We start from the raw sequence: 55827 nt of genomic DNA, 5'->3' as shown, positions 1-55827 counted from the left end.
AGGTTCGTCTCGATCAGGACCGTCTCGGTCTCGAACGCGGCCGCGTGCCACGCCCCCGCCGGGAAGTGGAACACGCTGCCGGCCGAGAACGGCGCGCGGCCCTGCTCGGTCTCCAGGATCCCCGAGCCGGAGAGCACCTGCACGAACTGCTCGTGATCGTGGCTGTGGGCCGGTGCGGAGGCGCCCGCCGGCACGACCACGCGCACGAGGCTGGCGCCGGAGCCCGGGATCGTGCGCTTGGCCACACCGTTCCCGCCGACGCTCTCGGCACGGTCGTCCCAGGCGGTCAGGTGCTCGCTCATCGACGGATCTCCTCGCCGGCAAGTTGCCGCTCCGGTCCGCCGGGTCAACGTTCGTCCCGGCCCGGTCCCCGCGTCAACCGGTCCCGCCGGGCTGGCGACCGCGCCGGCCCTTGCCGGCCGCGGGGTCGGCCGACGCCGGATCGGGCCGGGCCGGGCTACCCGACGGGGCCGGAGGCGCGGCGCTCGCGGACGGCGTGCCGGAGGCGGGCCAGAAGGTCTCGAACAGCTCCTGCATCGCCCGGATGTTGTTGCCCTGAACCTCGGCACCGGTGCGCAGCATCTGCTGGAACATGTCGGAGCCGGCCTCGCCCGCGGCCGCCTGCGGGTTGGCGGCGGGCTTGGTCGTCGGCCTGGCGGTCGGCTTGGCGGCGGGCTTCGGCGGCGGGGCCGGCGGCTCGACGGCGGGCATCATCGCCTTGGCCATCTCGGCCCAGGCCGGGCCGAACGGGAACGGCACGGGCGGGGGCGGCGCGCTCGGCCGCGCGGGCTCGGCCTGCGGCTGGTTCAGCATGACGTGGACGATGCTCGCCACCACGGCGCCCGCCATCATCGGCAGCATCTGGCGCAGGACCTGCGCGCCGACGCCGCTCGTCGCCGAGGCCTGCCGCAGCACCGCCTGCATCAGCTGCGCGGACCCGAACATCTGGCCGAGGGCCTCGAATCCCTGGGCGGGCGCCGGCTTGGCGGCCTCCAGGCCGAACATCCGGGCGAAGCCGGCTGGGTCCAGGCCGACGCTGCGCTGGAGGCCGAGCGTCAGGGCCGGCATCAGCGCCTCGAAGGCGCGGGCCGTCTGCTCGGTCGTCAGGCCGAACGGCTGGCCCATGGCCTGAAGCCCGGCCTCGCCCTGGGCCTGGAACATCTCGAGCGGGTTGAACATGACGCCTCGACTCTGTCCCGGCCGGGACCGTCCGGGACAGGGCATCGTGACCCTTTGCGCGGGGAAATACCAGTTCCCACCCGCGGAACTTGTGCCTTGCCGCCGCCGTCTCAGGTCATCGGCTCGGGATGGGCGTGCCCCGCCGGCAGCGGCGCCGCGCGCTGGGGCGCCTCCGCGGCGATGTCCGCCCCCGGCCGCCGCGGACCGCTTCCCTCCAGCCGGTCGACCGTGCGGCGGGCCAGCAGGATGCCGAGCGCCCCGAAGATCAGGGAGCCGATCCCCATCCCGGCCACCACCCCGCGGGGGCCGTAGAGCGCCGCGCCGAGCATCGCCGGCGGGATCGTCCCGAGCGTCGCCCGGCCCCAGTTCAGCAGCGTCGAGCGCAGCGGGAAGCCGAGATTGTTGAAGGCGGCGTTGCCGAGGAACAGCAGCCCGTTGAAGAACCAGATCGCGCCGCCGACGAGGCAGAAGAAGCCGAACAGCTCGGCCGCGACCCCCTGCAGGCCGAACAGGCCGGCGAGCCACCCCCGGCCGAGCGCCAGGAGAAGCCAGACCCCGGCGCAGTAGGCCAGCGTCACCCGGATCGCCGCGCCGAGCACGCCGCGCATCCGATCGAACCGGCCCGCACCCCAGTTCTGCGCCAGGATCGGGCCGATCGCCCCCGACAGCGCGAACAGGCCGCCGAAGGCCACCGGCGTCAGCCGGTCGATCACCGACGCGGCGGCGACCGCGTCCGCTCCGTAGCCGGCAAAAAGGCGCGCCAGGAAGGCGCTCGCCACCGAGGGTGCGAGGTTGGTGAGCACGGCCGGGCCCGCGACCCCCGCCAGGGCGGCCGCGTCGGGCGGCAGGTCGGGCAGGCGCGGCCGGCCGAGGAGCCCGTGCCGCGCGACGCCGCGGATGCCCACCGCCACGAAGGTCGCGCGCGCCACGCAGACCGTGATCGCCGCGCCCGTCACGCCGAGGCCCGCCCCGAAGATCAGCAGCGGGTCGAGGAACGCGGTGACGACGGCGCCGGCGAGCGTGACCGCCATCGCCTGACCCGCCTCGCCGACCGCGCGCAGCAGGCCGGTGAACAGCATGCCGGCGGCGAGCAGCAGGTTCGACGGCAGAGTGATGTGGAGGAACAGGACGGCCACGCGCAGCGCCTCGCCCTCGGCGCCGATCAGGGCCAGGAGCGGGCCGGCCAGCAGCGCGATCAGCCCCGCGATGACGGCGGCCACGAGGCTGCCGAGGACCAGCGCGGACGTTGCGAGGCGCCGCGCCGCCGCCGGGTCGCGCGCGCCGACGGCCTTCCCCACCAGGGCGCCGGCCGCGATCATCAGGCCGATATTCACCGCCGTGGCGAAGAACTGCACGATGCCGGCGAAGCCGACCGCCGCCGTGAGGTTCGGGTCGCCCAGCGTCGAGACGTAGAGCAGCGACAGGAGGTCGACGACGAAGATCGCCATCAGCCCCACCGAGCCGGTGGCGGCCATCACGACGACGTGGCGGAGGATCGAGCCGGTGACGAAGCGGCCCGCCTCCGCCGGGGGCGGCCCGTCGGACAGGTCAGACATCCGGCCCGTCACGCATCCCGGGCGCTGCCTTCCGATTCGAGCTCGGTCTCCGGATCGGATTCCTCGGCGGCCTCCGTCTCCTGCGGGGCCAGGGCGGGCTTCTCCAGGAGCCGCTCGGCGGCCTCGCGCCGGTCGCTGCCCACGAGGTCGCGGGTCTCGGTGCTGAGCGCCCGGGCCGGCCGGACCGGGGCGGTCAGCGGCTCGGGCTTCAGGCCCGCCGCGGCGCCGCGCATCCAGCTGGACCCGTCCGGCAGGGCGCCGGCCTGCTGCAGGACCAGCCGCGCGATGTCGCGCTTGCGCACGTCGTCGGTCCGGGCGGTGGCGGCCTCCGGCGACAGGCCGAGCCCCTCGAGGGCCGCCCGCCCGAAGGCGAGGGCGGATTCGGCGGTCTCGCGGATCTGGTAGTCGACGTCCCGGTTCATCAGCTCCACCGCGTGCAGGCGGTCGTAGGCCCGCACGAAGGTGCGCACGCTGGAGAACTCCTCGTGGACGATGTCGACGATCTTGAGGGCGCCCTCCCGGTCGTCGACGCAGATGCAGACCAGCTCGACCCGACCGATCCCGGCGGCGCGCAGCACGTCGAGGCGCGTGCCGTCGCCATAGTAGATGCGGAAGCCGAAGCGCGAGGCGGCGCGCAGCTGCTCCACGTCCTTGTCGATCACCGTGACCGGGATGCCCTCGGCCATCAGCACGTGGGTCAGCACCTGCCCGAACCGGCCGAAGCCGATCACCAGCACCCGGGCGTCGCCGCTCTCGGAGAGCTCGCTGGAGGGCTCCTCCAGCGCGAAGGTGCTGCGCGCGTTGCGCCGCTCGATCAGCTTGTCGAGACCCTTGGCGGCGATGGGGCCGATCAGCATGGTCAGCGCGGCGAGCGCCACCGCGAAGCGCGTCGCCGTGACGCCGGTGAGGCCGAGATCCTGGGCCTGCGGCAGCAGCACGAAGGCGAACTCGCCCGCGGGCGCCAGGACCGCGGCGCCCCGCAGGGCCCCGAGGGTGTCCGAGCCGAACAGCCGGAACAGGCCGGCCACGATGGCGACCTTGACCAGGATCGCCGCCAGGGTCGCGCCGAACAGGGCCGGCCAGACCTCGCGCACGAGGTTGCCGTCGATCGACATGCCGACGCTCATGAAGAACAGGCCGAGCAGCATGCCGCGGAACGGCTCGATATCGGCCTCCAGCTGGTGGCGGAAGTTCGACTCGGCCAGCAGGATGCCGGCGAGGAACGCGCCCATCGCCATCGACAGGCCGACCTGCTCCATGAGCAGCGCGGTGCCGAGCACCACCAGGAGTGCCGCGGCGGTCATCACCTCGCGGGCGCCGCTCGCCGCGAGCAGCCGGAAGAACGGGTTCAGGCCGTAGCGGCCGACCAGCACCACCGCGAGGATCGCCGCGAGCGCCTTGCCGGTGGAGACCGCCGCCTCCCCGAGCCAGGAGACGTCGGTCGCCTCGCCGGCCGAGGCCAGCAGCGGCATCAGCGCCAGGATGCCGACCACCGACAGGTCCTGGAACAGCAGCACCGCGAAGGCGCGCGCGCCGTAGGCGCTGCCGAGATCGCCCCGCTCCTCCAGGAGTTGCAGGGCCACCGCGGTGGCCGAGAGGGCGAGCGCGAGGCCGATCACCGCGGCGGCGCCGAAACTGAGGCCGGCCAGAATTCCGGCGCCGCCGAGCACCAGCGCGCAGACGACGAGCTGCGCGGTGCCGAGGCCGAAGATGTCGCGGCGCATGGAGACGAGCTGCGACAGGTGCAGCTCCAGGCCGACGATGAAGAGCAGGAGCACCACGCCGATCTCGGCGACGCTCGCCGCCGTCTCGGGCTCGGCGATCAGCGACAGGCCCGAGGGCCCGATCAGCACGCCGGCCACGAGGTAGCCGAGCACGGCGCTCTGCCCGATCAGCCGGAAGATCGGCACGCCGATCACAGCCGCGGTGAGGAAGGTCAGGACCGGCGGCAGGAAGCTCGCATGTTCGACGGGGCTCGCCATGGTGATCGTCCCGGCGGTTCTGCTGGATCGGCGCAGGTGAGGTCCCCGCTTAGCGCGCGCGCGGCCGCGATGCGAGCCGTATGCGGGTGCCGTTCGGCACCGACGGGGCCGCGCGCGGCCGCACGGGGCGGTTCGGCCCGGGCTCAGCCCAGCAGGCGCCCTCAGCCCAGAAGGCGCCCTCAGCCCAGGAGGCGGGGGCGGGCCCGGTGCGAGCCGTCGATGAACTCGAAGCCGCCGGCCGCGCTCAGCATGTGCAGGCGGGTGCCCGGCCAGGCCGCCCCCGGCCGCAGGCGCGTCTCGACCCGCTGGGCGTAGCCCTCCTCGTCGAGGCGCAGGATCCGGGCGAGGCCGAGCGCCGCGCCGTAGCCCTGTCGGCAATCCTGGACGGGCCGGATCAGGCCGCCGTCGCGCGCCACGATCGGGCCCGCGGCCCGGGCGGAGCCGATGTCGATCAGCACCGGGTTGTGCCGGTGGGGCGTCCAGGGCCCGCGGAAATGCGGCGCGTGCCAGAGATGGAGCGTGTCGGAGTAGCTGCCGCCGCCGGCCCGGACCGTGGCGAACATCCACCAGCGGCCGCCGTGCTGCAGCAGGGTCGCGTCCCCGGCCACGACCCCGTCCAGGAGCACCGCCTCGTGGACCCAGCCGCGCGGGAAGTCGGTGGCCCGGTAGAGGTCGATCGTCCCGGAGGCGTGGGATTCCGGGATCATCCAGACCTGCCCGTCCGCCTCGAACACGAACGGGTAGGACAGGTGGGTCTCGAGCTCGAGCACCGGCTCCGGCCGGCCGCGGGGCCCGTTCTCCCCGAAGCCCACCGCGGCGATCACGCCCTTGCCGCGGCGGTAGTCGAACTCCTCCACGAACAGGGTCACGGCGCCGTCCCGGGCGATCGCGAAGGGGTCGGCGTAGAAGCGCCGCCCGTCGTCGGGGAGGACCTGCCAGCCGCCCTCCGGATGCCGGCGCAGGTCGATCAGGTCGGGGCCGGCGATCCGCCGCCAGCCCACCCGCCAGTGCGGGCCGTGGAAGCAGAGGGCGTAGAGCCTGCGCGCGATCTGCCGGGCGAGCCCACCGGCGGCCCGACGGCGCGCGCCCAGGCCGCCGAGGTCGTAGCCGGCCGCGGGCTTCAGGGGCGCCCCGGCGCCGTCGGGAAGCTCCGTCGAGGCGGCGCCGTCGAGGGCGGCGAGGATCAGCGTGATGGTCCGCGCGAGGTAGCCCTCGAAGGCCGCGAGCATCACCGTGTGCGATTCCGCGCCCAGGCGGCCGACCGCCACCGGCCTGCCGTCCGGCCCGCGCAGCGCCGCCACCGGCGCTCCGTGGGCGAACAGGGCGGCGAGGAGGCCGGCCTCGCCCGGCATCCCGTCGTAGTCGAGCCGCCAGGCCGGCGCCGAGCCCGGCTCCGCGGGGCTGCCCGAAAGGTCGAGGACGAGGTCGGCGCCGCTCCCGCCGGGCTCCGGGCCCTCCGGGCTCGCCTCGTAGGGGGCGAGGGCCACCGGTTCCGCGGCGGTCGCCAGACCCGGCCGGGGCAGGCCGTGGATGGCGGCCTCCAGACGGAACAGGAGCTCCGCGTTCGGCGGCAGGCCCTCCGCGTGCTCCACCCAGGCGACCCGGATCCGATGGTCGGGCCGCTGCCCGAGCTGGTCGAGAAGGCGGATGTGCCAGCCGCGCAGGGACCGTCGGTCGAGCCGCACGGTGACGGTCCGGGTGCGGGAGGGCGTCCCGGGCGCCGGCGGCTCCGCCCGGGTGGGAGCCCGGCCACCGGCCGCCGACGATCGGTCCGTGCCTCCGATCGCCCGCTCCATCAGCCGGTCAGCCTCATGCCCCGCGTGCCGGATTTCGTGTCGACGCTCACGGCAGCCAGGCCCGGTATGCGCCCGGTCCCGACCCTGGATACGGTCGAGCCGGGCTCGAATGCTGTTACGCCGCACCACGATCAAGCACGGCCGAGTGGCTGTCTACCGGTTCAAGCTTAACGCGCGAGACGATTTCTGGACGGTGAACCGAAAAAATCGAAACGCGGGCCTTCAAATAAACGCGTGTTGGCGGGCGGTGGTACAATGTCGCGAGGCCGTGGCGGCTCGCCGAGGGGAACCCCACCTCCAGCTGGACCGTTCGCCAGACAATGACGTGGTGCGGAGACAGGACATGACGCGCAAGACGCTGACGATGCCCCTCGCGGCGATGCTCCTCGCCGCCATCCCGGGGACGGCCTTTGCCTGGGGCGGTGGCGGCGGTGGCGGCGGCGACAGCGGCAGCGGCCTCTCGCCCTACGCGGCGCTGAGCGGCAACGATCGCTCGGCGGGGGTCAACAACGGCAATTACCGCGACCCGGCCCTCGATCCCTATATCCGCACCTACGACCCGGAGGCCGCGGCCCGCTACGCCGCTCCGCCGGCGGCGCAGCCGCGCCTGCGCGTGCGGCCCTATTACGGGCATCCGTACTGAGGGCGCGGGGGCGCTCCCGCTGCCGCACGGGCAGGGGCCCCCGACGTCGACGGAGTTCAGGAGCGTCCGGTGCCGCTCGCGGCCCGGACGCGCTTGAGCGTCCACGGTCCGCCCGAGAGCTTGCAGCCGGTGCCGCGGACGAAGCGGCTGCGGCTCGGCGCGATCACCGATGCCAGGAAGTTGCGGCAGATCAGCTCATCCGAGACATACGGCAGCCCGGTCGGGTTGACCGACCCGTGAAGCCCGGTCTCCGGGTTGTCCCACTTGACCGGGCGCCCGTTGCCCTGCGGATCCAGGGCGACGCTCAGGGCGGCCCGCGCCCGGCGCCAATCCTCCTCGGCGAGGTCGTCCCCGAAACTCACGGGCCGCTTCTCGATGCTGCCGGTGACGGTCGGCTCCTCGACCACGCGCGCCGCCGCCGGGGGATCGCCCCGGAAGACCAGCAGTGGCTGGCTGCAGCCGCACAGGACCATCGCCAGAGACAGGGCCGAGACGGACGCGCCGATCTGCGACCGCCGGCTTGGCCCTTTACACGCGCATCCCCGCATTACACCTGACTCACGACGGGCTATTCGCTCGACCGAACACGCCGATGTCGGTGCCCCCTCAGGCCCTGGACGCGGCAGGCAGGAGTCTTGGCGTGGATCAGTTAAGGACCGATGACCCGAAGAGCGCGGACTTCACGCTGAGCGAGGACCCCGTCGGGCTGTTCGCCGCCTGGATGAAGGAGGCCGAGGCCTCCGAGCCCGAGGACGCGAACGCGATGGCGCTCGCCACCGCCGGATCGGACGGGCTGCCGGACGTGCGGATGGTCCTGTTGAAGGACTTCGACGCCCGCGGCTTCGTGTTCTACACCAACACCCAGTCCACCAAGGGCGAGGAGCTGGCGCAGAACCCCCAGGCCGCCCTGGTGCTGCACTGGAAGAGCCTGCGCCGGCAGGTGCGGGCCCGTGGGCCGATCACGCCGGTCACGGCCGCGGAGGCCGACGCCTATTTCCAGAGCCGCCGCCGGGAGAGCCGCCTCGGTGCGATCGCCAGCCAGCAATCCCGCCCGCTCGCGGACCGCGCCACGCTGATGTCGGCGGTGGCGGAGCTGTCCGAGCGCTACGGGGACGGGCCGATCCCCCGGCCTGAGCACTGGACCGGGTTCCGGATCGCGCCGGTGAGCGTCGAGTTCTGGCAGAACGGCGACTTCCGCCTGCACGACCGCGTGCGCTTCACCCGGACGGGCGCGGGCTGGAGCCGGGCGCGGCTCTATCCCTGACCGCGGCCGAAACGCAGAGAGCCCCGGCAGGGCCGGGGCTCTCGCGTCGCGTGACAGAGAGCGACGAGGCTCAGGCCTCCTCGCCGTCCTTCTTCTCGTCCTCGGCGGATTCCTCGGCCTTCTCCTCGGCGGCCTCGGCCGACTGCGCCTCGGCGATGGCGGCCTCCTCGGCCTCCACCTCGGCGCCCAGCACGGTCGGCGGCACGATGTTGGCCACCGGGTCGGTCGCCTCGCCGGTGTAGGTGCCGGCCGGGATCTTGATGTCGGAGACGTGGATGACGTCGCCGATCGCGCGGCCGGTCAAGTCGACCTCGATCGCGTCCGGGATCTGGTCGGGGGCGACCTCGAGGCTCAGCGTGTGGGCCACGATGTTGAGGGTGCCGCCGAGCTTCTTGATGCCGGGGGCCGCGTCCTCGTTGACGAAGTGCACCGGCACCTCGACCGTGACGGTCTGGCCCGAGACGACGCGCAGGAAGTCGACGTGCAGCGGCACGCCGGTCACCGGGTCGAGCTGGAAGTCGCGCGGGATCGCGCGGACCTTCTTGCCGCCGGCGTTGATCTCGAACAGCGTGGTCTTGAAGCCGCCGGCGTAGATCAGGGTGCGGGTGCGGATGAGGTCGACCGCGATGGATTGCGGCGGCTGGCCGCCCCCGTAGATGACGGCGGGAATCTGGCCCTGGCGACGAACGGCCCGGGCGGCCCCCTTGCCGACCCGGTCGCGTGCCACGGCCTCAAGCGTCTTCACAGCGCTCATGGCGTGATCCTTTACGATTGCTGGAGCCGGAAAACGAAAAGGCCGCCCCTGGCGGACGGCCACATCCTTCCCGGCGCGCCCCTGCCTCCAAGGGTGTCTCGGGGGCGCGCCGTGCGCTTACACGGGCGGGGGCGGATTGGCAATGCGGCGGCGCGGCCGACCGGCATCGATCACAGGCCGGCCAGCGCCCGCCGCGCCCGGCGCTTCTGCAGCCACAGGGTCAGGCCGAGCGCCGTGCCGATCACCAGGGCCGAGACGGCGGTCGTCACCGTGCCGAGGGCGTAGATCTCGGGCGTCGTCACCGTGGTGGTCAGACCCTGCAGTTCCAGCGGCAGGGTGTTGCGGCCGCCGATCGCCTGGCTGGTGCGGGCGAGCTCGTCGAACGACAGGGTGAAGCCGAACAGGGCGACGCCGACGAGGGCGGGCGCGAGGATCGGCACCACCACGTGGCGGAGCGTCTGCGGGCCGCTGGCGCCGAGGTCGCGGGCGGCCTCCTCGTAGGCCGGGTCGAACCGGTTGAACACCGCGAACATGATCAGCAGGCCGAAGGGCAGCGTCCAGGTGAGATGGGCTCCCAGCGCCGACGTGTAGAGGCCCATCAGCGTGCCGTGATCCTGCAGGAATCCCCAGCCGGTCGCGGCGGCGAGCGCCTTCACGGCGTCGTCGAGGAGCCGGAACTCCAGCCCGATGCCGAGGGAGACCACGATCGAGGGCACGATCAGGCTCGACACCGCCAGGGCGAAGACGAGGCCTGCGCCCCAAAACCCCTTCCGGAAGGCGAGGCCCGCGTAGAAGGCGATCCCGACGGTCAGCGCCATCACCACGAGTCCGAGCGCCAGGGACCGTCGGAACGCCGCCCAGATGTCGACCACGCCGACGCCCGCCCACAGCTTGGCGAACCAGTGGGTCGAGACGCCGTTCATCGGGAAGGTCAGGCCGCCGGAGGGGCCCTGGAAGCTGAGCGCCAGGATCGTCAGGGTCGGCCCGTAGAGGAACAGGACGTAGAGGGCGAAGACCGCCGCCAGCAGGTAGAAGGCGCGGCCGCGGGGCTGATCCATCGCTACAGCTCCCGCCGGAGGTCGATCATCCGGGTGAGCCCCAGGATCATCAGCAGCACGGCGGCGAGCAGCACCACGGCGTTGGCGGCGGCGGCCGGAAACTGCAGGTAGGACATCTGCACCTGGATCACCTTGCCGACGCTGGCGATCTGCTGGCCGCCCATGACGCCGACGGTGACGAAGTCGCCCATCACCAGCGTCGTCACGAAGATCGTCCCGATGGCGATGCCGGGCTTGGCGAGCGGCAGGATCACGTTCCAGAGGATCTGCGCGCCGGACGCGCCGCCGTCGCGCGCCGCCTCGATCAGCCGCCGGTCGATCCGGGCGAGGCTGTTGAAGATCGGCACGATCATGAACACCGTGTCGAGGTGCACGAAGGCCAGGACCACCGCGAAGTCGGAGTAGAGCAGGCCCTCGATCGGCGCGCGGATCAGCCCGAGGCTGCGCAGCGTGTCGTTGACGAGGCCGTTGCGGCCGAGCAGCGGGATCCACGAGATCATGCGGATCACGTTCGAGGTCCAGAACGGGATCGTGCAGAGCAGGAACAGGCCCATCCGCACCGTGCCCGAGCGGACGTGGAAGGCCAGGAAGTACGCGACGGCGAAGCCGAGCGGCAGGGTGATCGCCAGCGTCAGCACTACGAACTTCACCGTCGAGAGATAGGTGCGCACCGTGGTGCAGAGGTCGGCCGACAGGCAGCCGTCGAACACGTCGACGTAGTTCTGAAGGGTGAGCGCCGGGATGATCTCGTACTCGTTGTACTCCCAGAGCGAGACGATCCCGGTGAGCACCAGCGGGACCACGAGGAAGATCAGGAAGACGAGGGCCAGCGGGGCGGCCTGGAGATAGGCGAGGGCGCGGCGGCGGGGGCGCGCCGCGACGGCGGGCGCCGCGGTCCGCTCGGCGGCCGCGGCGGCGGGCAGGGCGAGATCGGTCATCGGATTCGCCCCCCGCGCGCCGATGCATCCCGCCCCCCTCCGCGGGGGAGGGGGCGGGGAGAGGCGGCGGCGCCCACCGCCCTCACGCCGCGATGAACTCGTTCCACTTGCGCACCATGTAGGTGTTCTCGTCCATCACGGCGTTCCAGCAGGCGACCGCGCCCATCCGCGCGTCGAAGGAGCCGCCGTCGCGGGTGGCGCCGGCCTTCTCGATCAGGGTGCCGTCGGGGCCGAGGATGTCCTTCTCGGCGGGCTTCCCCTCCATCCAGAAGGCCCACTCGTAGGGCTGCATGTTCGCCTGGGCGGTCTCCAGCACGGCCGAGTAGTAGCCCTGCCGGTTGAGGTAGGCCCCGGCCCAGCCCGACAGGAACCAGTTGATGAAATCGTAGGCGGCGTCGAGCTTCTTGCCGCTCAGGGTCTTGGGGATGCCGAAGCCCGAGGCCCAGGCCCGGTAGCCCTCCTTCAGCGGCTGGTAGGTGCAGGGCACGCCCTGCGCCCGCACCTTGGTGACGGCGGGCGACCACATCGACTGGATCACCGTCTCGCCCGAGGCCATCAGGTTCACGGATTCGTTGAAGTCCTGCCAGAAGGCCCGGAACTGGCCGGCGCGCTTGGCCTCGATCAGCACCTTGATGGTGCGGTCGATCTCGGGCTTCGTCATGTTGCCCTTGTCGCCGTAGGTGTAGTCGCCAGTGGCCTCCACCACCATGGCGGCGTCCATGATGCCGATCGACGGGATGTTGAGGATCGAGGCCTTGCCCTTGAAGGCCGGGTTCAGGAGCTCCTTCCAGCTCGTGACGGGCACCTTGATCAGGTCCGGCCGGATGCCCAGCGTGTCGGCGTTGTAGACGGTCGGGATCAGCGAGATCCACCCGGTCTGTTCGCCGGCAAATTTTTTGGACTCCTGGCCCTCCAGGTAGAAGACCTTGCGGGGCGCCGTGCCCTGGTCGCCGATCCGCTTTCCCGCCACTTCCCCCTTGGTGAAAATGGAAGAGATCTTGTCGGCGAGCTTGATCCGCCCGGCGTCCATGCCCTGCAGGTTGCCGGAGGGCAGAATCTTCTTGAGGCTGAAATACTCGGTGTCGATCAGGTCGAAGGAGTTCGGCTGGGTGACCGCCCGCTTGGTCACCTCGTCCGTCACCACCGGGATGTACTCGATGGTCAGGCCGAGATCCTCCTTCACCTTCCGGGCGATGTCGGCGGACTGGTTCACCGCGGTCCCGAGGTAGCGCAGGGTCACGGGCTCGGCGGCGTGCACCGCCGGGAAGCCGGTCACCGGCGTCGCGGCGAGCGCGGCCGCCCCCTTCAGGAGCGTGCGGCGGCTCGGCTTCGAGGGCAGGTCCATGGTCGTCTCCCTACGGGTTACGCGTCGAGGCGATGGGCGGCGGCGGCGTCCCAGCCGACCGGGACCGTGTCGCCGAGGTGGAACGGGCGGGCCGCGTAAGCCGCGTCGCTGAGGATGGCGGTGAGGGCGGCGGGGCTCTCGGGGGCGCGCTCCAGCCCCTCGGCGTCGAGGCCGACATGGACGCTGGTGCCCTGGTACTCGACCGCGACCACCCGGGCCGGCAGCGCGGCGGGGCCGGCCTCGGCGCCGAGCCGCATCCGGTCGGCCCGCACGGCGACGAGACCCTCCGACAGCCGGATCACGTTGTGGCCGCCGATGAACCGGGCCACGAAGGCGGTGGCCGGCCGCTCGAACACGGTGCGCGGGTCGGCGGCCTGCTCGATCCGGCCGGCATTCATCACCACCACGAGGTCGGAGAGCGCCATCGCCTCCTCCTGGCTGTGGGTGACGTGGATGAAGGTGAGGCCCAGCTCGGTCTGGATCCGCTTCAGCTCCACCCGCATCCGCACCCGCAGGAACGGGTCGAGGGCCGAGAGTGGCTCGTCGAGCAGCAGCACCTTCGGGCCGGTGACGAGGGCGCGGGCGAGGGCCACGCGCTGCTGCTGGCCGCCCGAGAGCTGGGCCGGCAGGCGCCCGGCGAGGTGGCCCATCTGCACGAGGTCGAGCATCGCCATCGCCTTGGCGCGGCGCTCGGCCTTGCCGATGCCGCGCATCTTCAGGCTGAACGCGACGTTGTCGCGCGCGTCGAGGTGCGGGAACAGGGCGTAGCTCTGGAACATCATGGCGGTGCCGCGCTCGGCCGGGGCCGCGTCGCCCACCGCCTTCGGGCCGATCACCACGTCGCCCGCGCTGGCGCGCTCGTGGCCGCCGATCATCCGCAGCGTCGTGGTCTTGCCGCAGCCGGAAGGGCCGAGCAGGCAGCAATAGGCGCCGGACGGCACCTTCAGGTCGATGCCGTCGACCGCGGTGGCCGCGCCGTAGCGCTTGGTCAGGCCGATCAGCTCGACGTCCATGCGGTTCTCCCCCGGGGGCTGCAGGCAAGCGGCGGGCCAGCGCGTCCTTCAGGCGTCCCGCCGCTCGGCCGGGTCGACGGCCCGGTCGAGCACCCGCCCGCGGCCCGGCTCGGACAGGACCCGGCCGTCCTCGGCGATCACCTGCCCGCCCGCGATCGTCACCACCGGCCAGCCGGTGACGTCGAAGCCTTCCCACGGCGTGTAGTCGGAGCCGTGGTGCAGGTTCGCCTGGCGGATGGTCTCGCGCCGGTTCGGATCCCAAAGCGTGAGGTCGGCGTCGAAGCCCGGAGCGATCGAGCCCTTGCGCGGGTAGAGCCCGTACAGCTTGGCGTGGTTGGTGGCGGTCAGCGCGGCGAACTGGTTGAGGCTGATCCGCCCCTTCGAGACGCCCTCCGAGAAGAACACCGGCAGCCGCGTCTCGATGCCGGGGATGCCGTTCGGGATCCAGCGGAAGGAGGTCTTACCCCGCGGGTTCAGCTTGCCCTGCGGGTCGTCGTAGCGGAACGGGCAATGGTCCGAGGAGACCACGTCGAAGATCCCGCGCCGGATCCCCGACCAGACCGCCTCCTGGCTCTCGACGTCCCGCGTCGGCGGCGAGCAGACGTACTTCGCCCCCGCCATGAGATCCTCCTGGCCGAGTCCCTTCATGTCCTCGGCCGTCAGCGTCAGGTATTGCGGGCAGGTCTCGGCCCGGATCTTCAGGCCCCGCGCCTGCGCCCAGGCGATCTGCTCGGTGGCCTCGCGGCCCGAGACGTGAACGATGACGATCGGCAGGTCGATCAGCTCGGCGTGGCTGATCGCCCGGTGCGCCGCCTCCCGCTCGACGATCTCGGGGCGCGACAGGGCGTGGCCGTAGGGCCTGGTCTCGCCCGCCCGCTCCAGCCGCTCGCTGAGGTAGCGGATCGCGTCGTAGCCCTCGGCGTGGACCATGACCCGGGCGCCCTGCCGCCGCGCGACGTGGAACACGTCGAGGAGCTGGCGGTCGTTCAGGACGAGGTCGTCGTAGGTCATGAAGACCTTGAACGAGGTGTAGCCGTCGGCGACCAGAGCCGGCAGCTCCTGGCCGAGCACCGCCTCGCTCGGGTCCGAGATGATCATGTGGATCGCCACGTCGACGTGGCACTGGCCCTCGGCCCGGGCCCTGTAGGCGTCGACCGCACCGCGCAGGGAGGCGCCCCGGGGCTGGAGCGCGAAGGGCATCACGCAGGTGTTGCCGCCGGCCGCCGCCGCCCGGGTGGCGCTGGCGAAATCGTCGGCCATGACGATGCCGGGGCCGGACTCCTGGGCGATGTGGACGTGGCTGTCGATGCCGCCGGGCAGCACCAGCAGGCCGGAGGCGTCGATCACCCGGGCCGCGTCGGCGATGCCCTCGGCCACCGCGACGATCCGGCCGCCGCGCACGCCGACATCGGCCCGGACCGTGTCGCTCGCCGTGACCACCGTGCCGCCCCGGATGGCAAGGTCGAATTCGGGCATGCCGCTCACTCCTTCCGCGCCAACGGGCGCGCCGGGCCGATGCACGGTCCGCGCCGATTCGGGCGGACGGGGTCGGCGGGGCAGGAGGTCACAGGCGGCCGCGTCGGTCCATCCACCCGCGCCGCGCAGTGACCCAGGGCCGCGCGACGCCGGAGAGCGGGGCGCTACCCTGGATCGCTTCGCTCCGCTCGCGAGGGCGGGTGTTTCGCGGGGTTCCGTGCAGAATCCCGGCCTACGGGCCGCGGGTTGGCCGGCTCGGCCGCCACATCCGCGGATCGAGCGCGCAGGCTCGACGGCGCCGCTGCGTGGAACTGCCGCCAGACGCGGCGCATGTGCCGGGCGGAGCCGAAGCCGGCCCGCTCGGCGATCCGCTCCAGGCCGAGATCGCTCCGCGCGATCAGGTCGCGGGCCAGCGCGACGCGGGACCGGTTGACCGCGTCCGTCACCGTCATGCCCGCGTGGAGCCGGAACAGCCGCGCGAGGTTGCGCGGGCTCGCGCCCACGAACCGGCCGAGCAGCGCCGGCGACCAGTCTCGGGCCGGGTCGGCGGCGATCGCGTCCTGGGCCCGGTGCACCGCCGGGTGCAGGTGGCTGCGCCCCTCGAGCCAGGGCGAGAGCTGGGGGTCGTCGGGCCCGCGCCGCATGTACACGACGAGCGCCCGCGCGACGGCAACCGCCGTCGCCGGGCCCGCCCACTCCGCCACGAGGTGCAGCATCAGGTCGATGCCGGCCGTGACGCCGGCGCTGCTGAACCGGTCGCGGTCCTGCACGAACAGGCGGTTCTCCAGCACCCGGGCCCGGGGCGCCGCCGCCCGCAGCCGGTCGCAGCTGGCGTGGTGGGTGGTGCAGGCGTAGCCGTCGAGGAGCCCGGCCCGCGCCGCCAGTAGCGCGCCCTCGCAGACGGTCGCGACGGTGTGGCCCGGCCGGACGGCGCCGCGCAGCCACGCGACGATCTCGGCCTCCGCGTCGGCGTCGGCGTCGGCCGCCCGCTCCGGCGCGTCGCCGAGCACCCGCGTCGCGGAGCCCGGCAGGAGCACGACCGTCCCGTCGGCCACCGTATCCGGCAGAGGTCCGGCCCCGCCCAGGTCGAGCCCGATCGAGCAGCGGGTGAGCGCCCGCGGCGCCGCGTACGCCACCGCGAAGCCGACCCGGTCCTGGACGGTGCCGGCGATGCGCAGGACCTCCAGCGGGCCGGCGAGGTCGAGCAGCAGCGCGCGCGGCGGCAGGACCACGAGGACCGGGATGTGCCGGGCCGCCCCGCTCACGCGGCGACCGGCAGGTCCGGGCCGGCCAGCGCCTGATCCACCGTGGCGATCCGGGCGAACCGGTCGGCCAGCACCAGCTCGGTCCGGGCCTTGATGTCGTCCGCGCCGAAGCGGCGGCCGTCCGGGTGGGTCATGGCGAAAGTCAGGGTGGCCTCCGTCACGAAATCGATCTGCCAGCCGCTGTCGGAGGCGTGGCGGGCCGTGGTCTCGCAGCATTGCTCGGTCCGGATGCCCGACACGATCAGCCGGCGGATGCCGTGCTGCGTCAGCCAGCCGGACAGGCCGGTCTCGACAAGGGCGCTGTGCCGGCGCTTGTGGAAGATGGCCGTCGGCGTGATCACGACCGGCTCGAGGGTGCGGACGTGGCCGGAGGTGATGGCGAACAGTCCGCTCTCGGCGACGTGCAACACCTGCAGGACCGGGATCCGCCGCGCGGCGGCGCCGTCGATGAGCGCCTGAAGGCGCGCGGTGAAGGGCGGGACATCGGCGTCGTTCCAGAAGGGCCTGTGCCGGAAGGATTCCTGGACATCGATGACCAGCAGCGCAACATCGGACATTTCGTGTCTCCCGCTCGGTGAAGCGAGCCGCAGCATTCACCGAGCGGACGCAGCGGGAAAGAAACCGCACCGCCAACCAGCGGACAGATCCGGCCAATCTCCGGCGCGCAGGAGCAGCCCATGACGGACCATCCCAGGACGATCTTCGTGCTCACCGGGGCCGGCGTCTCGGCCGAGAGCGGGCTCGGCACGTTCCGGGACCGCGGCGGGATCTGGGCGCGGTTCGACCCAATGAAGCTCGCCACCCCGGAGGCCTACGCGGCCGACCCTGACACGGTGCTCGACTTCTACGACCATCGCCGCCGCGGCGTGGTCGCGGCCGAGCCGAACGCCGCGCATCGTGCCCTGGCGCGGGCCGAGACGCGGATCGCCGCGCGGGGCGGGCGGCTGTTCCTGTGCACGCAGAACGTCGACGACCTGCACGAGCGGGCCGGCTCGCGGGCGATCACCCACATGCACGGCGAGTTGCTCAAGGCCCGCTGCTGCGCCTGCACCGCTGTCACGCCGTGGCGGGCCGACCTCAGCCGGGCAGACAGCTGCCCCGCCTGCGGCGCGGCGGGCCGGATGCGGCCGGACGTGGTCTGGTTCGGCGAGATGCCGATGCACCTCGACGCGATCGAGGCGGCGCTGGCCGAGGCCGACCTGTTCGTGGCGGTGGGCACGTCGGGGGCGGTCTACCCGGCCGCGGGCTACGTGCGGCAGGCGCGGGCCCTCGGCATCCCGACCTGCGAGGTCAACCTGGAGCCGTCCGACAATGCCGACGCCTTCGACGATGCCCGCTACGGGCCGGCGAGCGCCGCGCTGCCGCGCTACCTGGCCGAGCTCGGCCTCTGAGGCGGGCGCGGGACCGGCGGCGCGGGTCCCGCGCGGGGATTCGTGACGGGCCGCGGACAGGCCCGACCGCGCGGCGCTCGCCGTCGATCCTGCCAAGCCATTGTCCGAGTAGATCTTTTCGATCCGTGACCGGCCGGCCCGGGGCAGGATCAAAATCTTAAATGACGCGAATCACATCGGCGCGAGCTGTCAAGAACTGGTCGGGCAGTTGCCCACGGGTTACAACAGTCAAGCTCGGGATCGGCGTCGCGGCCTACCCGAGCGTTCGTTGAAGCCACAAGGGGAAGCGACTACCCATGCAGCACTTCACCGTAACCGACCGCGAGCGTGACACCGTCCTGGCGGCGCTGCGCTACTACCAGTTCTACCGGATGCAGGGTCACCCGTTCGACCCCCGTCAGGATCACCTGATCGACACCATCGCCGGCCGGGCCGGCGAGGCGCTGGACCTCGCCGAGATCGACGATCTCTGCGCCGGCCTGAACGGCAACCCGCACGCGCTCGCGGCCGCGGCGGCCTGAGGCACCTTCCGGGGCGGCCGAGGCCGCCCGTCACGACCCCCCGGTCGGCCTAGGGACGGGGCCGGAGGACGGGCAACCTCCGAGATGAGCGGGCCACCGCCGCCGGAGCGAACCTCCCTCACCGGGGCCGGGCTTCGCGCCCAACGACACCGTGCCGACGCGCATCCGGGCCTGCCCCGCGGCGCGTCGGTCCGACGGGCGGGTCCGCGCGGCGGGCCCCCCGAAAGGCCGGTTTCGCGCGACGTCGAAACGTGGCCTAACGGATGCGCGACGGCCGCAGGGCCGCGCCTTCCGGGAGCGCCGAGGCCGATGATGCGGACGGGTTCGCGACGGATCCGCCGCGGCGTGCTGCGGGGCGCCGGCCTCCTGCTCCTCGGGCTCGCGCCCGCCACAGCCGAGCCTGTTCAAGCTGCGCCCGAGAGCGTCGCCACCGCGCTGGTCGTCTCCGTGGACGTGTCGCAATCCGTCGACGACGCGCGCTTCCGGCTGCAGATGGAGGGCATCGCCGAGGCCCTGGAGGATCCGTCGGTCCTCGGCGCGATCACCGGCAATCCGGGCGGGATCCTGTTCGCGATGGTCACCTGGGCGGACCGGGCGAACCTCGCGGTCGGATGGCGGCGGATCGCCGGCCGCGCCGACGCCGCGGCGGCCGCGGCCCTGGTCCGGGCCACCCCGCGGCAGGCGGGCGAGTTCACCTGCCTCGGCCAGATGTTCCGCACGGTGACCGCCGCCGTGCTCCCGGCGCTGCCGGTCCCGGCCGAGCGCGTGGTGGTCGACGTCTCCGGCGACGGGATCGACAACTGCACCGACGCCGACAGCCTCACGGAGGCGCACCGGTCGCTGCTCGACACCGGCGCGACGGTCAACGGCCTGCCGATCCTGGTGCCGGGCGAGAACGACGTGGTCGGGGCCGGCGCCTACCGGGCGCCCGGCTATGGCCTGCTCCCGACCCCGCTGCCGCAGGAGCGGACGAGTCTGGAGCAGTGGTACCGCGCGCACGTCATCGGCGGTCCGGGGGCGTTCCTGCTGGCGGCCGCCGGCTACGGCGACTTCTCGCGGGCGCTGCGGCGGAAGTTCGTGATCGAGATCAGCGCACTGGCTCGGTAGGGGCAGGGCCGGACCGACCCTGTCCAATCCTCCTCCTCGTCCTGACTGAGGTGATTGCGCGGCGAGGCCGCGGAGGAGGGCTCCGGGGACCGCGCGGCCTCTGGACGGCTCCTTCGAGGCCCGCGCTGCGCTCCGGCGCCTCAGGATGACGGTGCGGGTTGGATCAACGGCGATGTCGAGGCGCGGTCACCGAGCCTCCGGCCTGTTCCGCCAAGCTCCTCACGGCGCCTTCTTCATCTGCTGCTCGGCGCGGGTGAGCGCCGCCTCGCAGCCCTTGGCGTCGCCCTTCTGATCCGCCGTGCGCGCCTCTTCCAGGGCGACCTTCGCCTGCTGGGCGGCGTCCGCGCCCTGGCCGGCCTGGGCCGCCTTCTCCGGGGGGGCCTGCGGCGACTCGTTCGCCCGCTGCCCCTCCGTCCCGGTGAGCCCCTCGCCGCCGCGCTTGGCGGCGTTGCCCTGGCCGCTGGTATTGGCCGAGATCGACTGGCTCACCTCGGACTGGACGCGCTTCGACATGCTGTCGATCCGGTCGCCGCAGGGCGAGGCGAGGGCGGGGACCGCCGTCAGGATCAGGGTCAGGCAGGCCGTGAGGGCGGGACGCATCATCGGGTCGGGTGCTTTCCAAAACATGGGGCCGCGGGTTCCCCCACGGCCCCAACGTCTCGCGACGGGTGACGGTTCAGGCGCTCAGCTGATCGCGGATCGGCAATTGCCGGACCCGGCGGCCAGTGGCCGCGAAGATCGCGTTGGCGATGGCCGGCGCCACCGGCGGCACGCCGGGCTCGCCGACGCCGCCGAGCGGCCCGTCGTAGCTGCCGGTCGGCACGAGGTGCACGCGGACCACCTTCGGGGCAGCATCGATCCGGAGGACCTCGTAGCCGTCGAAGTTGTTCTGCACCGCGCGGCCCTGCTTGAAGGTGATCTCGGAGGTGAGGGCGAGCCCCATCCCCATGACCACCGCGCCCTCCATCTGCGAGCGGATGCGCTCCGGGTTCACCTGCGGCCCGCAATCGACCGCGATGTCGATCGCCTTCACCTGGACCTGGCCCTTGTCGTCGACCTCCACCTCGGCCGCCACCGCCGTGTAGGTGACGAAGCTGTAGTGGCCGGCGATGCCCAGGCCGGTGCCCTTGGGCATCTGACGCCCCCAGCCCGCGCCCTTGGCGGCCGCCTCGATCACGCCGCGCAGGCGGCCGGTCTCGATCGGGTAGCGCTTCGGATCCTCGCCGTAGTTCCAGACGTCGCCGATCTCGGTCGGGCTGATCTTCCGGTCGGGACCGATCAGCTCCAGCAGGTACTCCTTCGGCTCGCGGCCGGCGGCGTGCGCCAGCTCCGACACGAAGGACTGGATCGCGAAGGCGTGCGGGATGTTCGACACCGAGCGGAACCAGCCGATGCGGACATGGGCGGCGGCCTCGGGGTTCTCGAGCCGCATGTTCGGGATGTTGAGCGGCGTGTTGACCAGCCCCATCCCGAGCTCGAACGGCAGCTCGTGCTTCGGGTCCGGCGCGAAGATCGAGCCGATCGTCGGCGCCACCGAGCGGTGCAGCCACGCCACCGGCATGCCCTTGTCGTCGAGGCCGGCCTCCAGGTGCTCCACCGAGATCGTGTGGTAGAAGCCGTGGTGGAGGTCGTCCTCGCGGGTCCAGGCGAGCTTCACCGGCGCGCCGCCGACGGCCTGCGAGCAGAGCGCCGCCTCGACCACGTAGTCGGGCTTGGACTTGCGGCCGAAGCCGCCGCCGAGCAGCGTGACGTTCACCTTGACCTTGTCGTCGGGCAGCTTGAGCGCCTTCATCAGGCGGTCGTTGGCCGCCTGCGGACCCTGGACGCAGGCCCAGGCCTCGCAGAACCCGTCCTTCACGCGGGCCACCGCCGCCGGGGGCTCCATCGGCGCCTGGGCGAGGTGGGGCACGAAGTACTCGGCCTGGACCTTGGTCTTGGCCTTGGCCAGGGCGCCGTCGACGTCGCCCTGCGTGCGCACGACCTTGCCGGGCTTGCGGGCCGCGGCCTCCAGCTCCTTGCGGAACGCGTCGGTGTCGTAGCCGGCGTTCGGGCCGTCGTCCCAGGTGATCTTGAGGGCGTCCCGAGCCTTCATGGCCGCCCACGTGTTCTTGGCCACGACCGCCACGCCGCCGAGCGGCATGAACTCGGACGGGATCTCGCCGCCGTCGATCTTGAAGATCTTCACGACGCCCGGGACCTTCTTGGCCTCGCCGTCGTCGAACGACTTCACCTTGCCGCCGTAGACGGCCGGGCGCGCGACGACCGCGTAGAGCATCCCGTCGAGCTTGGTGTCGAGGCCGTAGACGGCCTTGCCGGTGGTGATGTCGAAGTTGTCGATCAGCCCGATCTTGCCGGTGCCGATGTAGCGGAAGTCCTTCGGGTCCTTCAGCTTGACGTCGGTGGGCACCGGCAGCTCGGCGGCGGCCTGGGCGACCGCGCCGTAGCCGAGGGTGCGGCCGGACTTGGCGTGGGTCAGCGTGTGGTTGACGGCCGTGACCTCGGAGGCCGGCACGCCCCACTGCTTGGCCGCCGCCTGGATCAGCATCAGCCGCGCGGCGGCGCCGGCGTGGCGGAAGTGCTGGAAGAAGTGGCGGGTCGAGCGCGAGCCGTCCGTGTCCTGGTTGCCGAAGCGGGTCTCGTCGCCCCAGGCCTGGACCACCTTCACCTTCGACCAGTCGGCCTCCAACTCGTCGGCGACCGTGAAGGCCACCGAGGTGCGGATGCCCTGGCCCATGTCGGAGCGGTGGTTGGTCACCGTGACGGTGCCGTCCGGCGCGATGGCGACGAAGATCTTCGGATCGTCGCGCCAGCCGTGCGGCATGCCGTCGGCGCCGAACTTCTGCTCCTTCTGCTCCTGGGTCTGGGTCTCGTCGGCCCGGGCGGGGCGCAGCGAGAGGGCCAGAACCAGGGCGCCGGCGCCGCCGAGGATGCCGCGGCGGCTGACGTTGTCGAGGGCCGGCCTGGTGCCGGCGGCGCGCTCGGCGCTCAGCTTGGCGTCGTGGATCACAGGCGCTCTCCCTTGCTGGCGGGCGCCGGCTGGCCGGCGGCCTGATGGATCGCGGCGCGGATGCGCGGGTAGGTGCCGCAGCGGCAGATGTTGCCGCTCATCGTGGTGTCGATGTCGTCGTCGGTGGGCTTGGGCGTGTCCTTGAGGAGGGCGGCCGCCTGCATGATCTGGCCGCACTGGCAGAAGCCGCACTGGGCGACGTTCTGGTCGCGCCACGCCACCTGCACGGGGTGGTTGCCGTCCGGCGACAGCCCCTCGATGGTCACGACCTCCTGGCCAGCGGCCGCCGAGACCGGCGTGATGCAGGCGCGGGTCGCCGCGCCGCCGAGATGGATGGTGCAGGCCCCGCAGAGCGAGACGCCGCAGCCGAACTTGGTGCCGGTGAGCCCGAGCTCGTCCCGCAGGTACCACAGCAGCGGCATGTCGGGGTCGCCGTCGAAGCTGCGCGCAGCCCCGTTCACGGTGAGTTTGATCATCGTTGCGTCCTGTCTGGCGGCGCCGGAGCGGCGTTCAGTCGGGTCCGAGCCGGGCCGGGGGCCACGACCGGCTTAGCCGGCTCACGTTCCCCGTTGCGGACAGGCCGCGGGGCGAACGCTCAAGCTCAGAATAATAAATATTCTAAGGCACGCGGCGGGGTGGGCGCAACGCGGGGAGGCGGCCGGTCATCCCGGAGCCTCTGCGCGCGGGACATGCCGCGTGCGGCGGCGCACATGGGCGACCATCTACAAGTAGACGAAAGTCGGCCGATTCAGGCCGACGGCCCTGTCCGCTCGGCGCCCCGGGACCGCGCCCCAGCCGGGGCGCTGCGCGCGATGACGGGCGCCCGCTGCCGATTACCGTCCAGCCGGCAGTACAAACCGCGGCAGTCGTGTCGGCGGCGGCTCCGGAACTGTCCCGCGGCAGCCCCTGTGCCGTCCGCCTGGCACGACGCGCTCGGGCGGACCGGGACAGGGCCACCGCCGTTCGGATCTCGGATGATCAGGACGCTGGTGCCGACGACCGTGGCGGCGCGGCCCTCAGACCGTCACCTGCGTCCCAACCTCCACCACCCGCCCGGTGGGGATCTGGAAGAAGTCCGTGGCGTCGTTGGCGTTCTTGGCCAGCGTGATGAAGATCCGGTCCTGCCAGAGCGGCATGCCGGAATGGGCGGCCGGACGGATCGAGCGGCGCGACAGGAAGAACGACGTCGCCATGATGTCGAACTTGAAGCCCTGGCGGCGCAGCAGCACCAGCGTCTTCGGGATGTTCGGCGTCTCCATGTAGCCGAACTTCATCACGACCCGGTAGAAGTGCGGGCCGACCGGCTCGATCCGCACCTTGTCGGCCTCGTTGGAGCGCGGCGTGTCCACCGTCTCGACGGTGAGGATCACGTTCTTCTCGTGCAGCACCTTGTTGTGCTTGAGGTTGTGCAGGAGCGCCGCCGGGGCGATCTCGGGATCGCTCGTCAGGAACACCGCGGTGCCGCGCACGTGGTGGGGCGGGCTCTTCTCCAGCATCCCGACCAGCTCGACCAGTGGCACGTCGGTCTTGCGGGTCTTGTTGAACAGGATCGTCACCCCGCGCACCCAGGTCCACATCAGGATGATGAGGCCGCCCGCGAGCAGCAGCGGCACGTAGCCGCCCTCCACCACCTTGATCAGGTTGGAGAGCAGGAACAGGAACTCGAGGACGATGAAGGGCAGCATCACGGCGGCGGCTGCCACCGGCGACCACTTCCACATGCGCCACATCACCAGGAAGGTCAGCGAGGCGGTGAGCAGCATCGTGCCGGTCACCGCGATGCCGTAGGCCGAGGCGAGCGACGACGAGGTCTTGAACAGCACCGCCAGCAGCACGACGCCGAACATCAGCAGGGCGTTGATCTGCGGCAGGTAGATCTGGCCGGCATGCGACTCGGAGGTGTGGCGGATCTCCAGCCGCGGCAGCAGGCCGAGCTGGATCGCCTGCCGGGACAGCGAGAAGGCGCCGGTGATCACCGCCTGGCTCGCCACCACGGTGGCGATCGTGGCGAGCACCACCATCGGCAGCAGGCCCCAGGCGGGCACGAGCTGGAAGAACGGATCGGCCGTGTCGGGCTTCTCCAGCACCAGGGCGGCCTGGCCGAGATAGTTGAGGGCCAGCGCCGGGAAGACGAGTCCGATCCACGCCACCTGGATCGGCTTGCGGCCGAAATGGCCGAGATCGGCGAACAGGGCCTCCGCCCCGGTCACCGCCAGGAACACCGCCCCCAGGGCGATCAGCGCGCCGCTGCCGTGGCCGAGCAGGTAGTGCACGGCGTGCCAGGGATTGAGCGCGCGGAACACCTCCGGGTGCAGGCCGATGTGCGGCAGCGCCGCGAGCGCCATCGCGAGGAACCACACGATCGTCACCGGCCCGAAGAAGGCCGCCACCTTCCCGGTCCCGCGGTTCTGCACGAGGAACAGCGCGACGATGATCACCACGGTGATCGGCAGGACGTACTCGTCGAGGGCGGGCGTGACGAGTTTCAGGCCCTCCACCGCCGACAGCACCGAGATCGCCGGGGTGATCACCGCGTCGCCGTAGAACAGCGAGGCGCCGAGGAGCCCCAGCATGAAGACGATGCGCGAGCCGCCGAGCGCCTTCCGGGCCAGCGCCATCAGCGAGAGGATGCCGCCCTCGCCGTTGTTGTCCATGCGCAGCAGGATCGCGACGTACTTGACCGTCACGATCATGAAGAGGGCCCAGAGGATCAGCGAGACGGTGCCGATCACCTCCTCGGGCAGCAGGATGCCGTCGGTCCGGGCCGGGACCAGCGCCTCGCGGAACGCGTAGAGCGGGCTGGTGCCGATATCGCCGTAGACGACGCCGACGGAGCCGACCAGCAGCGTCCAGAAGCCGGCATGGCCGTGCTGGGTCTCGGCCTTCTCGGGGGCGTCCAGGGTGCCGGAGGTGGCCGGTCCGTGGGTCGGCGCCGGAGCGCCGGTCTCGTCGGCGGCCTGGTCGGCCGCGCGCGCGGCGTCGGGGGCTGCGGGCGCGGGCTGGGGGGCTACGCCGGGTGCGAAGGTGTGGCTCATGCGGATGTCGGAAGCTCGGGCGTGGCCGGCGCTTCGCGGTTCGGCTCAGGGGCCAGTCGGGGCCGGGCAGAAAACGCGAAGACTCCGCCGAACCGTGCGGGCCGGCCACCGGGCCGACCGCTCGCGGGATCGTGCGGCCTTGCTATCATGCCCTCGTGCGCCCGGAAACCGTGTGCGCCTGCGAAGATCGCGGAGCTGGGTCTCGGCGCGGCGGGCCGCCCCGTCAAGGTCGACGCGACGCGCCTTTCGGGCACGGCGCGCCCGGGATCCGGACCCGCCCGCGGCGACCCGGAATCGCGGTCCGGGGCGCCGCGTCCTCCGTCGCGGGGGGGCGTGCTCGTCGGCCCGCCCCGCTCCTCACTCGGCGGCGGTGCGGGTGCCGCCCTGCTGGCCGAATCGGCGCTCGATGTAGTCGATGACGATCGTCTCGAAGTCCTTGGCCAGCGTCGGGCCGCGGAGCGTCATCGCCTTCTTGCCGTCGATGAAGACCGGCGCGGTCGGGGTCTCGCCGGTCCCGGGCAGCGAGATGCCGATATCGGCGTGCTTCGACTCGCCCGGGCCGTTCACGATGCAGCCCATCACGGCGACGTTGAGTCCCTCGACGCCCGGATAGGTCTTCTTCCACTCCGGCATCGAGGTGACGATCCAGTTCTGGATGTCGCGGGCCAGCTCCTGGAACGTGGTCGAGGTCGTGCGGCCGCAGCCCGGGCAGGCCGCCACCATCGGCACGAAGGTGCGGAACCCCATGGTCTGCAGGAGTTCCTGGCTGGCCTTGACCTCGACGGTCCGGTCGCCGCCCGGCTCGGGCGTCAACGAGTACCGGATCGTGTCGCCGATGCCCTCTTGGAGCAGCACGCCGATGGCGGCCGAGGCCGCCACGAGGCCCTTCGAGCCCATGCCGGCCTCGGTGAGGCCGAGATGGATCGCGTAGTCCGAGCGGCGCGCCACCTCGCGATAGACGGCGATCAGGTCCTGCACCGCCGAGACCTTGGCCGAGAGGATGATCTTGTTCTGCGGCAGGCCGAGCTCCACGGCGCGGTCGGCCGAGCTGATCGCCGAGCGGACCATCGCCTCGCGCATCACCGCGCGGGCGTCGATCGGCCGCGGCGCCTTGGCGTTCTCGTCCATCAGGTGGGTGAGCAGCTCGCCGTCGAGGGAGCCCCAGTTGGCGCCGATCCGCACGGTCTTGTTGTGCTTGATCGCCTGCTCGATGATCGACGAGAACTGCGTGTCCTTCTTGTCCTTGAATCCGACGTTGCCGGGGTTGATCCGGTACTTGGCCAGCGCCTCGGCGCAGGCCGGGTGGTCGGCGAGCAGCTTGTGGCCGATGTAGTGGAAGTCGCCCACCAGCGGCACGTGGACGCCGATCCGGTCGAGGCGCTCGCGGATCTTCGGCACCGCGGCGGCCGCCTCGTCGCGGTCGACCGTGATCCGCACGAGCTCCGAGCCGACCCGGGCGAGCTGGGCGACCTGCGCCACCGTGGCGTCGATGTCGGCCGTGTCGGTGTTGGTCATCGACTGGACGACGATCGGGGCGCCGCCGCCGACCGTGACCGCGCCGTCGCCCTCGCCGACCGTGACGCCGACGGTGCGGTGGCGCGGGGCGGGGCCGGCGATCTCCGGGCCGCCGCCGGCCAGCGGGTTGTCGGCGGGGATTTCGGAACGGGTGGCTTCCATGACTTCCATCGTGGACTTTCGCGGGCGCGCCTCGCGGGTGCCGGAGCCGTGACGGCTGCCGGGCCGGTCCCGGGGACACGCCTCGCCGGAACTTCGGGGCTGCCGCGGGTTAGCTGCGGACGACCCGGCGCCGCGTCAACCCGGCGCCGCGCGGGGCAGCATCGCGCAGGACAGCATCGCGGCTGTCATGTCGTATCCGGGCGCGGATGTCGAGTTTTCTGCACGTCCGGGCGGCGTCCGACGCGCCGCCGGCCGGTTTTCGTCGGCCGCTGTTGCCGATTCGCTCATGCCGACGCGGGTGCGGACGCGGGTGCCGACGCGCGGCCGGGTCCCCGTCGCGATCCCGGCGCATGGTTGATGCTGCATTGCAGCATACCATCTGTGTTCCATCTATCGTGCGGATCAGGAGGCCGACATGAGCGAGCAATTCGGCGGCGCCGAGCCGCACAATCCCGCCACCGCCGTCCCCGAATCGCCGGTCACGGACGCGATCGACGCCCAGCCGGCGCAGGTGCCGGGCACCGCGCTGACCGGGCCCCGGTCCGAGAAGCCGGTGGCGCTGGCGCTCCAGGGCGGCGGCGCGCACGGGGCTTTCACCTGGGGCGTGCTCGACGCCCTCATCGAGGACGGCCGCCTCGGCTTCGAGGCGGTGACGGGGGCGAGCGCCGGAGCGATGAACGCGGTCGTCCTGGTGGATGGCTGGCTCAAGGGCGGCCCGGACGGCGCCCGCGAGGGGCTGGAGCGGTTCTGGCGCGAGGTCAGCCTCGACGGCGACTTGGGGCCGGCCCAGCGCAATCTCGTGAGCGGCCTGTTCAGCCTGTGGAAGGGCAATCCCGTGGCCGAGTTCTGGGCCAAGATGCTGGCGCCCAGCCCCTACGTGTCGAACCCGCTCAACATCAATCCGCTGCGCAAGGCGCTCGCCGAGCAGGTCGATTTCGACCGCCTGCGCGAGGCCGACACGGCGGGCCTGTTCGTCTCGGCCACCAACGTCTGGACCGGCAAGCTCGCGGTGTTCGAGCGCGAGCGCCTGACCGTCGACCACCTGATGGCCTCGGCCTGCCTGCCCACCGTCTTCCAGGCGGTGGAGATCGACGGCGTGCCCTACTGGGACGGCGGCTATCTCGGCAACCCGCCGCTCTATCCCCTGCATCGCGGCGCCCAGACCCGCGACATCGTGCTCGTCCAGATCAACCCCGTGGAGCGGCGCGAGACCCCGCGCACGGAGGCGGAGATCCGCGACCGGCTCAACGAGATCACCTTCAACGCCAATTTGATGCGGGAATTGCGGGCGATCGACTTCGTCGACGGGCTGATCGAGGAGGGCATCCTCGGCCAGGGACAGTACCGCCGGGTCCTCATTCACCGGATCGACGGCACCGACGCCCTGGAGGACTACAACGCCGCCTCCAAGCTCGACGCGCGCTGGACCGTGTTCAAGCGCCTGCGCGACAAGGGCCGCGCCGCCGCCCAGGCGTGGCTCGCCGAGAACTACGAGCGGATCGGCCGGGACTGTACGGTCGACCTGCAGCAGGCGTATCAGTAGGTCGATCCTTTCCCGATCTGGTTCGTTGACGCGCCGGAACGTCCGCACCGGAGACCTGCCATGACGCTGCTGCGCCGCGAGGCCCTGATCCTGCTCGGTGCCGGTCTCGCCGGCGGCGCCCGCGCCGCCGAGCAGCCGGCCGGAACCGCACGGGCGACGGATTTCGCCTTCGAGACCCCGGAGGGGGCGCCCATGCCGCTCTCCGCCTATGCGGGCAAGCCGGTCCTCGTGGTCAACACCGCGACGGCCTGCGGCTATGCCGGGCAGCTCGCCGGGCTCCAGACACTCTGGACGCGGTTCGGCGATCGCGGGCTCGTCGTGCTGGGCGTGCCGTCGCCGGATTTCGGCAACCAAGAGCCGCTGGACGGGCCGGCCATCGCGGAGGCGGCGCGGAAGAATCACGGCGTCACCTTCCCGCTCACGGCCAAGACCCGGGTGAAGATGCCGGGCGCCCATCCGTTCTACCGCTGGGCCGCGGCCGAGCGCCCCGCCGAGACGCCGCGCTGGAACTTCCACAAGTACCTGATCGCCCGCGACGGCACCCTCGCGGCGGCCTTCGCCACGCAGGTCGAGCCGACCGATCCGCGGGTCATCTCGGGGATCGCCGCCACCCTCGATCAGGCCTGAGCTCTCAGCCGGGCCGGCCTGCGGGATTAAACCGCCGGGCCGACGCGTTCACACCCTATGGCATCGGACAAGAACAAGCGCCCGGACCTCCTCGACCTGCTGGTGCCCCTGCGGCGCTACGCCCGGTCGCTCACCCGCGACACGCTGCGGGCCGACGATCTCGTCCACGACACGCTGGTGCGGGCCCTGGAGATGCAGGGCTCGCTCCGGCCGAACACCAATCTGCGCACCTGGATGATGACGGTGCTGCACAACGCCTTCATCGACGAGCAGCGCCGCCGGCAGGTCGAGGCGCGGCACGCCGACACGCTGGTGCGGATGACCGAGGACATGGCGCCGCCGGCCCAGGAGGGGCAGGTGCGCCTCGCCCAGATCCGGCAGGCCTTCCTGAAGCTGCCGGAGGAGCAGCGCGCCGCGCTCCACCTCGTCACCCTGGAAGGCATGGCCTACGCCGACGCGGCGGCCGTTCTCGGCATCCCGATCGGCACCCTGATGTCCCGTCTCGGCCGCGGCCGTGCGGCCCTGCGGGCCTTCGAGGAGGGGACGCGGACCGACCGCGGCGCCGACGACGCGGAGACGGCCAAGGCACCCGAGACGCGGCGCGGGCCGCCCTCCACCCTCCGGCTCGTCGTCTCCGACGAGCCGCGGGAAAGGTCCGCCTGGCCTCTGCGACGCGCCGTCGGAGAGAGCTGAGCACGGAGCTGACGAAGGACCGGCACCCGAGGGCGCCGGTGCCGACTGACGATTGCGACCGGCGGATCGCCTCCGGGCACGCTGGATTCGAGGACTTCACGATGATCGATCCGATCACAGACGACGATCTCATCGCCTTCGTCGACGGCCAGATCGACCCGATGCGCCGTCTCGACGTCGAGGCGCATCTCGCGGCCAACCCCGCGGCCGCGGCCCGGGTGATGGCCGAGATGCACGATCGCGACGCCCTGCGGGCCTGCTTCGAGCGCGTTCCCGGGCCCGGGCCGGACCGGAACATGGTCCTGGCGCGCCGCTTCGACCGGAACCTGCGCTGGCGCCGCGTCGCGTCGCGGCTCAAGCGGGCCGCGGCCATCGCGGTGCTCGTGGGCGCGGGCTGGCTGGCCCACGACGAGATCGGCCGCTTCGGCGTTCCCGACACCCTGGCGGCGACCCCGGATCCGGCCCTGATCGCCGACGCGCGGCAGGCCCGGGTCGTGGCGCAGCTGCGCAAGAGCATCGGCGGCCAGGCCGACGACCCGGTCTACGACCGGGCGCGCCTCCGCTCGGCGACCGGCATCGACCTGCCGGCCCTGCCCGACGGCTGGCGGGTGCGCGACATCCAGGTCTTCCCCGCCCGGCACGGCACCGGGATCGAGGTCGCCCTCGAGACCGAGCGCTTCGGCGAGGCGTCGCTGTTCGCCACCCGCGGCATCCGCGGCGGACCGACGACGCTCATCACCGGCTCGGACGACGGCGACGTCGTCTCGTGGAACGCGGGCGACACCGCCTACGCCCTGAGCGGTCCGCGCAGCGACGCGGACCTGCGGCAGGCGGCGAGCCTCCTCGGCGCCGGTCCGGCGAGCCGCTGAGCGCCGCGCCGGACTCCCGCCCAGGGCCTCGACAGGGCGCCCCGGCGGGTGCCAAAGATCGGCCATGCAGGCCGCGGATCCAGCACGGGACCCAGCAGGGGACGATGACGGGCTCGCAGCCCTGTTCGAGGCGGCGCGCGCGGTGCGCGCGCACGCGCACGCACCCTATTCCCGCTTCCCGGTCGGGGCCGCGCTGCGCGACGAGCGCGGCGGGATCCACGCCGGCTGCAACGTCGAGAACGCCGCCTACCCGGTCGGAACCTGCGCGGAGGCCGGGGCGATCGCCGCCATGGTGGCGGCCGGAGGCCGGCGCATCGCGGCGATCCTGGTCTGCGGCGACGGCAACGGCCCGGTGACGCCCTGCGGCGCCTGCCGCCAGCGCATCCGCGAGTTCGCCGGGCCGGACACCCCGATCCACGCCGCCGGTCCGGGCGGCGTCGCCCGCAGCTTCACCCTGGCGGAGCTGCTGCCGGAATCCTTCGGCCCGGAGACGCTCGGTGAGTGAGGCGGCCGCCCGCGACGCCCTGCGCGCCGCCGGCTTCGCGGGTCCCTACGCCTGCGCGGTGGTGACCGGCACCGGCCTCGGCGGGATTGCGGCGGCCCTCACGGACGCGAGCGCCGTCGACTACGCGGCGATCCCCGGGTTTCCGGGGCCCGGCGTCAGCGGCCACGGCGGCCGGCTGCACCGGGGACGCCTCGCGGGGCGACCGGTCCTGATCTTCGAGGGGCGGGCCCACGCCTACGAGCGCGGTGACCCGGCGGCGATGCGGGTGCCGCTCGCCTGCGCCCGGCACCTCGGCGCCCGGCGCCTGCTGCTCACCAACGCCTCCGGATCGCTGCGGCCGGCGACCGGGCCCGGCAGCCTCGTGCTGCTCGCCGACCACATCAACCTCTCCGGGATGAACCCGCTGATCGGCGAGGCCAGCGACGCGCGGTTCGTGCCGATGACCGAGGCCTACGACCCGGACCTGCGGGCGCGGCTCCGCGCGGCGGCCGGGGCCTGCGGTGTGTCCCTGGGGGAGGGGATCTACGCGTGGTTCTCGGGCCCGAGCTTCGAGACGCCCGCGGAGGTGCGGATGGCCGGCCTCCTGGGCGCCGACCTCGTGGGCATGTCGACCGTGCCCGAGGTGATCCTCGCCCGGTTTCTCGGCCTGCCGGTGGCGGCGGTCTCGGTGGTGACGAACCTCGCGGCCGGCATCGCGGGCGGCGACCCGAACCACGCGGAGACGAAGGCGGTGGCGGCCCGGGCCGCGGAGGATCTCGGCCGCCTGGTCCGGGCCTTCGTGGCCGGCCTGCCCGACGGAGAGACAGCCGATGACTGATCCCGATGCCGGCGCGGTCGCCCGCCGGGCCCTGCCGCTCCTCGACCTCACCGATCTCGGCGAGACCTGCACCGAGACCAGGATCGACGTCCTCTGCCGGGACGCGAAGCGCGGCGGCGTCGCGGCGATCTGCGTCTGGCCGCGCTTCGTCGCGCAGGGCGCGCGGGCGCTCGCGGGCACCGGGATCCGGATCGCCACGGTGATCAACTTCCCCGCGGGCGGCGAGGACTGCGCCCGCGCCACCGACGACACCGCCGAGGCCCTGCGCGACGGCGCCGACGAGATCGACCTCGTCCTGCCCTACGGCGCGCTGCTGCGGGGCGAGGCGGCGATCGCCCGCGACATGGTCGAGGCCGTGCGCGACACCTGCGGGTCCGCGACCCTCAAGGTGATCCTGGAGACGGGCGAACTCGCCGATCCGGGGCGGATCCGGGAGGCCGGCCGGATCGCCCTGGAGGCGGGCGCCGATTTCCTGAAAACCTCCACGGGCAAGAGCCCGGTCTCGGCGACCCCGGAGGCCGCCGAGGCGATGCTGGCCGAGATCCGCGGCGGCGGCCGCCCCGCGGGCCTGAAGGTCTCCGGCGGCCTGCGCAGCGTCGCCGACGCCGCCACCTACCTCGATCTGGCCGACCGGCTGATGGGCCCCGGCTGGGTGAGCCCGAGAACCTTCCGGCTGGGGGCGAGCAGCCTGTTCGAGACCCTAATGCGGGCGCGGACGCTGTGAGCGTGCGGCTTTCCCAGGAGAGGCTCCCTCAGGAGACGATCCGGGCCAAGCGCGACGGCCAGCCCCTCGAGCCGGAGGCGATCGACGCCTTCATCCGCGGCCTCACCGACGGCACGGTCGGGGAGGGTCAGGCGGCGGCCTTCGCCATGGCGGTGTTCTTCCGCGGCCTGTCGCTGCCGGAGCGGGTGGCGCTGACCCGGGCTATGGCCGAGTCGGGCCGGGTCCTCGCCTGGGACCTGCCCGGGCCCGTCCTCGACAAGCACTCCACCGGCGGCATTGGCGACGCGGTGAGCCTGCCGCTCGCCCCGATGGTCGCGGCCTGCGGCGGCTACGTGCCGATGATCTCGGGGCGCGGCCTCGGCCATACCGGCGGGACGCTGGACAAGCTCGGCAGCATCCCGGGCTACGACGCGACGCCGGGCCTCGACGCGTTCCGCCGGGTCGTCGGCACGGTCGGCTGCGCCATCATCGGCCAGACTGCCGAGCTCGCGCCCGCGGACCGGCGCCTCTACGCGATCCGCGACGTCACCGGCACGGTCGAGTCCCGCGACCTGATCACCGCCTCGATCCTGTCGAAGAAGCTCGCCGCCGGGCTGGACGGGCTCGTGATGGACGTGAAGCAGGGCTCCGGTGCCTTCATGGCGACGCTGCCCGAGGCGCGCGCCCTGGCGGGGAGCATCGTCACGGTGGCGGAGGGGGCCGGCCTGCACACCGCCGCGCTGATCACCGACATGGACGCGCCGCTCGCCAGCGCGGCCGGCAACGCCGTCGAGGTCGCCTACGCGATCGACTACCTGACGGGCGCGCGCCGCGAGCCGCGCTTCCACGCGGTCACGGTGGCCCTGGGCGCGGAGATGCTGGTCGTCGGCGGCCTCGCGCCGGACCGCGACAGCGCCGCGGAGCGGCTGGAGCGGGCCCTCGCGTCGGGCCGGGCGGCCGAGGGCTTCGGCCGCATGGTCGCGGCCCTGGGCGGGCCGGGCGATCTCCTGGAGCGGCCGGCGGCGCATCTGCCGGCGGCACCGGTGCGCCGGGCGGTGCGTCAGGACGGGACCGTCGCGGGGATCGCGACGCGGGCGCTGGGCCTGGCGGTGATCGGACTCGGGGGCGGACGCACGCGGCCGGAGGATCCCGTCGACCCGCGCGTCGGCTTCACGGACCTCGCCGGTCCGGGATCGTCCGGCGGCCTGCTCGGGATCGTCCACGCGGCCGACGAGGCCGCCGCGGACCGGGCCGAGGCCGCGCTGCGGGCGGCCTACCGGATGGGCGACGCGCCGACGGAGCGGCCGCCCGTCCTGGAGCGGGTGGACGCCGGTTAGGGGCCGCGCCCGGTCGGGACCGGGCGCGCGGACCAGCTGTTACCAGCGGCCGTAGCCGTGACGGTGGCCCCAGCCACCGTGGTGATGGTGACGCGGCCCGAAGCCGTGGTGCCGCCAGCCGTGATGGTGGCCCCGGCCCCAGCCGCCGTGATGGTGATGGCGCGGGCCGTAGCCGTGGTGGCCCCAGCCGCCGTGGCGGTGCCCGTAGCCGTAGCCGTACTGGACGGTGTGGACGTCGCCGCCTTCCGCCCGCAGGCCGGCATCGCGGCCGAGGGGGGCGGCCGTCGCGGGCGCCGCGAGGGCGAGTCCGCCCAGGGCCAGGGCGGCGGCCAGGCGGGTCCGTGCGGTCTTGGTGAACATCGGCGTTCTCCTGATCCACGCCGGTCGCCCTGTGGCGTCCGGCCGTGTCCCAGGTCTGCGCCTTTCCAGTTGACGCAAACGTGACCTGCTCGCTCAGGCCGTGTTCAGGTCAGGGTCGGCGGTAGACCCAGACCCGCGCCGGCGGCAGGTTCAGCCAGACCCGGTTGGAGCGGTCCGCGGTGTAGCTGCCGGCCTCGCAGCGGGCCGGGATCGGCGGCACGACCGCGTAGGTGAACTGCACGAACGGCGCGCCCGGCCGCATCAGGTCGTGGGCGGTGTTGAGCAGGTCGAGCCGCTGCTCCAGCGGCTTGGTGAACAGCGGCAGGCTCGAGATCGTCGCGGCCGCGGGCTGCGTCAGCACGTCCTCGAGGCTCGCGCGCATGTTGTAGGCATCGCCCTGGATGACCCGCACGCCCGGGAAGCGATGGGTCAGGAGGCGGCAGAAATCGGGGTTGAACTCCACGAGGATCAGCCGCTCCGGCGCGACGCCGCGCCGGATCAGCGCCTCGGTCACCGGCCCGGTGCCGGGGCCGAGCTCGACGACCGGCCCTTCCAGGCGCGGGTCGACGTAGGCGGCCATGGTCCGGGCGAGCATCTTGCCCGAGGGCGTCACGGCCCCCGTGACCAGGGGGCGCTCGAGCCAGGACCGCAGGAACCGGGCCTCGTCCTCGAGGGGGTCGCGCCGCGGCCCGAAAATCGCGCTCCTGCCCGCAGGAGCCTTCGCGTTGGGACGGCGGAGCGGCGGCAAGTCCTGGATTCCTTGATGCCGGATGAGAATGAATGGCTAGGGACGGCGCTGTCTTACAGTCAAGCCGGCGCCGCGCCTAGGGGATGCAAGCCACGCCGGCCGCTTGCATAACGGGCCGTCCCGGGTTTCGGATCCGGCCTCACGGCCGGACCGCGCCCCCGAAGAAGTCCCGCACCTTCGAGAAGAAGCCCGCGGATTCGGGATGGTTCTCCGGGGAGGCCGACTGATCGAACTCCTGGAGCAGCTCGCGCTGGCGCTTGGTCAGGTTCTGCGGGGTCTCGACGAAGACCTGGATGTAGAGGTCGCCGACCTCCCGCGAGCGCAGCACCGGCATGCCCTTGCCCTTGATGCGGAACTGCTTGGCGGTCTGCGTCCCCGCGGGGATGCGCACCTGCGTCTGCGAGCCGTCGATCACCGGCACGGTGATCTCGCCCGAGAGCGCGGCCGTCACCATCGAGATCGGCACCCGGCAGAACAGGTCGGCGCCGTCGCGCTGGAAGAACTCGTGCTGCTTGATCGACAGGAAGACGTAGAGGTCGCCCGCCGGCCCGCCGCGCAGCCCGCTCTCGCCCTCGCCGGCGAGCCGGATCCGCAAGCCGTCGTCGACGCCCGCCGGCACGTTGATCGAGAGGGTGCGCTCGCGGTTGACCCGGCCGGCGCCCTGGCAGGCGGTGCAGGGATCGTCCACGATCTCGCCGCGGCCGTGGCAGTTGGGGCAGGTCCGCTCGATGGCGAAGAAGCCCTGCGCCGCCCGGACCCGTCCGTAGCCCGCGCAGGTCGGGCAGGTCCGCGGCTTCGAGCCGGGCTTCGCGCCGGACCCGTCGCAGACCTCGCAGGTGATCGAGGTCGGGATCTTGATGGTCTCGGCCTTGCCGGTGAAGGCCTCCTCCAGGGTGATCTCGAGGTTGTAGCGCAGGTCGGCCCCGCGCTCGCGGCCCGGCGTGCCGCCGCGGCCGCGCGCGCCGCCGCCACCGCGGCCGTCACCGAAGAAATTGTCGAAGATGTCCGACATGAAGTCGCCGAACTCGTTGCCGAATCCGGGACCGCCGCCGCCCTGGCTGAAGGCCGCGTGGCCGAACCTGTCGTAGGCGGCGCGCTTCTGGCCGTCCGAGAGGCACTGATAGGCCTCGTTGATTTCCTTGAACTTGATCTCGGCGTCCTTGTCGCCGGGATTCCGGTCGGGATGATAGGTCATCGCGAGCTTGCGGAAAGCGACCTTCATCTCGCCTTCCGTGGCGGTCTTGGTGACCCCCAGGATCTCGTAATAGTCCCGCTTCGACATCCCGCCCTCAGGTGCCTTCCCGTCCCGTCCCGAACCCCGGGCCGCGACGCTTCTACCACTGCGCCGCCGATCCGGGGCGCCGCTGACGAGCCCGGAAACCAGAAGCGCCGACGACGCGGATTCGCGCTCTGCCGTCGGCCCTGGATCCCGGGCCCCGCATGCCCGGCATGACGGAGCTTCTGAATACGCTGCTCACGCAAAGGCGGGGCCGGATCGCTCCGGCCCCGCGCGGTCGTATCAGATCCGCGCCTCAGGCGCGCTTCTTCTGGTCCTTCTCGTCGACCTCCTGGAAGTCGGCGTCGATGACGTCGTCCTTCTTCTCGGAGGCCGCCGCCTCGGCCCCGGCATCCGGGCCGGCCGCCTGGTTGGCGGCGTACATGGCCTCGCCGAGCTTCATCGAGGCCTGCATCAGGTCCGTGGTGCGGGCCTTGATGGCCTCGACGTCGTCGCCCTCGAGCGCGGTCTTGAGCGCGGTCATCGCGGTCTCGATCGCGCCCTTGTCGGCGGCCGGGACCTTGTCGCCGTACTCGGTCACCGACTTCTCGGTGGCGTGGATCAGGCTCTCGCCCTGGTTCTTCACCTCGACGAGCTCGCGGCGCTTCTTGTCGGCCTCGGCGTTCGCCTCGGCGTCCTTCACCATCCGGTCGATGTCGGCGTCCGAGAGGCCGCCCGAGGCCTGGATGCGGATCTGGTGCTCCTTGTTGGTCGCCTTGTCCTTGGCCGTCACGTTGACGATGCCGTTGGCGTCGATGTCGAAGGTCACCTCGATCTGCGGCATGCCGCGGGGTGCCGGCGGGATGCCGACGAGGTCGAACTGGCCGAGCAGCTTGTTGTCGGCCGCCATCTCGCGCTCGCCCTGGAAGACCCGGATCGTGACCGCGTTCTGGTTGTCCTCGGCGGTCGAGAAGGTCTGGGACTTCTTGGTCGGGATCGTGGTGTTGCGGTCGATGAGCCGGGTGAACACGCCGCCCAGCGTCTCGATGCCCAGCGACAGCGGGGTCACGTCGAGCAGCAGCACGTCCTTGACGTCGCCCTGGAGCACGCCGGCCTGCACGGCGGCGCCGATGGCCACGACCTCGTCCGGGTTGACGCCCTTGTGGGGCTCCTTGCCGAAGAAGGACTTCACCACTTCCTGGATCTTCGGCATGCGGATCATGCCGCCGACCAGCACCACCTCGTCGATCTCGGAGGCCGAGACGCCGGCATCCTTGAGCGCCTTGCGGCAGGGCTCGATCGTGCGCTGCACCAGGTCGTCGACGAGCGACTCGAACTTCGCCCGGCTGAGCTTCAGCGCGAGGTGCTTCGGGCCGGTGTTGTCGGCGGTGATGTAGGGCAGGTTGATCTCGGTCTGGGTGGCCGAGGACAGCTCGATCTTCGCCTTCTCGGCGGCCTCCTTAAGGCGCTGGAGGGCGAGCTTGTCCTTGGTCAGGTCGATGCCCTGCTCCTTCTTGAACTCGGCCGTCAGGTACTCGACGATGCGGTTGTCGAAGTCCTCGCCGCCCAGGAAGGTGTCGCCGTTCGTCGACTTCACCTCGAACACGCCGTCACCGATCTCCAGGATCGAGACGTCGAAGGTGCCGCCGCCGAGGTCGTAGACCGCGATCGTGCCCGACTTCTTCTTGTCGAGGCCGTAGGCGAGCGCCGCCGCGGTCGGCTCGTTGATGATGCGCAGCACCTCGAGGCCCGCGATCTTGCCGGCGTCCTTGGTGGCCTGACGCTGGGCGTCGTTGAAGTAGGCCGGGACCGTGATGACCGCCTGCGTGACCGGCTGGCCGAGATGCGACTCGGCTGTCTCCTTCATCTTCTGCAGCGTGAAGGCGGAGATCTGCGAGGGCGAGTACTTCTTGCCGTCCGCCTCGACCCAGGCGTCGCCGTTGTCGCCGCGGGCGATCTTGTAGGGCACGAGGCCCTTGTCCTTCTGGGTCATCGGGTCGTCGTAGGTCCGGCCGATGAGCCGCTTGATGGCGAAGAACGTGCGCTCGGGGTTCGTGACCGCCTGGCGCTTGGCCGGCTGGCCGACGAGCCGCTCGCCGTCGTCCGTGAAGGCGACGATGGACGGCGTGGTGCGCGCGCCTTCCGAATTCTCGATGACCTTGGGCTGCGTGCCTTCCATCACGGCCACGCAGGAATTGGTGGTGCCCAGATCGATGCCGATAACTTTACCCATGGTGGGATCCCTCTTTGTGTCGCGTTCAAGCAGACCGCCGAGCCCCGAAGCAGCTCGGCCCATGGCGGTGTCGGGGGTGATGTGAGTATGGGACCCGGGCCGGATCAAGGGCCGTGAACGGCTGAAACCCAGCGCGCAATCCCGCGTCGAGGGCGATATAAGAAGCCCGTTCCGGGCCCGCAAGGCGAAGCCTGCGCGGCGGGATCGGCCACGCGGATCCGCGCCATCCCCTTGTCATTCCGGCAGGATCTCGCCGCACGGCCGGCCGCGGCCCGGTGGCGTGGCTGCATTTTGTTGCTCCGCTGCCACGTCGGCGCCATCGACGGCGTGTTAACGTTTCGACAAGGGGTTGCGCGTGGCCCCGCCACTTCGTGTCCCCGTCGTAGAGTCCGATGCGCCCGACCCGCAGTCTCCTGCTCCCGATCCTGGCGGTCGCCGTCGCGGCGCCCGGGATGCTCGCCGCGCCCCCCGCGCAGGCCCAGAACTTCTTCGAGCGCCTGTTCGGCATCAAGCCGGAGCGGCCGCCGACGCCGCCGCGCGGCCTGCCGGAGCCGGCGCCTGCGCCCGGGGCACCGGGCGAGCCGGGCCCGCCCGCGGCGGCTCCCGAGGCGCCCCGGCCGGCCCCCGCGCCGGCCCGCCCGGTCGTGCTGAAGACGCCCTCCGAGGACGGCGTGATCGGCCAGGAGCTGCAGCTCAACGGCCTGTCCGGATCCCTGAAGCTGGAGCGCTCCGGCACGGCCGTCACGGCGCGGATCAAGCTGCCCGGGACCAAGATCTCGCAGCCGGCGGAGTCGTGCACGGTGCCGCTCGCGGGCGGCAATCCGGTGACGCTCACCGCCGAGGGCAAGCCCGAGGGCGTGCCGCGCTTCGAGGCCGCCGGAGCCGAGTGCCCGCTGCGCTTCGACGTGACCGACGGCGGCGTGCTGGTCTCGAGCCTGGGTTCGGGCCCGGTCTGCACCTTCTCGGCGGCGGACTGCGCGACCACGCCGGTCGGCCTCTGGGGGCCGGGCGCCGCGACCCTGATCCCGCGGGCCGGGGAGTTCGACACGGCCCGCGGCGTGGCCGACAAGGCCGTCCGGGACAATTACAAGCTGATGACCCAGCGGGCCCGACGCGAGGACGTGCGGCCGATCGTCAGCGAGCAGGCCGCCTTCTCGTCGGACCGGGAGCAGCTCTGCCGTACCTACGCGCGCGAGGGCACGCACGGGTTCTGCCATCTGCGGGTGACGGAGAACCGCGCCCTGGCCCTGGCCACCCGGCTCGGCGCCAACACGGCGACGCCCACCGCCGCCGTGGCACCCCGCCGGCCGCGTCCCAAGCCGGCCGTCGAGGGCATGAACCCGGACGCGGCCGGCGGCGGCGACGCGCTGCCCGAATAGGCGGCCCGCGCAGGACCGCCGACGCGACGCGGCGGCGCGACCGGGGACGGCGGATTCGAGGCGCCGGAGCGCGCGGCCGGGTCAGGCCCGGCCGGCGGTCATCGACAGCATCGCCGGGTCGATGCCGTTGGCCCGCAGGGCGAGGTCGTACTTGGCGTCGAGGTCGGCGTTGAAGATCAGCGCCGGATCGGCCGGGCAGTTGAGCCAGCCGTTGGCCATGATCTCGCTCTCCAGCTGCCCGGCCTGCCAGCCGGCATAGCCGAGCGCCAGCACGGCGCTGGCCGGGCCGTCCCCGCTGGCGATGGCCCGGAGGATCTCCACGGTCGCGGTCAGGCAGATGCCGTCGTCGATGATCAGCGTCGATTGCTGGATGTGGAAATCGTCGCTGTGGAGCACGAAGCCGCGCCGCCCCTCCACCGGGCCGCCCATCAGGACCGGCATGTGGCCGACCCGCTCGCGCAGGCGAATCGCGTCCGCCTCGGGCGCGACGTCGAGCTGGACCAGGAGGTCCGGCATGCTGATGTCGGTCGCCGCCTTGTTGACGATAATGCCCATGGCCCCGTCGGCGGAATGGGCGCAGACGTAGATCACCGAGCGGGCGAAGCGCTCGTCGGCCATGCCGGGCATGGCCACGAGGAACTGCCCGTCGAGGAAGTGCGGGCCCGACAGCTCCGTCCGGAGCGGCGACGCGGCCTTCCCGGCCTGCGACGACGCTGCCGACATGGGATCAGGCCTGCGGTGCGGAGGGTGCGCCATTCGTCCATGCTACGCCGCGCCCCTCCGTTGTCCAGCGGGCAATAGGGACGCAGCCAGCCTCCCTCAAGCTTGTGCGGGTCTCATGCGCGCCGCAGAATGTCCCGGCCGGCACGCGAAGGCGATCGTTCCGGCCACGTTCGAGACCGGGACCATCGTGGCTGGCTCCGCCTCTCAGGCCGCGTTCGCCATCGAGGAGCAGCGCGCGCGGATCGAGCGCGCGCACGAGGAGACGCGGAAGTTCGTCGCCGAGCAGCACAAGCTGATCGCCGAGCAGTCGAAACTGGCCGCGGAGCAGACCAAGCTGGCGGCCGAGCAGGTCAAGATGACGGCCGAGGCTTCGAAGACGGCCGTCGAGCAGACCAAGCTCGCGGCCGAGGCCGCCAAGATCGGCCGGGACCGGAGTCTCGCGCCCTGGCAGGTGGCGCTGTCTGGCATGACGGCCGGGGCCGCGCTGTTCGGCGCCGGGGCGGCCTTCGTCAAGCTTCTCGGACCGTGAGCCGCAGGCTGCTCCCGATCCTCGACAGGCACCCCCTGCCACGCTAGGTCAGGCGCGCTGCTCACGCGCGCCATCCCAGCGCGCGACAACGAGGGACCCGCGATGATCCAGGTCGGCGACCACCTGCCCCAGGCCACCTTCCGGGTGATCGGCCCCGAGGGCCCGATCGCGCGCACCACCGACGACGTGTTCAAGGGCCGGCGCGTGGTCCTGATCGGCGTGCCGGGCGCGTTCACCCCCAGCTGCCACCGCAACCACCTGCCGGGCTTCGTCACCCACAGGGACGAGATCCTCGGGCGGGGCATCGACGCCATCGCGGTGACGAGCGTCAACGACGTGTTCGTGCTCGACGCGTGGTCGAAGGCGAGCGGCGCCGAGGGGCTGGAATTCCTCGCCGACGGCAACGCCGATTTCGCCAAGGCCATCGGCCTGGAGATGGACGGCACGGGCTTCGGTCTCGGGATGCGCTCGAAGCGCTACTCGATGCTGGTCGAGGACGGCGTCGTCCGGATCCTCAACGTCGAGGAGACGCCCTCGAAGGCCGAGGTTTCCGGGGCCGAGGCCCTGCTGAAGGTCCTCTGAGCGCGCCGCGCGCCGCAGGGCGGCCCTCTTAAGGCCACGTTCCGTCCGCTTGTGTCGCCGGGCTCTGCCCGGAGACCGGCCCGAGGACCGCATGGCCTTCCTGAACGACCTGCCCATCGCCGACCTGATCGCGAATTACGGATACATCGCGATCTTCGTGGTCATCACCCTCGAGAGCGCCGGCGTGCCGTGCCCCGGCGAGACGGTGCTGATCTCGGCCGCCGTCTACGCCGGCAGCACCGGCAACCTGAATATCGGCCTGGTCATCGCCGCGGCGGCGGCGGCGGCGATCCTGGGCGACAATGTCGGCTACTGGGCGGGGCGGCGCTGGGGCATGCCGCTGCTGCTCCGCTACGGCCACCTCATCGCCCTCGATCACGGGCGGCTCAAGCTCGGCCAGTACCTGTTCCGCCAGCACGGCGGGAAGATCGTGTTCTTCGGCCGCTTCACCGCGATGCTGCGCGCCTACGCGGCCCTGCTCGCCGGGGTCAACCGGCTGGACGCGCGCCGCTTCTTCGCCTTCAACGCCCTCGGCGGCATCGTCTGGGCCGGCAGCATGGGCCTCGGCTCGTACTATTGCGGGCGCCAGATCGAGCACATCGTCGGCCCGGTGGGCCTGACCCTGCTGGCGCTGGTGGTGTTCGGCGGCCTGGCCCTGTGGCTGTTCGTGCGCCGCCACGAGGCGCGCCTGCTCAGCGAGGCGGAGATCGCCATCCCGGGCCCGCTCGCCTGAGGATCGTCACGCCTCCGCGAGGTCGATCGCCTCGAGGGCGTCGTGGTGCAGCAGGAGCACGCCGGTGGCCGTGGCCAGCCGGCGCGCCGCCGGCGTGAAGCCGGCGTTCGACACCACGGCGGCCCGGTCCCCGTCCCAGTAGCGCAGCGCCGCGGCGGCTTCCTGAACGGCGGCGTTGCCCACGGGCTTGCTCAGCCGCTTGCACTGCACGACGAGGCGCAGCCCGTCCCGCACCGCCACGATGTCGGCGCCCTGGTCGCCGCTCGCCGGCGTCCGGTGCGCGCGCCAGCCGGCCCGGACCAGGCGCTCGGCGCAGTAGCGCTCGTAGTCGAGCCCGTCGCCGGGCGCCTCGTCCTCGTCCGGGAGCGCGACGGCGGCCGCCTCGGCCTCGATGATCGCCAGCATCCGCGCGTGCTCCGCCTCGGCGAGGTCGGCGAAGCGGGGACCGAGCTGCGGCAGGACGGTCCGCTCGAGGAAGTACGCCCGCTCGCGCAGCCAGCCGTCCTCGATCCAGTTGCCGTAGGGGTCGCTGTAGCTCTCCTGACGCCGCCGCAGCGCCAGCGTCTCGGCATGGGCCCGGGCGATCCGCCGCACCCGGGCCCGGAACCGGCGCGGGCGCCCGAGATGCCGCAGCAGGACGAGCCCGAGGGCGAGCCCCGTCGCGGCGAGCGCCGGCCGGCCGTACCAGAGCCCGAACGGGAGGCCGATCACGGCCGTCCAGAACAGGCGGGCGACGAGGCTGGGCTTGCCGGACATCGGGTCTCTGGGGCGCTGACGGGCCCCGGACCCTCGCAAGCGCGGCTTGCCCGATGCCTAACCCGGCTCCGAAAGCTGTGGACGCGGGCGCGGACGAGAGCGCCGCGCCGTCAGCCCTTCCGGCGCTGGTGGCCGAGGCCCATGCTCTTGGCGAGGCTGGACCGCGCCGCGGCGTAGTTCGGCGCCACCATCGGGTAGTCGGGCGGCAGGCCCCATTTCCCGCGATACTCCTCGGGCGTCAGGTTGTAGTGCGTCCGCAGGTGGCGCTTCAGCGACTTGAACTTCTTGCCGTCCTCCAGGCAGACGATGAAGTCGGGCTGGACCGAGCGCCGGACCGGCACGGCAGGCCGCAGCTCCTCCGCCGGCGGGGCGGACGGCTCGCCGAGCCCGTGCAGCGTCGCGTGGATGGCCGCGATCAGCCCGGGCAGTTCCGGCGCGGGGACCGGATTGTTGCTCACGAAGGCCGACACGATGTCGACGGACAGCGTGAGATAGTCCGGTTGCCCTTCACCCGTGGCGTCCATCCCATAACCTCCACTCGATCCCAGCCGGCCACCGACCGCCGGCGCCGGCCGGAATCTGTCTCTGCTCGACCCGATACAGGGTAGTTAAGAGGCAGTTACTATGGTGGTGTGAATTTAATAGCAAGACCAATCCACACACGCCCACAAGTCCCGTCTTAGAGTGGATAAAGGGCGCTCGATATTGAACAAAAGGCGGTCTGGCTGCCTCGCGGGCGTCGACCAGACGATTTCCGCCCTGTGCGTGCCGACCGGGCGTTGCAGGCGCGCCGGATCGCGCCATCTGGGAGGGCGGCGGGCGCCCGGGCGTCTCGCCCGGTCGGACGTGAGCGAGGGGACCAGATGCGTGCCGCCAGGAACGGCTTGCGGGACCTCGTCCCGTGACGGCGCCGTGAGTCGCCGGTCGTGAGCACCTACCGGTTCGACAAGCTGCTGGCGCCCCGCTCGATCGCCCTGGTCGGGGCGGTGGGGCGCGCGGGCTCGCTGGGGCGCAGCGTGCTCGACAGCCTGCGCGCCGCCGGGTTCCCCGGCGCGATCATGCCGGTCCAGCCCGATCAGGCGACCGTCGAGGGGCTGCCCTGCGTGCCGCGGGTCGCGGACCTGCCCGCCGCCCCCGACCTCGTCCTGATCGCGGTGCCGCCGCCGAGCGTGCCCGAGGTCGTCGCGCAGGCCGCCGCGATCGGCGCCGGGGCGGCCGTGATCCTCACGGCGCGGCTCGGCTCCGGGCCGGAGGATCCCGGCCCGGTCGCCCACGGGATCGCCCGCGCCCACGGCCTGCGCCTGCTCGGGCCCGACAGCGCCGGCCTCGCGGTCCCGGGCGCCAAGCTCAATGCAAGCCTGTTCGCCCACGCGCCCCTGGCCGGCGACCTCGCCCTCGTCTCGCAATCCGGCACGGTCGCGGCCGCCATCGTCGCCTGGGGCGCCCGCCACGGCACGGGCTTCTCGGCGGTGCTGTCGCTCGGCAGCGTCCTCGACATCGGCGTGGCCGACTGCCTCGACCATTTCGCCGCAGATTACCGCACCCGCGCGATCCTGCTCTGCCTGGACCGGGTCGCGGATGCCCGCAGGTTCATGTCGGCCGCCCGCGCCGCCGCCCGGGCCAAGCCCGTCGTGGTCCTGCGGGCCGGCCGGCACCGGCCCGACACCCGCGCCGCCGTCACCCATACCGGCGCCCTGGCCCGCCCGGACGCGGTCTACGCCGCGGCCTTCCGGCGGGCCGGCCTGCTGGCCGTGCCGGACCTCGACGCGATGTTCTCCGCCGTGGAGACCCTGGGGCGGCAGCGGCCGTTCCCCGGTCACCGGCTGGCGATCGTGTCGAACGGCCGCGGCATCGGCCTCCTCGCCGCGGACCGGCTGATCGAGCGGGCCGGGACCCTAGCGGCGCCCGCCGAGGCGGAGGGCCGCGCGCCGGGCAATCCCCTCGATCTCGGCATCGAGGCCGCCGGCCCGGCCTTCGCGGCCGCCCTGACGCCGCTGCTGACGGATCGGACGAGCGACGCCGTGCTGGCGATCCACGTGCCGACCGTCCGCTCGGAGGCGGGCGCGGTGGCCGAGGCCGTCGCCGCGACGGTCAAGGCCGCCCGCGCCGGCCAGACCCGCAAGAAGCCGGTCTTCGCGGTCACGCTCGGCGACGCGGAGGCGGCGCGCGAGACCTTCGCGCAGGCCGGAATCCCGCATTTCACCACCGATTCCGAGGCGATCGAGGGCTTCCTGCACCTCGTCCGCTACCGCGAGGCCCAGGACGACCTGATGCGCACGCCGGACTCGCTGCCGCGGGACTTTTCCCCCGACACGGCGCGGGCCCGCTCGATCGTCGCCGGCGCCCTGCGCCAGGGCGCCGCCTGGCTCGACCCGGTGGCGGTGAACGGCCTTCTGCAGGCCTACGGGATCCCGACCGTCCCGATCACGCTCGCCCCCGACACGGACGCGGCCGCGGCGGCCGCGTGGCCGATCATCGCGGCGGGCGGGACGGTGGCGCTGAAGGTCGTCTCGCCGGACATCGTGCACAAGTCCGACATCGGCGGCGTCCATCTCGACCTGACCAGCGAGGCCGACGTCGCGGAGGCCGCCCGCAGCATCCTCGCCCGCGCCCGCCGGGAGCGGCCCGACGCCCGGGTGACCGGCTTCGCAGTCCAGCCCATGGTCCGCCGCGGCCAGCGCCGGGAGCTGATCGCCGGCCTCGCCGAGGACGCGGTCTTCGGCCCGGTGGTGGTGTTCGGCCGGGGCGGGACCGCCGTGGAGGTGATCGACGACCGCGCCCTCGGCCTGCCGCCACTCGACCTGACCCTGGCGCGCGACCTCATCGCCCGCACCCGGGTCGCGCGGCGCCTGGAGGCCTACCGCGACGTTCCGGCGGCCGATCTCGGGGCGATCGCGCTGACGCTGGTGAAGCTGTCCCAGCTCGCCGCGGACCTGCCGCAGGTGCGCGAGCTCGATATCAACCCGCTCCTGGCCGACGAGACCGGCGTGCTGGCCCTGGACGCCCGGGTCCGGATCGGGCGCGCGGAGCGCGGCACCCACGGCCGCGGCCACCCGCGCTTCGCAATCCGGCCCTATCCGGCCGAGTGGATCCGCACGCTCAACCTCAAGGACCGGACGGTCCGAGTGCGGCCCGTGCGCCCGGAGGACGAGGGCCTGTTCCTGGCCTTCTTCAAGGGTCTCGACCCGGAGGATCTGCGGCTGCGGTTCTTCGGTCCGGTGCGCGAGTTCAGCCACGCCTTCCTGGCCCGCCTGACGCAGCTCGACTACGCCCGCGCCATCGCGTTCGTGGCCACGGAGATCGAGCCGGGCGGCGGCGAGCGCATGCTCGGGGCGGTCCGGCTCCACGCCGACGCCAACCACGAGAGCGGCGAGTACGCGATCGCGGTGGGCCGCGACGCCCGCGGGACGGGCCTCGCCTTCGCGCTGATGCGCCTGATGATCGACTGGGCGCGGTCCGAGGGGATCGGGCGGGTCGAGGGCACGGTCCTGGCCGAGAATCGGCCGATGCTCGCGGTCTGCCGCCGCCTCGGCTTCGCGCAGGGGCGCGACCCGGACGATCCGGGCCTCGTGAAGGTGCACCTCGATCTCGCCGCCGGTTAGCGGCGGCGCGACGCGGCCCGACCCGGCACCGGCCGTGCCGAGGCCGGGCGGCGCGGCTCAGTGGCCGCTGTCGGTCGCGTTGCGGGTGGTCTCGTAGAGGAACCACGTCCGCTCCTCGGACTGGTCGATCCACTCCTCGAGCTGCGAGGTGGTCGCCACGTCGCCGGCCTCGTCGGTGACGCCGTGGAGCGTCCGCATGTTGGCGGTGAGGGCCTTGTTGTCGTCGCGCAGCTCCTTGAGCATGTCGAGGGGCGAGACGTACTCGGCGTCGTTGTCGGCCACGCGGGTCAGGCTCTTCGCCTGGCCGAGCGAGCGCAGGACCGTGCCGCCGATCTTGCGGGCGCGCTCGTTCACCGCGTCGATGATCTCGAAGATCTGGGCCGACTGCTCGTCCAGCAGGAGGTGGTAGTCGCGGAAATGGGGTCCGCTCATGTGCCAGTGAAAGTTCTTGGTCTTGATGTAGAGCGCGAACAGGTCCGAGCTCAGGATCGTCAGGCCCTCGGCGATCGTCCGGACGTCGCTCGGATCGAGGTCGGTCGGGGTGTTCAGGCGCGCGCTCTCGATGCGGCTGCTCGGCTTGGCCTTGGCCATGGTCGTCTCCCGTGCGGTTCGGTGGCTCGGCGCGTCGAACCGTCTCTCCGGGGAGCGGCCGCCGCGCCTTCTGCGAGCCAATGACCGGCCCGTCGGGAGGTTCCGCCGTTCCGAGAATCGCATGGCTGGGTTGGCTTTAGCGGATAGGTTCGACGGATTCCAAACTGCGGGGCTCCGGGCCGGGCCGGGCTGCCGCCGGCTTGGCGGGGGCGGGCCTTGCCGGTGCGGGCCTGGCCCCGGCGGCCCGCGCCGGGACCGGCTTCGCGTCGTGGGCGGCACCGGGCCGGGGCGTGGCCGGCGCGGTGGTGGCGGGGGTCGGCTTCGCGGCGCCCGCGTCCGCAGCCGCCGCGGGCGGGATCGCGCCGGTGGCGGCGGGCTCGGCCGCCGGCGTGTCGAGGTTGTAGATGTCGTCGCGGAAATGCGCCTTCCCGTCCGGCGTGGCGTAGCCGGTGAGATACACGAAGGTCACCGGGATCGGCTTGGCGAGCTTGATGTCGCGGCGCTCGCCGTCGGCGATGCCGGTCTCGATCTCGATGGGGCCCCAACTCGTGCCCGGCCCGTTGGGGCCGTCCGTGCCCTGTAGCAGCCAGCCGACGAGTTCCTTCACCTGTCCGACCCGGACGCAGCCGTGGCTGTGGAAGCGTACGCTCGCGGCGAAGAGCGACTTCGCCGGCGTATCGTGCATGTAGACGGCAAAGCGGTTCGGCATGTCGATGCGCACCTGGCCGAGCGAATTGTCGAAGCCGGGATCCTGGCGCAGCGTGTAGTTGACGGCCTTCTCGCCCGCCCAGTCGATCCGGGTCGGGTCGACCTCGCCCGCCGGGCTGAGGATCCGGATGTGGTTCTTGGCGAGATAGCCCGGATTCCTGCGCATCTGCGGGATGATCTCGTTCTTCACCACCGAGGCCGGGACCGTCCAGGTCGGGTTGAAGTTGATGTCGGTGATCCGCGTCTCCACCGGCGGCGTCGCCTTGTCGGGGGAACCGACCACCGCGACGTAGCGGCGCGCGACGGCGCCGTTCTCCACCGCCTCCACGGCGGCGGACGGGATGTTGACCACCACGTAGCGCTCGCCGAACGGGAATTTCGAGCCCATCAGCCGGGCCGCCGAGGCGGCGAGCTGCCGCTGGCGCACCGCGGCCGGCACGTTGAGCGCGTTGATGGTGAGCCGGCCCAGGACGCCGCTGTCGGGCAGGCCGTGACGGGCCTGGAACGCCGCGATCGCCGCCACCAGCGGCGGGTCGAGGCGGTCGTTCGGTGGCGCGTCCGCCGGCAGGTCGCCGGTGAGCGTCAGGTGGTGGCGCAGGGCGGGGATCGCCGGGTGGCGCTCGCCGGGCTTGAGGCGCGCGAGATCCTCGGGCAGCCGTTCCCAGCCGCCGGCCTCCGCGAAGGCCGCGTAGCGCTCGGCCGCCCGGAGCGTGTCGAGGAACGTCCGCGACGTCAGCGTCGGGTTCGGGTCGGTGGAGACCTTGGCGTAGACCAGCGGCGCCGGCTCGCGCGACTTCTTGGCCGCCTCCTGAGGCTTGGCCTGCTGCGCCCTGGTCTCCGACGCCTTGGTGTCCTGGACCTTCGCGCTCTGGACCTTGGCATCCTGCGCCTTGCCCTGCACTGGGACAGGCTCCGGCACGACCTCGGTCGCCCTGGGCTCGGGCGGCTTGGTCTCGGCCCGCTTGGTGTCCGCCTGGCCGGCGGCGCCCTTCGCCTCGGGTGCCCGGGGCTCCTGGCCCTTCGCGGTCTCGCCCGCGGCGGCGGGCGGCACCGCGACCGGCACGGCGAGCGGTGGCACCGGCGCGGGGCCGGCCTGCGCGGCGCCGGCCCCCTGCGCCAGGGCGGCGCCCGGCGCTCCGAGCAGGGCCAGCAGGGACAGGCCCGCACCCAGCGCGGCGTGCGGGCGGGCGTGACGGCGGGGCTGGACCGGGACCATACGCAACACTCCCGACGGCGCCCGGGACCGGGCGATCGGGCGGGATCATGGACCGGCGTGGTTACCAATCTCCTCCGGCCTTCACCGGGCTCGGAGAGCTGGATTCACCATGCGGACACTGGTCCAGCCGCTCAGCGCGCCGCGCGGATGTCGGTCCGCGCGAAAAGCGCGCTTATGCTGAGACCCCGACGCCCGCCGCGAGATCGACCTCCGCCATGCCGGAATCCGGATACCCGATCCCGAAGACGATGCCCTACCTGCCGCAGCTCGACGGGGTGCGGGCGCTCGCCATCCTGATCGTGTTCGCGGCCCATTGCGGCTACAGCCACGTGGTGCCGGGCGGCTTCGGCGTGACCGTCTTCTTCTTCCTCAGCGGCTACCTGATCACCACGCTCCTGCGGATCGAGCGGGCGCGGACCGGCACGGTGTCGCTGGGAGCCTTCTACCTTCGGCGGAGCCTGCGCATCCTGCCGCCCATGTACCTGACCCTGCTCGCCTCCGGCGCGCTCTACGCGGCGGGGTGGCTCGACTGGATGCCGGTCGCGCCGGCGGCGATCCTCGGGCAGGCGACGTTCCTGACGAACTATCCCGGCCTGTTCGGAACCGAGGCGGTGCTGCCGGTGCCGCTGTGGAGCCTCGCCATCGAGGAGCACTTCTACCTCGTCTTCCCGCTGGTCTTCCTGCTCTGGCTCGGGCGCCTGCGACCGCGCCGCGCGGCCTTGGCCTGCCTGGGGCTCTGCGCGGCCGTCCTGGCGATCCGGTGCGTCAACGTCTGGCGGCTGCCGGATTACAGCCTGAACTACAGCTGGACCCACACCCGGATCGACGCGATCCTGTTCGGGTGCTGCCTCGGGCTGTGGAACAACCCGGTGGTTCCGGCCGACCGGGCGTGGCGTCCCGCGCCCTGGCACGTCGCGGCGAGCCTCGCGGTGATCCTCGGGACCCTGGCGGTCCGCGATCCCGCCTTCCGCGAGAGCCTGCGCTACACGCTCCAGAGCGCCGCCCTGTTCGTGCCCTTCGCGTACCTGCTCCACGGCGAGGGGCCACTGGTGCGGCTGCTGGCCGGCCGGCCGATGCGCCAGCTCGGGCTCTGGTCCTACAGCTTCTACCTCGCGCACATGACCGTGGTGGCCCTCGTGCTGCACCTGCGGCCCGGGCTGCACGGCGTCGGGCTGATGCTGGCCGCCTTCCCGGTGACGCTGCTGTGGTGCTGGGGGATGTACGGGCTCGTCGAGCGCCCCTGCGCGCGCCTCCGCCGCCGGCTGCTGGCGGACCGGCCGCCGGAGCCGAGCCTGGCCGAGGACGGCCGGCGGGCCGGGATCACGCCCGCCTGAGCCTGTCGCGGGCGGCCCTGTGATCCGGCGCGGCCGCGAAGGCCGCCTTCATGGCGTGCCACAGGGGCTTGCGCCGGAACTGCGCGTCGAGCGGCAGGGCCCGCTGCGGCAGGCCGTCGGGCCGCTTGCGGTAGGGATGGTCGTTCAGCCACGTGTCCGGGTCGTAGATGTCCCAGGTCAGGACGTCGAGGCAGGCGGGCTCGTCCAGCACCGCGTCGAGGTAGCGCCGGGCGTAGTCGGCCACCATCCGGTCGCGGGTCGCCACGTCGGACGGGAAGGCGCGGTCGTCGATGTCGAGTTCGGTGATCTCGATCCCGAGTCCCATCTGGCCGATCTCCCGCAGGAAGCGCCGCAGCTGGCCCTGGTCGATCGGGATCGTGCTGGTGAGGTGCGACTGGAGCCCGAAGCGCCGGATCGGCACGCCGCGGGACCGCATCGCCTCCAGGCGGCGCAGGACCTTGGTGCGCTTGGCCTCCATCCAGGGCACGCCCTGCTCCACCGCGTCCTCGTTCCAGGTGCCGGCGGCCGCGGGGTCGGTCTCGTGGAGGATCCGGAAGGCGAGGTCGACGTAGCCGGGTCCGATCGCGGCGAGCCAGGGCGAGTCGCGCAGGCCGCCGCCGCGGTCGGGATCGGCCTCGTTGCCGAGGATCTCGTTGACCACGTCCCAGGCGACGATCTGGCCGCGATAGTGGCCCGCCACCGTCTCGATCCAGCGCCGCATGAAATCCTCGGCCTGGACGGCGCTCGCCCGGCCGAGCAGCGGCCCGACCCAGGGCGGCAGCGCCGCGTGCCAGACGAGCGTGTGGCCGCGCATGCGCTGGCCGTTCCCCCTGGCGAAGCGCAGGATCGCGTCGCCGCGGGCGAAGTCGGTCCTGCCCGGCGCCGGCAGGACCTCCTCCATCTTCATCTCGGTGCCGCAGACGAGGATGCCGCATTCCCGCGCCACCGCCTCCCGGTAGGCGGGCGTCGCGTCGAAGCGGTGGAACGGCACCTCGCAGCCGTATGTCAGGCCCTTGGCGGCCGCTGCGGCCTGGAGGCTGTCGGCCGACCAGGACGGCCGGCCGAGGGGACCGAACCCCGCCGGGCCGGCCGCGCGCGCCGTGCCGGCGAGGCCGAGGGAGGCCGCGCCCGCGAGGATCGATCGGCGGCTCGGGGGAGGGGACATCCGGGTGCTTCGTTCCGCAGGGGGGCCCGCCACCCTAGCAGACGCCGCCGGGGCGGCGATCCGCTGGGACTGCCGGGGCCGGGGCCAGGATCGGGACGCGATCTCGCCTTCCTCGCGGGGGCGCCCCATCTGATGGACGCCCGTCAGCCCAGGATCCGTCATGAGCCAGCACCCCGCGATCAGCCCCGGTCGCAGCGCGGTCGTCACCGGGGCTGCGAGCGGCATCGGCCTCGCCGCCGCGCAGGCCTTCGCCCGGGCCGGCATGAACGTCTGGCTCGCCGACCTGCCGGGCCCGGCCCTGGACGCGGCCCGAGCCGCCGTCGCCGAACTCGCCGCCGTCGAGGTGCGCGCCGTGCCCACCGACGTGTCGGACCGCGGCGCCGTCGAGGCCCTGGCGGCCGCCGTCGCCAAGGGCGGGCCGCCCGCCCTGGTGATGCTGAATGCCGGGATCGAGGCCGGCGGAAAGCTGTTCTCCGACGCCGACACCTGGGCGCGGATCCTGGGCACGAATCTCGGTGGCGTGGTCAACGGCATCCACGCCTTCGCGCCCGGCATGATCGCGGGCGGCAGGCCCGGCGCGATCGTCGTCACGGGCTCGAAGCAGGGCATCACCACCCCGCCGGGCAACGCGCCCTACAACGTCTCGAAGGCGGGCGTGAAGGCGGTCACCGAGGCGCTCGCCCACGAGCTGCGCAACCGGGAGGGCTGCCACACCACGGCCCACCTGCTGATCCCGGGCTTCGTCTACACGGGCCTCACGAAGGCCCGCGGCGTCGCCGAGAAGCCCGCGGGGGCCTGGACGCCCGACGAGACCGTGGCCTTCCTGCTGGAGCGGCTCGCCGTCGGCGATTTCTACATCCTCTGCCCGGACAACGAGACCACGCGGGCGCAGGATCAGAAGCGGATCGCCTGGGCGTCCGGCGACATCGTCGAGAACCGGCCCGCCCTCTCGCGCTGGCATCCGGACTACGCCGAGGCGTTCAAGCGGTACATGGAGGGGTGACCCACGCGGCCTCGCGCTGCCCTGGGTTGCTTCGCTGCGCTCGCAAGGACGGAGCGTGGCAGCGTGGGCTTGCCCGGACCTGTCCCGGCGGCCCCCTGAACCGGACAGCGCTGGCCTGCGCCCCTCGTCTGGCGAAGCCCTTGCACACGGGCTAGGTCAGTGCGACGCAGCCGCCGCACGAGATCAGCGCACGACATCCGGGAGCCGCCCTTGGCCACGATCATCCCCGTCGCTTCCTTCGACTGCGTCGTGTTCGGCGCGACCGGCGATCTGACCGCGCGGAAGCTGCTGCCGGCGCTGTTCTACCGTTTCCGCGACGGCCAGATCCCCGAGACCAGCCGGATCATCGGCGCCTCGCGGTCGGAGCTGTCCCTCGACGCCTTCCGCGAGCACGCCCGCGACGCCCTCAAGCGATTCGTGCCGGCCGCCGACCTGACCGACGACGTGCTCGGGCGCTTCCTCGACCACGTCGACTACGTCGCGGTGGACGGGGCCGGCGACAGCGGCTGGACCGACCTCGTCGCCAAGCTCGACGAGCGGCCCGACCAGGTCCGGCCCTACTATCTCGCTACCTCGCCCGACCTCTACGGCTCGATCTGCCGCAACCTCGCCGCCCACGGGCTCGTCGGCGAGAAGTCCCGCGTCGTGCTGGAGAAGCCGATCGGCAAGGACCTGAAATCGGCCCGGGCGATCAACGACGCGGTCGGCGAGGTCTTCCCCGAATCGCAGATCTTCCGCATCGACCACTATCTCGGCAAGGAGACGGTCCAGAACCTGCTCTCGCTCCGCTTCGCCAACACGATCTTCGAGCGGCTCTGGACCTCGGACGTGATCGACCACGTCCAGATCACCGTCGCCGAGACGGTGGGGGTCGAGGGCCGGGCCGGCTACTACGACACGTCGGGCGCGATGCGCGACATGCTGCAGAACCACATCCTGCAGCTCCTCTGCCTGACCGCCATGGAGAGCCCGCTCAATCTCGAGGCGAACTCGGTCCGCGACGAGAAGCTGAAGGTGCTGCGCGCCCTCAAGCCGATCACCACGCACGACATCCAGAGCGTCACGGTGCGCGGCCAGTACGTGGCGGGCGCCGTCGACGGCAAGCCGGTCGAGGGCTACCTCGCCGAGCTCGGCCACGAGAGCCGGACCGAGACCTTCGTGGCCATGAAGGTCGAGATCCAGTCGGGGCGCTGGGCCGGGGTGCCGTTCTACCTGCGCACCGGCAAGCGCCTGCCCCAGAAGCTCTCCGAGATCGTGGTGCAGTTCCGCGCCTCGCCCTTCTCGATCTTCCCCGAGGAGGCCTTCGGTCGCGAGCCGAACCGACTCGTGATCCGCCTGCAGCCGCAGGAGGGCATGAAGCTCGAGGTGATGACCAAGGATCCCGGTCCCGGCGGCCTGCGCCTGCGCCCGACCGACCTCGACATCTCCTTCGAGGAGACCTTCAAGCAGCGCTACCCCGACGCTTACGAGCGCCTGCTGATGGACGTGGTCCGCGGCAACGCGACGCTGTTCATGCGCCGCGACGAGGTCGAGGCCGCCTGGGCCTGGGCGGACGGCGTGCTCAAGGCCTGGGCCGACCGGCCCGAGGCGCCGCGGCCCTACCCGGCCGGCAGCTGGGGGCCGACCGCCGCCATCGCGCTGATCGAGCGCGACGGCCGGACCTGGCACGAGGAGCTGCGGTAACGAAGAACCGCGGCTCACGGCCAAGCTGCCTTGATACGGTCAAGCCAGATGTGAAATCTGTCTGCGCTGCCGGATACTGCCCCGTCAGAGGGTGGAGACGGCGCTGCACGAGGGATCATCACATGCTCGACAATCATCGGGACGCGGCCGGCCAGGCCGAGCGTCGCCTGGAGCGTTCGGTCGCCGCCGCCCTGCGCGTCATCGCGGCCGCCCATGACGAGCGGCAGGCCCCGCCGGTCTCCGCGGCCCGCCGCCGCCTGAGCGAGGTCTACGGCGCCACCCGCCTGGCCCGGCGCCTGGAGCGGGAGCGCCGGACCGCCTGAACGGGCCCGAACCGTCCGGCGCCGCCGCGGCGCGATCCCCGTACCTAGACGGCCGCGTCCCAGGTCTCGCTGAGGGGGACGGTCCCGCGGACCAGCCGGGCGCGCAGCACGACGTCGCCCGGCGGCACCGGCTCCGGCGGGCGCCACTCGACGTAGATCCGCCAGCCGCCGGTCTGCGGCACGAAGTTGGCGACCGGCTCGTGCATCGTCCCGGCGCTGGCCGAGACCTCCGCGGCGACCGCGTCGTCGGGACCCCGCGGCAGGCCCGGACCCTCGAAGTCGATGACGCAGAGCCGCCGCCGCGGGTTGGGCGGGTTCGACGGGCGCAGGCGCTCCGCCGAGCCGAGCCGCGTCGACGTCACCCGGGCGAGGGCGGCCTCCGGGATCGCCGGCACCGGCTCGGCGCCCACCGTGGTCAGGCCGTAGGCGACGTGCAGCGGCGCGCCGGGCCGCGCCGGGGCGGCCGGCACGAAGGCCGCCACGATGTTGTCCATGTACTCCTCGCCCGACGGGATCTCGAACAGCTGCACGGCGCCGTCCGCGAAGGCGCCCCCGGCGGGATCCGGCGCCACCCACAGGCCCGGCCGCGCCTCGTGGCGCGCCTCCACGTCGAGGTAGGCCGCGAAGCTCCGCTCCCGCTGCAGCAGCCCGAAGCCGGCGAGCGGCCGGGCCGCGAGGGCGGAGATCTGCGGCTGCGCGCGCCCGTTGACCAGGGGCCGCCAGATCCGGTCGAGCCGCGCCGGGTCGGCCCCGGCCGCGACGCAGAGGCCGTCGGAATCGTGCACCTGCGGCCGGAAATCGTCGAAGGGCTTCGCGCCCCGCGCCCCGGGCCCGTTCTGGCC

Annotated in this window: 52 protein-coding genes (2 of these 52 running past the window's edge); 22 read left to right on the top strand and 30 right to left on the bottom strand. The window is 72.7% G+C overall.

Translation table 11 applies throughout. The features are described 5' to 3' along the window. The 5 genes from BKE41_RS20835 to BKE41_RS20815 all read right to left on the bottom strand — a co-directional run. Positions 1–302: the 5' portion of a cupin domain-containing protein gene (locus tag BKE41_RS20835; RefSeq protein WP_053620832.1), read on the bottom strand. Its footprint begins 16 nt before the window's first position; only the first 302 of its 318 coding nucleotides appear in the window; the start codon lies at positions 300–302; its stop codon lies beyond the left edge, outside the window. A 73-nt stretch (positions 303–375) separates the two neighbouring features. After that, positions 376–1179: a DUF937 domain-containing protein gene (locus BKE41_RS20830; RefSeq protein WP_063111091.1), complete on the bottom strand. Its 804-nt coding sequence runs from the start codon at positions 1177–1179 to the stop codon at positions 376–378. A 110-nt stretch (positions 1180–1289) separates the two neighbouring features. Further along, entirely contained in the window at positions 1290–2735 is a 1446-nt protein-coding gene (locus BKE41_RS20825) for an MATE family efflux transporter (RefSeq protein ID WP_029359104.1), read from the bottom strand. Positions 2736–2743: 8 nt separating this feature from the next. Then, positions 2744–4717, bottom strand: a complete 1974-nt coding sequence (locus tag BKE41_RS20820) for a monovalent cation:proton antiporter-2 (CPA2) family protein (protein WP_024829046.1) — start codon at positions 4715–4717, stop codon at positions 2744–2746. Positions 4718–4896: 179 nt separating this feature from the next. Then, on the bottom strand, positions 4897–6513 hold the full coding sequence (locus tag BKE41_RS20815; protein WP_071000045.1) for a formyl transferase: 1617 nt from the start codon (positions 6511–6513) through the stop codon (positions 4897–4899). A 343-nt stretch (positions 6514–6856) separates the two neighbouring features. Between BKE41_RS20815 and BKE41_RS20810 the strand changes: the two genes are divergently transcribed. Then, positions 6857–7156, top strand: a complete 300-nt coding sequence (locus BKE41_RS20810; RefSeq protein ID WP_012320880.1) for a hypothetical protein — start codon at positions 6857–6859, stop codon at positions 7154–7156. A gap of 56 nt (positions 7157–7212) precedes the next feature. Here BKE41_RS20810 and BKE41_RS20805 read toward each other — a convergent pair whose 3' ends face one another. After that, positions 7213–7629 (bottom strand): RT0821/Lpp0805 family surface protein, encoded by a 417-nt coding sequence (locus BKE41_RS20805; RefSeq protein ID WP_234740797.1) that lies wholly within the window; start codon positions 7627–7629, stop codon positions 7213–7215. Positions 7630–7796: 167 nt separating this feature from the next. Here BKE41_RS20805 and pdxH point away from each other — a divergent pair, with 167 nt between their 5' ends. Continuing rightward, entirely contained in the window at positions 7797–8420 is a 624-nt protein-coding gene (gene pdxH, locus BKE41_RS20800; protein WP_012320878.1) for a pyridoxamine 5'-phosphate oxidase, read from the top strand. Positions 8421–8490: 70 nt separating this feature from the next. Here pdxH and BKE41_RS20795 read toward each other — a convergent pair whose 3' ends face one another. From BKE41_RS20795 to BKE41_RS20760, 8 genes are all read right to left on the bottom strand, one after another. Beyond that, on the bottom strand, positions 8491–9174 hold the full coding sequence (locus BKE41_RS20795; RefSeq protein WP_012320877.1) for a 50S ribosomal protein L25/general stress protein Ctc: 684 nt from the start codon (positions 9172–9174) through the stop codon (positions 8491–8493). A 170-nt stretch (positions 9175–9344) separates the two neighbouring features. Then, positions 9345–10232, bottom strand: coding sequence for an ABC transporter permease (locus BKE41_RS20790; RefSeq protein WP_053620829.1), 888 nt, complete (start codon positions 10230–10232; stop codon positions 9345–9347). 2 nt (positions 10233–10234) lie between these two features. After that, positions 10235–11170 (bottom strand): ABC transporter permease, encoded by a 936-nt coding sequence (locus tag BKE41_RS20785; RefSeq protein ID WP_071000044.1) that lies wholly within the window; start codon positions 11168–11170, stop codon positions 10235–10237. A gap of 82 nt (positions 11171–11252) precedes the next feature. Then, positions 11253–12515 carry an extracellular solute-binding protein gene (locus BKE41_RS20780; protein WP_012320874.1) on the bottom strand — a complete coding sequence of 421 codons (1263 nt, stop codon included), beginning with the start codon at positions 12513–12515 and terminating at the stop codon, positions 11253–11255. Positions 12516–12532: 17 nt separating this feature from the next. Then, entirely contained in the window at positions 12533–13528 is a 996-nt protein-coding gene (locus tag BKE41_RS20775) for an ABC transporter ATP-binding protein (protein WP_029359100.1), read from the bottom strand. A gap of 48 nt (positions 13529–13576) precedes the next feature. Continuing rightward, on the bottom strand, positions 13577–15004 hold the full coding sequence (gene hydA / locus BKE41_RS20770; RefSeq protein WP_012320872.1) for a dihydropyrimidinase: 1428 nt from the start codon (positions 15002–15004) through the stop codon (positions 13577–13579). Positions 15005–15168: 164 nt separating this feature from the next. Beyond that, a complete protein-coding gene (locus tag BKE41_RS20765) occupies positions 15169–16269 on the bottom strand; it encodes a helix-turn-helix domain-containing protein (protein WP_058607167.1) in 1101 nt (366 codons plus the stop codon). Continuing rightward, a complete protein-coding gene (locus BKE41_RS20760) occupies positions 16266–16826 on the bottom strand; it encodes an isochorismatase family protein (RefSeq protein WP_071000043.1) in 561 nt (186 codons plus the stop codon). Before BKE41_RS20760 ends, BKE41_RS20765 begins: the two co-directional genes overlap by 4 nt. A gap of 120 nt (positions 16827–16946) precedes the next feature. Between BKE41_RS20760 and BKE41_RS20755 the strand changes: the two genes are divergently transcribed. The 3 genes from BKE41_RS20755 (at position 16947) to BKE41_RS20745 (ending at position 19288) form a co-directional block, all read left to right on the top strand. Next, a complete protein-coding gene (locus BKE41_RS20755; protein WP_012320869.1) occupies positions 16947–17660 on the top strand; it encodes an NAD-dependent deacylase in 714 nt (237 codons plus the stop codon). Positions 17661–17956: 296 nt separating this feature from the next. Then, positions 17957–18181, top strand: coding sequence for a hypothetical protein (locus tag BKE41_RS20750; protein ID WP_012320868.1), 225 nt, complete (start codon positions 17957–17959; stop codon positions 18179–18181). 312 nt (positions 18182–18493) lie between these two features. Then, on the top strand, positions 18494–19288 hold the full coding sequence (locus BKE41_RS20745) for a DUF1194 domain-containing protein (RefSeq protein WP_012320867.1): 795 nt from the start codon (positions 18494–18496) through the stop codon (positions 19286–19288). Between the two features lie 219 nt (positions 19289–19507). Here BKE41_RS20745 and BKE41_RS20740 read toward each other — a convergent pair whose 3' ends face one another. The 5 genes from BKE41_RS20740 to ispG all read right to left on the bottom strand — a co-directional run bounded on the left by BKE41_RS20740 (position 19508) and on the right by ispG (position 27016). Beyond that, positions 19508–19891, bottom strand: coding sequence for a hypothetical protein (locus BKE41_RS20740; RefSeq protein WP_029359097.1), 384 nt, complete (start codon positions 19889–19891; stop codon positions 19508–19510). A 73-nt stretch (positions 19892–19964) separates the two neighbouring features. Next, positions 19965–22295: a xanthine dehydrogenase family protein molybdopterin-binding subunit gene (locus tag BKE41_RS20735; protein WP_012320865.1), complete on the bottom strand. Its 2331-nt coding sequence runs from the start codon at positions 22293–22295 to the stop codon at positions 19965–19967. Further along, on the bottom strand, positions 22292–22771 hold the full coding sequence (locus BKE41_RS20730; protein WP_012320864.1) for a (2Fe-2S)-binding protein: 480 nt from the start codon (positions 22769–22771) through the stop codon (positions 22292–22294). Before BKE41_RS20730 ends, BKE41_RS20735 begins: the two co-directional genes overlap by 4 nt. A gap of 540 nt (positions 22772–23311) precedes the next feature. After that, a complete protein-coding gene (locus BKE41_RS20725) occupies positions 23312–25330 on the bottom strand; it encodes a potassium transporter Kup (RefSeq protein WP_012320863.1) in 2019 nt (672 codons plus the stop codon). A 357-nt stretch (positions 25331–25687) separates the two neighbouring features. Beyond that, on the bottom strand, positions 25688–27016 hold the full coding sequence (gene ispG / locus BKE41_RS20720) for a flavodoxin-dependent (E)-4-hydroxy-3-methylbut-2-enyl-diphosphate synthase (RefSeq protein ID WP_024829055.1): 1329 nt from the start codon (positions 27014–27016) through the stop codon (positions 25688–25690). Between the two features lie 406 nt (positions 27017–27422). On the opposite strand from ispG, the gene BKE41_RS20715 reads away from it, so the two are divergent. From BKE41_RS20715 to deoA, 8 genes are all read left to right on the top strand, one after another. Next, positions 27423–28550, top strand: coding sequence for a patatin-like phospholipase family protein (locus BKE41_RS20715; protein ID WP_024829056.1), 1128 nt, complete (start codon positions 27423–27425; stop codon positions 28548–28550). A 60-nt stretch (positions 28551–28610) separates the two neighbouring features. Then, positions 28611–29177, top strand: coding sequence for a glutathione peroxidase (locus tag BKE41_RS20710; RefSeq protein ID WP_012320860.1), 567 nt, complete (start codon positions 28611–28613; stop codon positions 29175–29177). A 57-nt stretch (positions 29178–29234) separates the two neighbouring features. Next, complete coding sequence (locus BKE41_RS20705; RefSeq protein WP_012320859.1) at positions 29235–29870, top strand: sigma-70 family RNA polymerase sigma factor; 636 nt, start codon at positions 29235–29237, stop codon at positions 29868–29870. A 101-nt stretch (positions 29871–29971) separates the two neighbouring features. After that, positions 29972–30739, top strand: coding sequence for an anti-sigma factor (locus BKE41_RS20700; protein ID WP_029359095.1), 768 nt, complete (start codon positions 29972–29974; stop codon positions 30737–30739). Between the two features lie 64 nt (positions 30740–30803). Beyond that, positions 30804–31244, top strand: coding sequence for a cytidine deaminase (locus tag BKE41_RS20695; protein WP_058607170.1), 441 nt, complete (start codon positions 30804–30806; stop codon positions 31242–31244). After that, positions 31237–32061 carry a purine-nucleoside phosphorylase gene (locus BKE41_RS20690; protein WP_012320856.1) on the top strand — a complete coding sequence of 275 codons (825 nt, stop codon included), beginning with the start codon at positions 31237–31239 and terminating at the stop codon, positions 32059–32061. The genes BKE41_RS20695 and BKE41_RS20690 overlap by 8 nt, the downstream gene beginning before the upstream one ends. After that, the gene (deoC, locus tag BKE41_RS20685; protein ID WP_043074331.1) at positions 32054–32785 is read left to right on the top strand and encodes a deoxyribose-phosphate aldolase; all 732 of its coding nucleotides are present in this window, start codon (positions 32054–32056) and stop codon (positions 32783–32785) included. Before BKE41_RS20690 ends, deoC begins: the two co-directional genes overlap by 8 nt. A 2-nt stretch (positions 32786–32787) precedes the next feature. Further along, complete coding sequence (deoA, locus tag BKE41_RS20680) at positions 32788–34101, top strand: thymidine phosphorylase (RefSeq protein ID WP_043074330.1); 1314 nt, start codon at positions 32788–32790, stop codon at positions 34099–34101. A gap of 39 nt (positions 34102–34140) precedes the next feature. Here the strand turns inward: deoA and BKE41_RS20675 are convergent, their stop codons facing one another. From BKE41_RS20675 to dnaK, 4 genes are all read right to left on the bottom strand, one after another. Continuing rightward, on the bottom strand, positions 34141–34461 hold the full coding sequence (locus tag BKE41_RS20675) for a hypothetical protein (RefSeq protein WP_029359090.1): 321 nt from the start codon (positions 34459–34461) through the stop codon (positions 34141–34143). A gap of 109 nt (positions 34462–34570) precedes the next feature. Beyond that, complete coding sequence (locus tag BKE41_RS20670) at positions 34571–35209, bottom strand: phospholipid N-methyltransferase (protein ID WP_012320852.1); 639 nt, start codon at positions 35207–35209, stop codon at positions 34571–34573. A 139-nt stretch (positions 35210–35348) separates the two neighbouring features. After that, on the bottom strand, positions 35349–36491 hold the full coding sequence (dnaJ, locus tag BKE41_RS20665; RefSeq protein WP_024829063.1) for a molecular chaperone DnaJ: 1143 nt from the start codon (positions 36489–36491) through the stop codon (positions 35349–35351). A 250-nt stretch (positions 36492–36741) separates the two neighbouring features. Beyond that, positions 36742–38658, bottom strand: a complete 1917-nt coding sequence (gene dnaK / locus BKE41_RS20660) for a molecular chaperone DnaK (RefSeq protein WP_012320850.1) — start codon at positions 38656–38658, stop codon at positions 36742–36744. Between the two features lie 392 nt (positions 38659–39050). Between dnaK and BKE41_RS20655 the strand changes: the two genes are divergently transcribed. Further along, on the top strand, positions 39051–40037 hold the full coding sequence (locus BKE41_RS20655) for a hypothetical protein (protein ID WP_071000042.1): 987 nt from the start codon (positions 39051–39053) through the stop codon (positions 40035–40037). Positions 40038–40118: 81 nt separating this feature from the next. Here BKE41_RS20655 and BKE41_RS20650 read toward each other — a convergent pair whose 3' ends face one another. Continuing rightward, positions 40119–40760, bottom strand: a complete 642-nt coding sequence (locus BKE41_RS20650; protein WP_012320848.1) for a YqgE/AlgH family protein — start codon at positions 40758–40760, stop codon at positions 40119–40121. 115 nt (positions 40761–40875) lie between these two features. On the opposite strand from BKE41_RS20650, the gene BKE41_RS20645 reads away from it, so the two are divergent. The 3 genes from BKE41_RS20645 to BKE41_RS20635 all read left to right on the top strand — a co-directional run bounded on the left by BKE41_RS20645 (position 40876) and on the right by BKE41_RS20635 (position 42604). Then, positions 40876–41289: a hypothetical protein gene (locus tag BKE41_RS20645; protein WP_245295820.1), complete on the top strand. Its 414-nt coding sequence runs from the start codon at positions 40876–40878 to the stop codon at positions 41287–41289. A gap of 102 nt (positions 41290–41391) precedes the next feature. Continuing rightward, complete coding sequence (locus tag BKE41_RS20640) at positions 41392–41871, top strand: peroxiredoxin (protein WP_012320846.1); 480 nt, start codon at positions 41392–41394, stop codon at positions 41869–41871. A 91-nt stretch (positions 41872–41962) separates the two neighbouring features. Further along, on the top strand, positions 41963–42604 hold the full coding sequence (locus BKE41_RS20635; protein WP_012320845.1) for a DedA family protein: 642 nt from the start codon (positions 41963–41965) through the stop codon (positions 42602–42604). A 6-nt stretch (positions 42605–42610) separates the two neighbouring features. On the opposite strand, the gene BKE41_RS20630 is transcribed toward BKE41_RS20635, so the two are convergent. Together BKE41_RS20630 and BKE41_RS20625 are read right to left on the bottom strand one after the other, a co-directional pair. After that, positions 42611–43360 (bottom strand): restriction endonuclease, encoded by a 750-nt coding sequence (locus BKE41_RS20630; RefSeq protein WP_012320844.1) that lies wholly within the window; start codon positions 43358–43360, stop codon positions 42611–42613. Between the two features lie 110 nt (positions 43361–43470). Next, complete coding sequence (locus BKE41_RS20625) at positions 43471–43884, bottom strand: MucR family transcriptional regulator (protein ID WP_012320843.1); 414 nt, start codon at positions 43882–43884, stop codon at positions 43471–43473. A 402-nt stretch (positions 43885–44286) separates the two neighbouring features. On the opposite strand from BKE41_RS20625, the gene BKE41_RS20620 reads away from it, so the two are divergent. Beyond that, positions 44287–46962 carry a bifunctional acetate--CoA ligase family protein/GNAT family N-acetyltransferase gene (locus tag BKE41_RS20620; protein ID WP_071000041.1) on the top strand — a complete coding sequence of 892 codons (2676 nt, stop codon included), beginning with the start codon at positions 44287–44289 and terminating at the stop codon, positions 46960–46962. Between the two features lie 57 nt (positions 46963–47019). Here the strand turns inward: BKE41_RS20620 and BKE41_RS20615 are convergent, their stop codons facing one another. Both BKE41_RS20615 and BKE41_RS20610 read right to left on the bottom strand, forming a co-directional pair. Further along, positions 47020–47553, bottom strand: a complete 534-nt coding sequence (locus BKE41_RS20615) for a DNA starvation/stationary phase protection protein (protein ID WP_012320841.1) — start codon at positions 47551–47553, stop codon at positions 47020–47022. Between the two features lie 136 nt (positions 47554–47689). Next, positions 47690–49477, bottom strand: a complete 1788-nt coding sequence (locus tag BKE41_RS20610) for a L,D-transpeptidase family protein (RefSeq protein WP_024829067.1) — start codon at positions 49475–49477, stop codon at positions 47690–47692. A gap of 215 nt (positions 49478–49692) precedes the next feature. Here BKE41_RS20610 and BKE41_RS20605 point away from each other — a divergent pair, with 215 nt between their 5' ends. Continuing rightward, entirely contained in the window at positions 49693–50811 is a 1119-nt protein-coding gene (locus BKE41_RS20605) for an acyltransferase (protein ID WP_012320839.1), read from the top strand. Here the strand turns inward: BKE41_RS20605 and BKE41_RS20600 are convergent. Further along, positions 50798–51976 carry an endo-1,4-beta-xylanase gene (locus tag BKE41_RS20600; RefSeq protein ID WP_024829068.1) on the bottom strand — a complete coding sequence of 393 codons (1179 nt, stop codon included), beginning with the start codon at positions 51974–51976 and terminating at the stop codon, positions 50798–50800. The two genes, BKE41_RS20605 and BKE41_RS20600, sit on opposite strands and share 14 nt — an antisense overlap. Positions 51977–52136: 160 nt before the next feature. Between BKE41_RS20600 and BKE41_RS20595 the strand changes: the two genes are divergently transcribed. From BKE41_RS20595 to BKE41_RS20585, 3 genes are all read left to right on the top strand, one after another. Further along, entirely contained in the window at positions 52137–52979 is an 843-nt protein-coding gene (locus BKE41_RS20595; RefSeq protein ID WP_071000040.1) for an SDR family NAD(P)-dependent oxidoreductase, read from the top strand. A 210-nt stretch (positions 52980–53189) separates the two neighbouring features. Further along, complete coding sequence (gene zwf, locus BKE41_RS20590; protein ID WP_012320836.1) at positions 53190–54662, top strand: glucose-6-phosphate dehydrogenase; 1473 nt, start codon at positions 53190–53192, stop codon at positions 54660–54662. A gap of 122 nt (positions 54663–54784) precedes the next feature. Then, positions 54785–54985: a hypothetical protein gene (locus BKE41_RS20585; RefSeq protein ID WP_024829070.1), complete on the top strand. Its 201-nt coding sequence runs from the start codon at positions 54785–54787 to the stop codon at positions 54983–54985. Positions 54986–55029: 44 nt separating this feature from the next. Here the strand turns inward: BKE41_RS20585 and BKE41_RS20580 are convergent, their stop codons facing one another. Continuing rightward, positions 55030–55827: the 3' portion of a glucan biosynthesis protein gene (locus BKE41_RS20580; protein WP_071000039.1), read on the bottom strand. It continues 717 nt past the right edge of the window; only the last 798 of its 1515 coding nucleotides appear in the window; its start codon lies off the right edge, out of view; its stop codon occupies positions 55030–55032.

It is taken from the genome of Methylobacterium sp. C1 (genome assembly GCF_001854385.1).
Taxonomy (GTDB): domain Bacteria; phylum Pseudomonadota; class Alphaproteobacteria; order Rhizobiales; family Beijerinckiaceae; genus Methylobacterium; species Methylobacterium radiotolerans.
Note: the sequence above shows the minus strand (reverse complement) of the source record. Positions and strands in the feature narration are given on the sequence as shown.

Coding starts and splice junctions, on each gene's coding strand:
- BKE41_RS20655 (WP_071000042.1), top strand. CDS start 39,051: ATGCGCCCGACCCGCAGTCTCCTGCTCCCGATCCTGGCGGTCGCCGTC.
- BKE41_RS20710 (WP_012320860.1), top strand. CDS start 28,611: ATGACGCTGCTGCGCCGCGAGGCCCTGATCCTGCTCGGTGCCGGTCTC.
- deoC (WP_043074331.1), top strand. CDS start 32,054: ATGACTGATCCCGATGCCGGCGCGGTCGCCCGCCGGGCCCTGCCGCTC.
- BKE41_RS20775 (WP_029359100.1), bottom strand. CDS start 13,528: ATGGACGTCGAGCTGATCGGCCTGACCAAGCGCTACGGCGCGGCCACC.
- dnaK (WP_012320850.1), bottom strand. CDS start 38,658: ATGGGTAAAGTTATCGGCATCGATCTGGGCACCACCAATTCCTGCGTG.
- BKE41_RS20825 (WP_029359104.1), bottom strand. CDS start 2,735: ATGTCTGACCTGTCCGACGGGCCGCCCCCGGCGGAGGCGGGCCGCTTC.
- ispG (WP_024829055.1), bottom strand. CDS start 27,016: ATGGAAGTCATGGAAGCCACCCGTTCCGAAATCCCCGCCGACAACCCG.
- BKE41_RS20640 (WP_012320846.1), top strand. CDS start 41,392: ATGATCCAGGTCGGCGACCACCTGCCCCAGGCCACCTTCCGGGTGATC.
- BKE41_RS20595 (WP_071000040.1), top strand. CDS start 52,137: ATGAGCCAGCACCCCGCGATCAGCCCCGGTCGCAGCGCGGTCGTCACC.
- BKE41_RS20675 (WP_029359090.1), bottom strand. CDS start 34,461: ATGTTCACCAAGACCGCACGGACCCGCCTGGCCGCCGCCCTGGCCCTG.
- BKE41_RS20635 (WP_012320845.1), top strand. CDS start 41,963: ATGGCCTTCCTGAACGACCTGCCCATCGCCGACCTGATCGCGAATTAC.
- BKE41_RS20700 (WP_029359095.1), top strand. CDS start 29,972: ATGATCGATCCGATCACAGACGACGATCTCATCGCCTTCGTCGACGGC.
- hydA (WP_012320872.1), bottom strand. CDS start 15,004: ATGCCCGAATTCGACCTTGCCATCCGGGGCGGCACGGTGGTCACGGCG.
- BKE41_RS20725 (WP_012320863.1), bottom strand. CDS start 25,330: ATGAGCCACACCTTCGCACCCGGCGTAGCCCCCCAGCCCGCGCCCGCA.
- BKE41_RS20615 (WP_012320841.1), bottom strand. CDS start 47,553: ATGGCCAAGGCCAAGCCGAGCAGCCGCATCGAGAGCGCGCGCCTGAAC.
- BKE41_RS20610 (WP_024829067.1), bottom strand. CDS start 49,477: ATGGTCCCGGTCCAGCCCCGCCGTCACGCCCGCCCGCACGCCGCGCTG.
- BKE41_RS20830 (WP_063111091.1), bottom strand. CDS start 1,179: ATGTTCAACCCGCTCGAGATGTTCCAGGCCCAGGGCGAGGCCGGGCTT.
- BKE41_RS20745 (WP_012320867.1), top strand. CDS start 18,494: ATGCGGACGGGTTCGCGACGGATCCGCCGCGGCGTGCTGCGGGGCGCC.
- BKE41_RS20625 (WP_012320843.1), bottom strand. CDS start 43,884: ATGGACGCCACGGGTGAAGGGCAACCGGACTATCTCACGCTGTCCGTC.
- BKE41_RS20585 (WP_024829070.1), top strand. CDS start 54,785: ATGCTCGACAATCATCGGGACGCGGCCGGCCAGGCCGAGCGTCGCCTG.
- BKE41_RS20820 (WP_024829046.1), bottom strand. CDS start 4,717: ATGGCGAGCCCCGTCGAACATGCGAGCTTCCTGCCGCCGGTCCTGACC.
- BKE41_RS20715 (WP_024829056.1), top strand. CDS start 27,423: ATGAGCGAGCAATTCGGCGGCGCCGAGCCGCACAATCCCGCCACCGCC.
- BKE41_RS20650 (WP_012320848.1), bottom strand. CDS start 40,760: ATGTCGGCAGCGTCGTCGCAGGCCGGGAAGGCCGCGTCGCCGCTCCGG.
- BKE41_RS20730 (WP_012320864.1), bottom strand. CDS start 22,771: ATGATCAAACTCACCGTGAACGGGGCTGCGCGCAGCTTCGACGGCGAC.
- BKE41_RS20785 (WP_071000044.1), bottom strand. CDS start 11,170: ATGACCGATCTCGCCCTGCCCGCCGCCGCGGCCGCCGAGCGGACCGCG.
- BKE41_RS20755 (WP_012320869.1), top strand. CDS start 16,947: ATGACGGACCATCCCAGGACGATCTTCGTGCTCACCGGGGCCGGCGTC.
- BKE41_RS20630 (WP_012320844.1), bottom strand. CDS start 43,360: ATGTCCGGCAAGCCCAGCCTCGTCGCCCGCCTGTTCTGGACGGCCGTG.
- BKE41_RS20600 (WP_024829068.1), bottom strand. CDS start 51,976: ATGTCCCCTCCCCCGAGCCGCCGATCGATCCTCGCGGGCGCGGCCTCC.
- BKE41_RS20705 (WP_012320859.1), top strand. CDS start 29,235: ATGGCATCGGACAAGAACAAGCGCCCGGACCTCCTCGACCTGCTGGTG.
- BKE41_RS20695 (WP_058607170.1), top strand. CDS start 30,804: ATGCAGGCCGCGGATCCAGCACGGGACCCAGCAGGGGACGATGACGGG.
- BKE41_RS20760 (WP_071000043.1), bottom strand. CDS start 16,826: ATGTCCGATGTTGCGCTGCTGGTCATCGATGTCCAGGAATCCTTCCGG.
- BKE41_RS20805 (WP_234740797.1), bottom strand. CDS start 7,629: ATGGTCCTGTGCGGCTGCAGCCAGCCACTGCTGGTCTTCCGGGGCGAT.
- BKE41_RS20780 (WP_012320874.1), bottom strand. CDS start 12,515: ATGGACCTGCCCTCGAAGCCGAGCCGCCGCACGCTCCTGAAGGGGGCG.
- BKE41_RS20645 (WP_245295820.1), top strand. CDS start 40,876: ATGCGCGCCGCAGAATGTCCCGGCCGGCACGCGAAGGCGATCGTTCCG.
- BKE41_RS20740 (WP_029359097.1), bottom strand. CDS start 19,891: ATGATGCGTCCCGCCCTCACGGCCTGCCTGACCCTGATCCTGACGGCG.
- BKE41_RS20795 (WP_012320877.1), bottom strand. CDS start 9,174: ATGAGCGCTGTGAAGACGCTTGAGGCCGTGGCACGCGACCGGGTCGGC.
- BKE41_RS20810 (WP_012320880.1), top strand. CDS start 6,857: ATGACGCGCAAGACGCTGACGATGCCCCTCGCGGCGATGCTCCTCGCC.
- BKE41_RS20815 (WP_071000045.1), bottom strand. CDS start 6,513: ATGGAGCGGGCGATCGGAGGCACGGACCGATCGTCGGCGGCCGGTGGC.
- dnaJ (WP_024829063.1), bottom strand. CDS start 36,491: ATGTCGAAGCGGGACTATTACGAGATCCTGGGGGTCACCAAGACCGCC.
- BKE41_RS20750 (WP_012320868.1), top strand. CDS start 17,957: ATGCAGCACTTCACCGTAACCGACCGCGAGCGTGACACCGTCCTGGCG.
- BKE41_RS20605 (WP_012320839.1), top strand. CDS start 49,693: ATGCCGGAATCCGGATACCCGATCCCGAAGACGATGCCCTACCTGCCG.
- BKE41_RS20790 (WP_053620829.1), bottom strand. CDS start 10,232: ATGGATCAGCCCCGCGGCCGCGCCTTCTACCTGCTGGCGGCGGTCTTC.